The 57,030-nt window shown below is 73.5% G+C and carries 47 protein-coding genes, 1 tRNA gene, 1 pseudogene and 1 riboswitch (1 of these 50 running past the window's edge); of the genes and pseudogenes, 18 read left to right on the top strand and 31 right to left on the bottom strand.

The features are described from left to right. Positions 1-623 carry the 5' portion of an NlpC/P60 family protein gene (locus ACGF5G_RS07020; RefSeq protein WP_393259664.1) on the bottom strand. 310 nt of this gene lie to the left of the window's left edge, so the window shows 623 of its 933 coding nt (coding positions 1-623); it begins with the start codon at positions 621-623; its stop codon lies beyond the left edge, outside the window. 120 nt (positions 624-743) lie between these two features. Beyond that, positions 744-880: riboswitch (cyclic di-AMP (ydaO/yuaA leader) on the bottom strand. A gap of 238 nt (positions 881-1,118) precedes the next feature. On the opposite strand from ACGF5G_RS07020, the gene ACGF5G_RS07015 reads away from it, so the two are divergent. Further along, a complete protein-coding gene (locus ACGF5G_RS07015; RefSeq protein ID WP_393259663.1) occupies positions 1,119-3,140 on the top strand; it encodes an N-acetylmuramoyl-L-alanine amidase in 2,022 nt (673 codons plus the stop codon). A 97-nt stretch (positions 3,141-3,237) separates the two neighbouring features. Here ACGF5G_RS07015 and ACGF5G_RS07010 read toward each other — a convergent pair whose 3' ends face one another. From ACGF5G_RS07010 to ACGF5G_RS06990, 5 genes are all read right to left on the bottom strand, one after another. Beyond that, positions 3,238-4,251 carry an NlpC/P60 family protein gene (locus ACGF5G_RS07010; protein ID WP_393259661.1) on the bottom strand — a complete coding sequence of 338 codons (1,014 nt, stop codon included), beginning with the start codon at positions 4,249-4,251 and terminating at the stop codon, positions 3,238-3,240. Between the two features lie 129 nt (positions 4,252-4,380). Further along, positions 4,381-5,424 (bottom strand): hemolysin family protein, encoded by a 1,044-nt coding sequence (locus tag ACGF5G_RS07005; protein ID WP_393259659.1) that lies wholly within the window; start codon positions 5,422-5,424, stop codon positions 4,381-4,383. Then, the gene (locus ACGF5G_RS07000; RefSeq protein WP_393259658.1) at positions 5,417-6,748 is read right to left on the bottom strand and encodes a hemolysin family protein; all 1,332 of its coding nucleotides are present in this window, start codon (positions 6,746-6,748) and stop codon (positions 5,417-5,419) included. Before ACGF5G_RS07000 ends, ACGF5G_RS07005 begins: the two co-directional genes overlap by 8 nt. Before the next feature lie 138 nt (positions 6,749-6,886). Further along, the gene (locus ACGF5G_RS06995; RefSeq protein WP_393259657.1) at positions 6,887-9,085 is read right to left on the bottom strand and encodes a (Fe-S)-binding protein; all 2,199 of its coding nucleotides are present in this window, start codon (positions 9,083-9,085) and stop codon (positions 6,887-6,889) included. A gap of 322 nt (positions 9,086-9,407) precedes the next feature. Further along, positions 9,408-9,671, bottom strand: coding sequence for a cell division protein CrgA (locus tag ACGF5G_RS06990; RefSeq protein WP_350702307.1), 264 nt, complete (start codon positions 9,669-9,671; stop codon positions 9,408-9,410). A gap of 227 nt (positions 9,672-9,898) precedes the next feature. Between ACGF5G_RS06990 and ACGF5G_RS06985 the strand changes: the two genes are divergently transcribed. Genes ACGF5G_RS06985 through ACGF5G_RS06970 form a run of 4 tightly spaced genes read left to right on the top strand, consistent with a single transcriptional unit; the run spans position 9,899 to position 13,508 of the window. Next, the gene (locus ACGF5G_RS06985; RefSeq protein WP_393259655.1) at positions 9,899-10,705 is read left to right on the top strand and encodes a DUF881 domain-containing protein; all 807 of its coding nucleotides are present in this window, start codon (positions 9,899-9,901) and stop codon (positions 10,703-10,705) included. Then, entirely contained in the window at positions 10,702-12,564 is a 1,863-nt protein-coding gene (locus tag ACGF5G_RS06980; protein ID WP_393259653.1) for a class E sortase, read from the top strand. The genes ACGF5G_RS06985 and ACGF5G_RS06980 overlap by 4 nt, the downstream gene beginning before the upstream one ends. A 3-nt stretch (positions 12,565-12,567) precedes the next feature. After that, a complete protein-coding gene (locus tag ACGF5G_RS06975; RefSeq protein WP_350702311.1) occupies positions 12,568-12,849 on the top strand; it encodes a hypothetical protein in 282 nt (93 codons plus the stop codon). Positions 12,850-12,857: 8 nt separating this feature from the next. Then, positions 12,858-13,508: an aminodeoxychorismate/anthranilate synthase component II gene (locus tag ACGF5G_RS06970; protein ID WP_393259651.1), complete on the top strand. Its 651-nt coding sequence runs from the start codon at positions 12,858-12,860 to the stop codon at positions 13,506-13,508. A 57-nt stretch (positions 13,509-13,565) separates the two neighbouring features. Here ACGF5G_RS06970 and ACGF5G_RS06965 read toward each other — a convergent pair whose 3' ends face one another. From ACGF5G_RS06965 to ACGF5G_RS06930, 8 genes are all read right to left on the bottom strand, one after another. Beyond that, the gene (locus tag ACGF5G_RS06965) at positions 13,566-14,231 is read right to left on the bottom strand and encodes a vancomycin high temperature exclusion protein (RefSeq protein WP_393259649.1); all 666 of its coding nucleotides are present in this window, start codon (positions 14,229-14,231) and stop codon (positions 13,566-13,568) included. A gap of 181 nt (positions 14,232-14,412) precedes the next feature. Next, positions 14,413-16,209, bottom strand: a complete 1,797-nt coding sequence (pknB, locus tag ACGF5G_RS06960; protein ID WP_393259647.1) for a Stk1 family PASTA domain-containing Ser/Thr kinase — start codon at positions 16,207-16,209, stop codon at positions 14,413-14,415. Then, entirely contained in the window at positions 16,206-17,609 is a 1,404-nt protein-coding gene (locus ACGF5G_RS06955; protein ID WP_393259646.1) for a protein kinase, read from the bottom strand. Before ACGF5G_RS06955 ends, pknB begins: the two co-directional genes overlap by 4 nt. A 1-nt stretch (position 17,610) precedes the next feature. Then, positions 17,611-19,116, bottom strand: coding sequence for a peptidoglycan D,D-transpeptidase FtsI family protein (locus ACGF5G_RS06950; RefSeq protein ID WP_393259644.1), 1,506 nt, complete (start codon positions 19,114-19,116; stop codon positions 17,611-17,613). After that, the gene (locus ACGF5G_RS06945) at positions 19,113-20,549 is read right to left on the bottom strand and encodes an FtsW/RodA/SpoVE family cell cycle protein (protein ID WP_393260650.1); all 1,437 of its coding nucleotides are present in this window, start codon (positions 20,547-20,549) and stop codon (positions 19,113-19,115) included. The genes ACGF5G_RS06950 and ACGF5G_RS06945 overlap by 4 nt, the downstream gene beginning before the upstream one ends. 84 nt (positions 20,550-20,633) lie before the next feature. Then, a complete protein-coding gene (locus ACGF5G_RS06940; protein WP_393259642.1) occupies positions 20,634-22,058 on the bottom strand; it encodes a PP2C family protein-serine/threonine phosphatase in 1,425 nt (474 codons plus the stop codon). Further along, positions 22,055-22,540 (bottom strand): FHA domain-containing protein, encoded by a 486-nt coding sequence (locus ACGF5G_RS06935; protein ID WP_111134465.1) that lies wholly within the window; start codon positions 22,538-22,540, stop codon positions 22,055-22,057. Before ACGF5G_RS06935 ends, ACGF5G_RS06940 begins: the two co-directional genes overlap by 4 nt. Positions 22,541-22,546: 6 nt before the next feature. Then, positions 22,547-23,335 (bottom strand): DUF3662 and FHA domain-containing protein, encoded by a 789-nt coding sequence (locus ACGF5G_RS06930; protein WP_091100240.1) that lies wholly within the window; start codon positions 23,333-23,335, stop codon positions 22,547-22,549. Between the two features lie 226 nt (positions 23,336-23,561). Between ACGF5G_RS06930 and ACGF5G_RS06925 the strand changes: the two genes are divergently transcribed. The 3 genes from ACGF5G_RS06925 to ACGF5G_RS06915 all read left to right on the top strand — a co-directional run bounded on the left by ACGF5G_RS06925 (position 23,562) and on the right by ACGF5G_RS06915 (position 25,632). Continuing rightward, positions 23,562-23,647: transfer RNA gene (locus ACGF5G_RS06925), tRNA-Leu, on the top strand. A gap of 108 nt (positions 23,648-23,755) precedes the next feature. Continuing rightward, positions 23,756-24,829 (top strand): NAD-dependent epimerase/dehydratase family protein, encoded by a 1,074-nt coding sequence (locus ACGF5G_RS06920; protein WP_393259640.1) that lies wholly within the window; start codon positions 23,756-23,758, stop codon positions 24,827-24,829. Then, positions 24,826-25,632, top strand: coding sequence for a WecB/TagA/CpsF family glycosyltransferase (locus ACGF5G_RS06915; protein WP_393259638.1), 807 nt, complete (start codon positions 24,826-24,828; stop codon positions 25,630-25,632). The genes ACGF5G_RS06920 and ACGF5G_RS06915 overlap by 4 nt, the downstream gene beginning before the upstream one ends. A gap of 78 nt (positions 25,633-25,710) precedes the next feature. Here ACGF5G_RS06915 and ACGF5G_RS06910 read toward each other — a convergent pair whose 3' ends face one another. Continuing rightward, on the bottom strand, positions 25,711-27,570 hold the full coding sequence (locus tag ACGF5G_RS06910; protein ID WP_393259636.1) for a S8 family serine peptidase: 1,860 nt from the start codon (positions 27,568-27,570) through the stop codon (positions 25,711-25,713). Positions 27,571-27,784: 214 nt separating this feature from the next. Here ACGF5G_RS06910 and ACGF5G_RS06905 point away from each other — a divergent pair, with 214 nt between their 5' ends. Continuing rightward, complete coding sequence (locus ACGF5G_RS06905; RefSeq protein ID WP_393259635.1) at positions 27,785-28,384, top strand: hypothetical protein; 600 nt, start codon at positions 27,785-27,787, stop codon at positions 28,382-28,384. Here ACGF5G_RS06905 and ACGF5G_RS06900 read toward each other — a convergent pair. The 3 genes from ACGF5G_RS06900 to ACGF5G_RS06890 all read right to left on the bottom strand — a co-directional run bounded on the left by ACGF5G_RS06900 (position 28,352) and on the right by ACGF5G_RS06890 (position 30,025). Continuing rightward, entirely contained in the window at positions 28,352-28,756 is a 405-nt protein-coding gene (locus ACGF5G_RS06900; protein ID WP_393259633.1) for a hypothetical protein, read from the bottom strand. The genes ACGF5G_RS06905 and ACGF5G_RS06900 overlap by 33 nt on opposite strands. Positions 28,757-28,952: 196 nt before the next feature. Continuing rightward, a complete protein-coding gene (locus tag ACGF5G_RS06895; protein WP_350683267.1) occupies positions 28,953-29,174 on the bottom strand; it encodes a DUF397 domain-containing protein in 222 nt (73 codons plus the stop codon). Beyond that, the gene (locus ACGF5G_RS06890; protein ID WP_350702337.1) at positions 29,144-30,025 is read right to left on the bottom strand and encodes a helix-turn-helix transcriptional regulator; all 882 of its coding nucleotides are present in this window, start codon (positions 30,023-30,025) and stop codon (positions 29,144-29,146) included. Before ACGF5G_RS06890 ends, ACGF5G_RS06895 begins: the two co-directional genes overlap by 31 nt. A gap of 632 nt (positions 30,026-30,657) precedes the next feature. Here ACGF5G_RS06890 and ACGF5G_RS06885 point away from each other — a divergent pair. Together ACGF5G_RS06885 and ACGF5G_RS06880 are read left to right on the top strand one after the other, a co-directional pair. Continuing rightward, positions 30,658-30,945: a hypothetical protein gene (locus tag ACGF5G_RS06885; protein ID WP_357450074.1), complete on the top strand. Its 288-nt coding sequence runs from the start codon at positions 30,658-30,660 to the stop codon at positions 30,943-30,945. 98 nt (positions 30,946-31,043) lie between these two features. Next, the gene (locus tag ACGF5G_RS06880) at positions 31,044-31,475 is read left to right on the top strand and encodes a hypothetical protein (protein WP_393259631.1); all 432 of its coding nucleotides are present in this window, start codon (positions 31,044-31,046) and stop codon (positions 31,473-31,475) included. A gap of 72 nt (positions 31,476-31,547) precedes the next feature. Here the strand turns inward: ACGF5G_RS06880 and ACGF5G_RS06875 are convergent, their stop codons facing one another. Both ACGF5G_RS06875 and ACGF5G_RS06870 read right to left on the bottom strand, forming a co-directional pair. Then, positions 31,548-32,354, bottom strand: a complete 807-nt coding sequence (locus ACGF5G_RS06875; protein WP_393259629.1) for a PASTA domain-containing protein — start codon at positions 32,352-32,354, stop codon at positions 31,548-31,550. A 180-nt stretch (positions 32,355-32,534) separates the two neighbouring features. Continuing rightward, positions 32,535-33,209 carry a PASTA domain-containing protein gene (locus ACGF5G_RS06870; protein ID WP_393259627.1) on the bottom strand — a complete coding sequence of 225 codons (675 nt, stop codon included), beginning with the start codon at positions 33,207-33,209 and terminating at the stop codon, positions 32,535-32,537. Positions 33,210-33,332: 123 nt separating this feature from the next. On the opposite strand from ACGF5G_RS06870, the gene ACGF5G_RS06865 reads away from it, so the two are divergent. Then, positions 33,333-34,592, top strand: coding sequence for a hypothetical protein (locus ACGF5G_RS06865; protein WP_393259625.1), 1,260 nt, complete (start codon positions 33,333-33,335; stop codon positions 34,590-34,592). A gap of 69 nt (positions 34,593-34,661) precedes the next feature. Here the strand turns inward: ACGF5G_RS06865 and ACGF5G_RS06860 are convergent, their stop codons facing one another. Then, entirely contained in the window at positions 34,662-36,140 is a 1,479-nt protein-coding gene (locus ACGF5G_RS06860; RefSeq protein WP_393259623.1) for a glutamate--cysteine ligase, read from the bottom strand. A gap of 305 nt (positions 36,141-36,445) precedes the next feature. Continuing rightward, complete coding sequence (locus tag ACGF5G_RS06855) at positions 36,446-37,027, bottom strand: YceI family protein (protein ID WP_393259621.1); 582 nt, start codon at positions 37,025-37,027, stop codon at positions 36,446-36,448. A 102-nt stretch (positions 37,028-37,129) separates the two neighbouring features. Between ACGF5G_RS06855 and ACGF5G_RS06850 the strand changes: the two genes are divergently transcribed. Further along, a complete protein-coding gene (locus ACGF5G_RS06850; RefSeq protein ID WP_393259619.1) occupies positions 37,130-37,639 on the top strand; it encodes a MarR family winged helix-turn-helix transcriptional regulator in 510 nt (169 codons plus the stop codon). Between the two features lie 628 nt (positions 37,640-38,267). On the opposite strand, the pseudogene ACGF5G_RS06845 reads toward ACGF5G_RS06850, so the two are convergent. The 4 genes and pseudogenes from ACGF5G_RS06845 to ACGF5G_RS06830 all read right to left on the bottom strand — a co-directional run. Beyond that, positions 38,268-40,560: pseudogene (locus ACGF5G_RS06845) on the bottom strand (ATP-binding protein); the annotation flags it as partial. A 208-nt stretch (positions 40,561-40,768) separates the two neighbouring features. Then, positions 40,769-41,923 (bottom strand): acyl-CoA dehydrogenase family protein, encoded by a 1,155-nt coding sequence (locus ACGF5G_RS06840; RefSeq protein ID WP_393259618.1) that lies wholly within the window; start codon positions 41,921-41,923, stop codon positions 40,769-40,771. A 100-nt stretch (positions 41,924-42,023) separates the two neighbouring features. Next, positions 42,024-43,556, bottom strand: coding sequence for an acyl-CoA carboxylase subunit beta (locus ACGF5G_RS06835; RefSeq protein ID WP_393259616.1), 1,533 nt, complete (start codon positions 43,554-43,556; stop codon positions 42,024-42,026). Positions 43,557-43,767: 211 nt separating this feature from the next. Beyond that, complete coding sequence (locus ACGF5G_RS06830; protein WP_393259615.1) at positions 43,768-44,688, bottom strand: hydroxymethylglutaryl-CoA lyase; 921 nt, start codon at positions 44,686-44,688, stop codon at positions 43,768-43,770. A gap of 21 nt (positions 44,689-44,709) precedes the next feature. Between ACGF5G_RS06830 and ACGF5G_RS06825 the strand changes: the two genes are divergently transcribed. The 4 genes from ACGF5G_RS06825 (at position 44,710) to ACGF5G_RS06810 (ending at position 48,235) form a co-directional block, all read left to right on the top strand. Continuing rightward, positions 44,710-45,222 carry an ABC transporter permease gene (locus tag ACGF5G_RS06825; RefSeq protein WP_393259614.1) on the top strand — a complete coding sequence of 171 codons (513 nt, stop codon included), beginning with the start codon at positions 44,710-44,712 and terminating at the stop codon, positions 45,220-45,222. A gap of 167 nt (positions 45,223-45,389) precedes the next feature. Further along, positions 45,390-46,328, top strand: a complete 939-nt coding sequence (locus ACGF5G_RS06820) for a hypothetical protein (RefSeq protein ID WP_393259612.1) — start codon at positions 45,390-45,392, stop codon at positions 46,326-46,328. Between the two features lie 9 nt (positions 46,329-46,337). After that, a complete protein-coding gene (locus tag ACGF5G_RS06815) occupies positions 46,338-47,576 on the top strand; it encodes a sensor histidine kinase (protein ID WP_393259611.1) in 1,239 nt (412 codons plus the stop codon). Next, positions 47,573-48,235 carry a response regulator gene (locus tag ACGF5G_RS06810; RefSeq protein ID WP_393259609.1) on the top strand — a complete coding sequence of 221 codons (663 nt, stop codon included), beginning with the start codon at positions 47,573-47,575 and terminating at the stop codon, positions 48,233-48,235. The genes ACGF5G_RS06815 and ACGF5G_RS06810 overlap by 4 nt, the downstream gene beginning before the upstream one ends. 25 nt (positions 48,236-48,260) lie before the next feature. On the opposite strand, the gene ACGF5G_RS06805 is transcribed toward ACGF5G_RS06810, so the two are convergent. The 4 genes from ACGF5G_RS06805 to ACGF5G_RS06790 all read right to left on the bottom strand — a co-directional run bounded on the left by ACGF5G_RS06805 (position 48,261) and on the right by ACGF5G_RS06790 (position 55,104). Next, entirely contained in the window at positions 48,261-49,628 is a 1,368-nt protein-coding gene (locus ACGF5G_RS06805; RefSeq protein WP_393259607.1) for an acetyl/propionyl/methylcrotonyl-CoA carboxylase subunit alpha, read from the bottom strand. Positions 49,629-49,715: 87 nt separating this feature from the next. Continuing rightward, complete coding sequence (locus tag ACGF5G_RS06800; protein WP_393259606.1) at positions 49,716-50,339, bottom strand: TetR/AcrR family transcriptional regulator; 624 nt, start codon at positions 50,337-50,339, stop codon at positions 49,716-49,718. A 107-nt stretch (positions 50,340-50,446) separates the two neighbouring features. Continuing rightward, positions 50,447-53,314 carry a hypothetical protein gene (locus ACGF5G_RS06795; protein ID WP_393259604.1) on the bottom strand — a complete coding sequence of 956 codons (2,868 nt, stop codon included), beginning with the start codon at positions 53,312-53,314 and terminating at the stop codon, positions 50,447-50,449. Positions 53,315-53,316: 2 nt separating this feature from the next. Further along, positions 53,317-55,104: an HSP90 family protein gene (locus ACGF5G_RS06790; protein WP_393260647.1), complete on the bottom strand. Its 1,788-nt coding sequence runs from the start codon at positions 55,102-55,104 to the stop codon at positions 53,317-53,319. Positions 55,105-55,222: 118 nt separating this feature from the next. On the opposite strand from ACGF5G_RS06790, the gene ACGF5G_RS06785 reads away from it, so the two are divergent. Continuing rightward, positions 55,223-56,569, top strand: a complete 1,347-nt coding sequence (locus ACGF5G_RS06785; RefSeq protein WP_393259602.1) for an MFS transporter — start codon at positions 55,223-55,225, stop codon at positions 56,567-56,569. Here ACGF5G_RS06785 and ACGF5G_RS06780 read toward each other — a convergent pair. Beyond that, entirely contained in the window at positions 56,460-57,029 is a 570-nt protein-coding gene (locus tag ACGF5G_RS06780) for a VanZ family protein (RefSeq protein WP_393259601.1), read from the bottom strand. The genes ACGF5G_RS06785 and ACGF5G_RS06780 overlap by 110 nt on opposite strands. Between the last annotated feature and the right edge of the window lies 1 nt (position 57,030).

Below are 57,030 nucleotides of genomic sequence, written 5' to 3'. Positions count from 1 at the left end.
TGGGCGCAGGCGAACTTGACCGCGGTGCCGGCACCGCCACCCGGGTAGCTGGCCGGGCAGGGGGCGGGGCGCAGCGAACCGCCGCCGCCGCTGCCGTAGATCCGCAGCCGCAGCTTCTGCAGCCGGTCGATCTCGGCGTTGATCTGTTTCTTCTTCGCGGCGAGCTGGGCCTCCGTCCGGCCGAGTTGGACGACCATCTCGTCGAGCGGGGCCTTCTTCTCGGCCAGCCGGTCGCGCAGCTCGGCGACCTGCCGCACGTCCTGCTGCTGGTGCTGGGCGAACCGGTCGAGCAGTTCGAGCTGGCCGACCATCTGGTCGGGCGAGCGGCTGCCCAGCAGGGCGTTGACGGCGGAGACGTTCTCGCCCTTGTAGGCGCGGACGGCCAGCGCGCTGACCTCCTCCATCGCCTGCTCGACCTGCCGTTCCAAGGGCTCGATCTGCTTGGCGAGGGCGTCGGCCTGCCTGCGCTTGGCGGCCAGGTCCTGGCGGGTGGCGTTGTGCCGTTCGATGATCGGTTCGAGCTTGTTCCAGTCCTCGTCGATCTGGCGCTCGATCTCGGCGACCGTCGGTTCGGCGTGGGCCGCCGTGGCGCCGCCGGTCAGGACGACGGCGAACGCGGCCAAGGCGGCGAGGGCGGTGGTGCAGCGGTACCAGCGTGGGCGCGGCGCAGCCGTCGTCGGGCCGGCGGGTGCCGACCGTGCCGACGGTGGCCGCGGGGCATGGTGTGCCACCGGGCTCCGTACTCCTTCTTCCCGTACCGCCTACCGGGTTAGCTGACGGGTTCGGGCGGGAAGGGGACGCCCTACCGCAGGTGCTGCGGATTCACCCCGGGGTACCTGGGTCCCCGGCTCGCTCGGGAGCGACTCGGCGGTGTCGGACCGTTACCGCCCGGATGGACGGACTGTCGCCGGCCGACGAATGACCAGAGTAGAGATGGTCGTTATCGATCCGCAACCCATCGCGCCGTGACACACCGTACTCATGCGGGCCGGTGGAGCGTGTCACTCGGGGCGACGAAATTTTCCTTCTTCGGTAAGTGACGCATGGAAAGGTATTGACCGGAGGTGGCGCCCGGGGCGAAGGTGGCCCCACATTCGCCCGTCCGACCTGGGGGTCTGATGCACCTGTCAGCGACATCGAGGAGCAGACGCGTCCTGCTGGCCGCCGCCGTGGCGGCCGCCCTGGCGGCGACGCCGCTCACCGCCGCCGGAACCGCCGCCGCCGCGCCGACGACCGACCGGCAGCAGCAGTACGCCGCCGCGGCGGCGGAGTACGGCGTGCCGGAGAGCGTCCTGCTCGGAGTCTCCTACCTGCAGTCCCGCTGGGACACCAACGCCGGAACGCCGAGCACCAGCGGCGGCTTCGGACCGATGCACCTCACCGACGCGGAGTACGTCGCCGCCCTGCCCGGGGGTACCCACCACGACGACGGCACCGAGGACCCGCGGGGCGACGACTCCCGCCCGTCCCTGGCCGAGGCGCACGAGCCACCGGACACCCCGCCGCCCGCCGAGGCCTCGCTGCGGACGCTCGACGCCGCCGCCGAGCTGACCGGCGCCAGCGAGGAGGCGCTGCGGACGGACGTCACGGCGAACATCCGGGGCGGCGCGGCGCTGCTGGCCGCGTACCAGAAGCAGATCGGCGCCCCGGTCGGCGCCGACACCGACCCGGCGGCCTGGTACGGCGCGGTGGCCCGCTACTCCGGCGCGGACAGCGCCGACGCCGCGGCGGCCTTCGCCAACGAGGTGTACGCCACCATCGGCGCCGGCGACAGCCGGCTGACCGACGACGGACAGCGGGTCACCCTCGCCGCCCGCGCGGTGCAGCCGGAACGCTCCTGGCTCGACCAGCTGGGCCTGCGCAAGGTCGCCCGGCCCGACGGGCTGGAGTGCCCCGACACGATCTCCTGCGAGTGGATCCCGGCGCCCTACGTGCAGTACGGCCCGACCGTGGGTGACTACGGCAACCACGACCTCGCCGACCGGCCGGCCCAGCAGAAGATCGAGTACATCGTCATCCACGACACCGAGGGCTACTTCGGGCCCAGCGTCAACCTCGTCAAGGACCCGAGGCGGGTGGGCTGGCACTACACCCTGCGCTCGGTGGACGGCCACATCGCCCAGCACATCAAGACCAAGAACGTCGGCTGGCACGCCGGAAACTGGTACGTGAACGCCAAGTCCATCGGCCTGGAGCACGAGGGCTTCGCGGGGCACGGCACCTGGTACACCGAGGCGATGTACCGCACCTCCGCCAAGCTGGTCCGCCACCTGGCGCTGCGGTACAACATCCCGCTGGACCGGCAGCACATCGTCGGTCACGACAACGTCCCCGGCACCGTCGCCTCGACCGTGCGCGGCATGCACTGGGACCCGGGCCCGTACTGGGACTGGTCGCACTACTTCGACCTGCTCAAGGCGCCGTTCACGTCGACCGCCACGCCGCAGACGGGGCTCGTCACCATCGACCCCGACTTCGCCACCAACCAGCCGCAGTTCACCGGCTGCAACCGGCAGCCGCCGGGCGTGCCGAACCCGCCCCCGCCGGTGGCTCCCTGCCCGCTGCGCGGCTCGTCCGCGGTGATCCTGCACAGCGCGCCGAGCCACGACGCGCCGCTGGTCAACGACATCGCGCTGCGGCCCGACGGCACCCCGAACACCATGTACATCTCCGACCACGGCGCCCGGGCCTCCGCCGGGCAGACGTACGCCCTGGCCGAGGTGCGGGGGGACTGGACCGCGATCTGGTACCTCGGCCAGAAGGCGTGGTTCCACAACCCCGCCTCGAAGCCGACCGCGAAGTGGTCCGTGGGCTTCGTGGTGACCCCGAAGGACGGCAGGGCCACCATCCCGGTCTACGGCCGGGCCTACCCGGAGCAGGCCGCCTACCCGGCCGGCGTGCCCTACCAGCCGATCTCCCCGCTCCAGTACACCCTCTCGGCCGGCCAGCGGTACGCCGTCGGCACGGTGCTCCCCGGCGAGTACTACCGGGCCGTCACGTTCGACGGGTCGTCGCCGGGTGACTGGACGGTGATCCGCGGCGAGAACAGGTACGTGCAGATCCAGTTCGGCCACCGGGTCATGTACGTCAACCTGGACGACGTGAACGTGCTGCCCTCCGCGCTGGACGCGCCCCGCTGACCCACCGCTCGCCCGGGCTGGCGCAGGCCGTCCCCGAGCACGACGAGGGCCCCCGGTCTACTCGACCGGGGGCCCTCTCCGTTCAGGTGGCGCGGGATCAGCCGGGTCTGCGGAAACCGGCCACCGGCATCGTGTTGATGCTGGAGACGTTGACCGGCTTGCCGGCCCGGGGCGCGTGCACCATCTTGTCGTTACCGAGGTAGAGGCCGACGTGGTGCAGGTCGCTGAAGAAGAACACCAGGTCACCCGGGCGCGCCTCGGAGCGCGGGATGGCCTTGCCCTCGTTCCACTGCGCGCCGGTGAAGTGTGTCAGGTGGATGCCCGCCGCCTTGTAGGCGTACTGGGTCAGACCCGAGCAGTCGAACGAGTTGGGGCCGGTGGCGCCCCAGACGTACGGGTCGCCGACCTGGGCGCAGGCGGTCTTGATGGCGGTCCTCGCCGCCTCGCTGACCACGCCGTTGATGGTCGGGCACTTCTCCGTCTTGACCGTGGTCACCGGCAGCGACGCCTCGAGCTTCTTGATGTCGGCGTCGATCTGCTTCTTCTTCGCCGCCAGGTCGTTCTGCTGCTTCGTCTGCGTGACGATCAGGGCGTCGAGCTTCTGCTTCTCCGCGTCGAACTTGTCGCGGACCTTGGTGACGCCCTCGAGCTGCTTGCGCTCCTGGGCGGCCAGCCGGTCCAGGAGGGTCAGCTGCTCGGTGAGCGTGTCCGGCTTGGCGCTGACCAGCAGCGCGCCGATCTCCTGCGACGGGCCGGAGATGTAGTAACGGGCGGCGAGGTCACCGACCCGGTCCATCGCCAGCTCGGTCTCCAGCGCCAACGGCTGGATCTTCTTCTCCAGGTCCGCCGACTTCTTGCGGTTGACCTTCAGCTGCGCCCGCACCTTGTTGTACTGCTCGATGGTGGGTTCGAGCTGCTCCCACTTCTTGTCGATCGCGGCCTCGATCTCGTCGACCGAGGGCTCGGCGTACGCGGGCGCGGCGAGCGCACCGACGCCGACGACCGCGGCGGCGAGGAGGGTGAGCAGACGGTGGGCGGCCCGGCGCAGGCCACCCGGACGAGCAGACCGTCCCGGTGCGTGACGATGAGGGGGCATGGTTGCCACCGGCACCGACTCCTTTTGCAACCCGACCGCCGGGCGCCTCGCACGAGGAAAGAGGGGCGAGACAGACGACCCACAGCGGCCGGTGCCCAACACTAGGGAAGGCGCCGAGCGGAATCAAGGCGACCATCGTTCACATCACGCCTGCGCGACCGTTTGCGTACCAAGGGTGTCGGCCCGACGACCGACGATGGCGGTCAGTACGTCGTCCAACGTCACCACGCCGAGCGGGCGGCGGCCGTCGCTGACCAGCACCATGTGCCGCCGCTCGCGGCGCATCGACAGCAGCAAATCGGCGAGCGTACGGTCCGGCGGCACCACCGCCAGCGGCCGGTAGACCTCCGCCGGCACCGGGGCGCGCCGGCTCACCCCGGCGTACCCGAGGACATCCTTGACGTGTACGAAGCCGAGCACCCGGCGGGTGGACCGCTGCACCACGGGGAAGCGGGACCGGCCTGTCCGGGTGGCCAGCACCTCCAGCGAGGCGGGCGAGACGTCCTCGGCGACGGTGGTCACCGTCGACCAGGGTTGCAGGGCGTCGGCGGCGGTCCGGCTGTGCAGGGCCAACGCGCCGGTGATCCGGGCGTGCTCCTGGGCGTCGAGCAGCCCCTCCGTACGCGCCTGCGCCACCAGCCCGGCCAGCTCCTCCGCCGTGAAGACCGTCTTCACCGCCTCGGTGGCCTCGATCCGCCACAGCCCCAGCACCCGGCGGGCCGCCCACTTCATCGCCAGCAGCAGCGGCTTGGTGGCCAGGCAGAACGCCAGCATCGCCGGCCCCAGCCAGAGCGCCGACAGCTCCGGCCCGGCCAGCGTGATGTTCTTCGGCACCATCTCGCCGACCACCGTGTGCAGGAAGACCACCACGCCGAGGGCGAGCACGAAGGCCACCGGGTGGACCGCCCGGTCGGGCAGCCCGGCCGCGTGGAACGCCGGCTCCAACAGGTGCGCCAGGGCCGGCTCGGCGATCGCGCCCAGCCCCAGCGAGCAGACGGTGATGCCGAGCTGCGCCCCGGCGATCATGAGCGGGATCTGGTTCATCGCCGACAGCGCCCAGCGGGCCCGCTTCGAGGTGGCCGCCAACGGCTCGACCACCGTGCGCCGGGACGCGATCAGCGCGAACTCACTGCCCACGAAGAACGCGTTGCCGAGCAGCAGCGCCACCGTGACCAGCAGCTCAGGCATCGTCGCCCGGCTCCTCGGGGCGAACCACCCGGACCTGCTCGATCCGGTGCCGTTCGACCTCGACGACGGTGAACTCGTAGCCGGAGTCCTCGACCGTCTCGCCGGCCACCGGGATGTGCCCCAGCCGGGCCATCAGGAACCCGGCGAGCGTCTCGTACGGCCCCTCGGAGAGCCGGAAACCGGTCTGCTCGGCCAGCTCGTCGGAGCGCAGCACCCCGTCGACGAGGACGGTCCGCTCCCCGCCCGGCACGGTCAGCTCGACCGGGCCGGCGTCGTCCACCGCGTCCGGGTCGAACTCGTCGGCGATCTCGCCGACCAGTTCCTCCACCAGGTCCTCGGTGGTGACCACCCCATCGGTGCCGCCGTACTCGTCGACGACGATGGCGAGGTCGGCGCCGGCCACCCGGAGCGCGGCGAGCACCCCGTCGAGGTCCAGGCTCTCCGGGACGTACACCGGCTCGCGGGCCACCGACCCGACCGTGGTCGAGCCCCGCCTGGCCGGCGGCACACCCAGCGCGTCGGGCACCCCGGCGACGCCGGTCACGAGGTCGAGGGTCTCCTCGTACACCGGGAAGCGGGTGCGCCCGGTCTGCCGGGACAGCGCCAGCAGCTCGGCCACCGTGGCGGTGGCGCGTAGCGCGACGACGTCCACCCGCGGGGTCATCGCCTCGGCGGCCCGCTTGTCGCCGAAGCGGATGGTCCGGCGCAGCAGCATCGCGGTGTCCGGCGGCAGCGCGCCGGCCCGTGCCGAGATGGCTGCCAGCAGGCCCAGTTCCTCCGGCGAGCGGGCGCTGGCCAGCTCCTCCTGCGGCTCCACCCCCAGCACGCTGACCATGCGGTTCGCCGAGTCGTTGAGCGCCCTGATCAGCCAGCCGAAGGTGCGGGAGAACGTGCGCATCGGGCCGGCGGTGGCCAGCGCGGTGGGCATCGGCCGGGCCAGCGCGAGGTTCTTCGGGACCAGCTCGCCGAAGAGCATGGAGAGCAGGGTGGCCAGGGCCAGGGCGAGGAGCGGGGTGAACCGGTCGGCGGCGTCCCCGGCGACCGGCCGCAGCAGCGGGGTGAACAGCCGGGCCAGCGCCGGCTCGGCCAGGTAGCCGGTGAGCAGGGCGGTGAGGGTGATGCCGAGCTGCGCCCCGGAGAGCTGGAAGGAGAGCTCCCGCAGCGCCCGGCGTACGGTCGCGGCCCGACCCTCGCCCGAGGTCGCGCGGCGCTCGATCTCGGGCCGGTCCACGGTGACCAGGGCGAATTCGGCCGCGACGAAGAACGCGTTGCCGCCGGTCAGCAGCACGAACCCGACCAGGGGCAGCAGCGTGGTCAGCAGCATGGCATCGATGCTCGTCTCACCTCGGCGCGATTCTCGCACGTCGAGCGCCGGCTGGCCGAGATCGCCGCCGTCTCCTGAACGACGTCGGCGGCGGCACCGCGAGGTGCCACCGCCGACGGGCGTTCCAGGACGTACGCGTCAGCCGGCGACCGGCGCGGTCTCCCTGTCGCCCGGCGCCTGCTCGGGCTTCACCGAGCGGAGCAGCACGCTGGCCACGTCGACGACCTCGACCTGCTCGCCGGCGCCCTTGCCGTTCACCCCGTCGTTGAGCATCGTCGAGCAGAACGGGCAGCCGACCGCGACCGTCCGCGCCCCGGTGGACATGGCCTCCTCGACCCGGTCCACGTTGATCCGCTTGCCGATCTTCTCCTCCATCCACATCCGGGCGCCGCCGGCGCCGCAGCAGAAGGAGCGCTCGCTGTTGCGCGGCATCTCGGTGAGCTCCCCGGCGATGGCGGTGCCCAGCACCTCACGCGGCGGGGCGAACACCCGGTTGTGCCGGCCCAGGTAGCAGGGGTCGTGGTAGGTCACGCCGCCGTCGACCGGCTGCACCGGGGTGAGCTTGCCGGTGGCGACCAGGTGCGCCAGGAGCTGGGTGTGGTGGACCACCTCGAACTCGCCGCCGAGCTGGCCGTACTCGTTGCCCAGCGTGTTGAAGCAGTGCGGGCAGGTGGCGACGATCTTGCGCTTGCTCTTCTCCCGGCCCTCGAACGCCTCGTTGAGGGTCTCGACGTTCTGCTGGGCGAGCATCTGGAAGACGAACTCGTTGCCGATCCGGCGGGCCGGGTCGCCGGAGCAGGTCTCGCCCTCGCCGAGGATCGCGAACGTGACGCCCGCCTCGTTGAGCAGCGTGGCGACCGCCCGGGTGGTCTTCTTGGCCCGGTCCTCGAACGCGCCGGCGCAGCCGACCCAGAAGAGGTACTCGAAGTCGTCGACCTCGCCGACCCGCGGCACCTCGAAGTCCAGGCCCTTGGTCCAGTCCTCGCGGGTGTTCTGCGGGGCGCCCCACGGGTTGCCCTTGTTCTCCAGGTTGCGCAGCATCACGCCGGCCTCCGACGGGAAGCTCGACTCGATGAGCACCTGGTAGCGGCGCATGTCGACGATGTGGTCGACGTGCTCGATGTCGACCGGGCACTGCTCGACGCAGGCGCCGCAGGTGGTGCAGGACCAGAGCACGTCCGGGTCGATGACGCCGCCTTCCTCGGCCGTGCCGATCAGCGGTTTGTCGCCCTCGGCCAGGGCGAGCACGTCGACGTGGGCGAGCTGCGCGGCGGTGGCCTTCTCCTCGCCGGTCAGGTCCTTGCCGCCGCCGGCCAGCAGGTACGGCGCCTTGGCGTACGCGTGGTCGCGCAGGCTCAGCACCAGCAGCTTCGGCGACAGCGGCTTGCCCGTGTTCCAGGCGGGGCACTGCGACTGGCAGCGGCCGCACTCGGTGCAGGTGCTGAAGTCCAGCAGGCCCTTCCAGCTGAACTGCTCGACCTGGGCGACGCCGAACTGGTCGGACTCCGGGTCGGCCTCCTCGAAGTCGAGCGGCTTCCCCTGGCTCGTCATCGGGCGCAGCGCGCCGAGGCCGGAACCGGCCGGCTTGGCCGGCTCGCGCTTGAAGAAGATGTTGGGGAACGCCAGGAAGCGGTGCCAGGCGACGCCCATGGTGACGTTCAGCGAGATGACGATCAGCCACGTCATCGAGATGACGATCTTGATGAGCGCCGCGACGCTGGCCCCGTCCTGCCAGTCGGGCAGCACGGCGCCGACGGCGTGGCTGACCGGGGTGGCCCAGAGCGAGTACTCGAAGTGGTCGGTGGCGACCTTGAAGCCGCGGATCACGAACCCGAAGATCAGGACCAGCAGCACGATCCACTCGACGAAGTAGCCCTGCCACATCGTCGAGCCGGTGAACCGCGAGCGACCACCCGGACGGGTCGGACGGTTGCGCAGGCGGATCGCCATCAGCACCATGATGCCGACCACGCCCAGCACGCCGATGATCTCGGTGCCCAGGCCGAAGATCGTCCAGTGCCCGATGATCGGCAGACCACCGGTCGGGGTGACCACCTCGAAGTACGCCTCGAGCACCAGCAGCGACAGCACGATGAAGCCGACCATCACGAACCAGTGCGCGGCACCCACCACGCTCCACTTCAGCATGCGGGTGTGACCGAGGGTCTCCACCAGCATCTTCCGGGTGCGGGCGCCCTTGTCGCTGAACCGCTCCGGAGCGGGTTGCCCGAGCCGGATGACGGCCGTCATCTTCATGACCGCGCGTACCGCAAGCCACACCGCCACGGCGGTGATGGCGAACGCGAGGATCGTGGTGACGATCTGGACGCTGCCCATCGAGTTGGCCTCCCGGTCTGCTGCCTGTCGAGCGGCTCGGCGACCGGGGCCGGATCAGGGGGCGGTCGGCGAGCCGCCGCCACCGCACCCTCGACCGGACCGGTCGATGACCTCGCTCCGCTCGGTCATGCAGTGCAGCCTACGCGCAAGGTTACCCAGCGGTAACGTGAGTCATCTCGCACTCCGGCCGCGCCGCCCTGCGCACACCATAGGTGGCCCGACCCGAAACCGCCGGTCAGGGTCTCCGCCGAGTGACACACGTGCGGCGCCGCCCCGGGCGGCGCGGGTGGCCCGGCGCCAAGCGGTCGCCGGGCGGGGCCGCTCAGCGCCAGCGGGAGAGCAGGATCAGGGAGGCGACCATCGCGCCGAAGCCCACCGCGAGGTTCCAGTAACCCCACGACATGACCGGGTACTCCTGCTCGGAGAGGTAGTAGACCACCAGCCAGCCGATGCCGAAGACGATGAGGCTGACCGCCGAGATCGGCAGCCACACCGGGCTAGGCTTGCGCGTCGCCGCCGTCGCCGTCGGACGGACGTCCGTCGGCGGGGTGTACACCTTCTTCTTGCGGACCTGAGACTTGGGCACGACGCTCTCCAGAGGGGTGACGACCTCGTCCGGCCTGACAACCGGGCGCGGGGGCGACGGTCCATGGCCAATAATGTTCGACAGCTAGCGTAGTCCCGAAGACCCGTCCAAGCCACGAATGGGGTCAGGCCGGTGCTCGGAGTGACCGAAAAAGGCGGGACTGTTCGGGTCGCCGCACCGGCCCGCCGCCTCGCGGGCTGAACCAGACGACGGGGAAGGAACGCTCGGTGGAGTACACATCCGGCGCGGCATCCTGGCAGAAGGTGCTCCGGCGGGTGGTCGCCGGCCTCCTGCCACGGCGACCGCGGCAGCGCCGACCGGGCTGGTCGATCGGGGTGCCGCTGATCGCCGCCGCGGCCGGGCTGCTCTTCACCACCACGGCGACCACCGCCGGCGGCACCGCCCTACGCGAGGACCGGCGCCCCCAGCTCAACCAGCTCATCGAGGACCGCCGCGCGGAGGTGGCGGCCAGCGAGCAACGCGCCGCCACGCTGCGCGGGGAGGTCGAGGACCGCACCACGGCGTTGGCCAGCTCGGACGGCCCCATCAAGGAGCAGCAGGACCGGGCGGCCGCCAGCCGGGAGGCCGCCGGATTCACCGCGCTCAGCGGCCCCGGGGTAACGGTGGAACTCAACGACGCGCCCCGCCGCAACGACGGGACCCTGCCCGCCGGGGCCACCAACGACGACCTGGTCGTCCACCAGGGGGACGTGCAGGCAGTGGTGAACGCCCTCTGGGCGGGTGGTGCCGAGGCCATGTCCATCATGAACGTCCGCGTGCTGTCGACCAGCGCGGTACGCTGCGTCGGTAACACCCTGCTGCTGCACGGCCGGGTGTACTCCCCTCCATTCAAGATCGTAGCAATCGGCGATCCCGCTACCCTTCAGCGGGCCCTCGCCGAGTCCGAGGGAGTCCGGTTGTTCAGGGACCTGGTCGACGACTACAAGCTCGGCTACAAGGAGTCCGTCTCCACCGTCGCCGTGCCGGCGTTCGAGGATTCGACAACGCTCCGGTCGGCGACGGTGCCACGGTGACCCGCGACGACTGGCCGGAGGAGCCCGACGGCCGGCACCGCGACCACGGTGACGGCCCGACGGAGTTCCTGCCCAAGGTCAATCGTCCCGCCCCGGCCGGAGCCTGGCCGGAGCCGGCGCTGCCGCCCCGCTCCCCGGCGTCGCGCCCGCACGGTCCCGGCCCGTCGGTCGGCGACGGCCGCCCGACCGGCGGCCAACCCGGCGAATGGGCGCGCGCCGTGTCCGACCCCGCCCGTTCCGCCGAGCCCGCCCGCCCCGCCGATTCCGCCCGGCCCGGCGACCAGGCGCGCCCGGGCGGCCCCGCGTGGGAGCCCGGTCGTCCCGCGAACCCCGGCCGGTTCGCCCCCGGCGCCGACCAGGCCCGCACCACCGTCAACCCGGCCCGGCCCGCCGACCCGGACCGCCTCGGGCCCGATCGCCCCGGCCACGCCGGCTTCGGCCGCCCCGGCCCCACCGACCACGGCCGCCCCGGCCCTGCCGGCTTCGACCGCCCCGGCCCCACCGGCTTCGGCCGCCCCGACAACGGCCGCCCCGGCCCTGCCGACCCCGACCACGGCCGCCCCGGTCTCGGCGACTTCGGCCCACCCGCCGGCCGCTCAGACGTCGGCTCGCCGGCCCGTCCCGTGGACTTCGGCCCGCCCACCGGCACCGCCGGCCGGGGTGCCCCCGTCCCACCACCGTGGTCGGGCGCCGGCCAGCTCCGGCCGGCCGCCCCGCCGCACCCGGCGCCGCCGGCCGGCCCCGTCGGGCAGCCGGACGCCACCCGGGCGGCCGGGCAGGGCGGCGAACGGTCGCTCCGTCCGCCCGTGGACCGCGCCGCCGCCCAGGGCGACCGGCCGGCCACCGACGGGCCGACCGCCTTCATCCCGAAGAGCGGCGCGGCCGTCGGGGGGCCGTCCACCCCGGCTTCGCCGACCGTCCCCGACCGCTCGGCCGACCCCGGGGCCACCGCCGTGATCCCGGCCGTCTCCGGGCGTACGCCGGCCGGCTCGGCGGCCTTGTTCGAGTCGACCGCCCTGATGGGGGCCGTGCCGCGCCCCCCGAAGACGGACGAACCCGACATCCCCGACGCCGGCACCGAGCAGCCCCGGCCACGCCGGGGCGAACGGATCGTCCAGCTCCGGCCGGAGCAGACCGGCGAGGGCTACAAGAGCGTCTACTCGGAGCTGACCCGGCCGTCGCTGGGCTCCCGGCTACGCGCCGGCATCCGGATCACCGGCGAGGTGCTGATCACCTTCGGCATGGTGGTGCTGCTCTTCGCCGGCTACGAGGTGTGGGGCAAGTCGGCGATCGTCGACGCCCACCAGAACGATCTCAGCCAGCAGTTGGCGCAGGCGTGGGGGCCGGAGGGCGACCCGACCGTGGCGCCGTCGGCCAGCGCGCCCACCAAGCCGAAGCCGCCGGTGCAGGGCAAGCCGATGGCGGGGCTCTACATCCCCAAGCTGGACAAGAACTGGGTCGTGGTCGAGGGCGTCACCCAGAAGGACATCCGGTACGCGCCCGGCCACTACCCGTCCAGCGCCCTGCCGGGCCAGGTGGGCAACTTCTCCGTCGCCGGGCACCGCAACCGCGCCACCTTCTGGCGACTTGACGAGCTGAACGACGGCGACGCCATCGTGGTGGAGAGCAAGACCGACTGGTACGTCTACAAGGTGAGCCAGAGCCGGATCGTCCGGCCCACCCAGGTGGAGGTGGTGGCGCCCGTGCCGGGCAAGCCCGGGGCGAAGCCGACCAAGTCGATGCTCACCCTGACCACGTGCAACCCGAAGTTCGACAACTACCAGCGCCTGATCATCCACGCCGAGTTGGCGCGCACCCAGCCGAAGTCGGCGGGTCGCCCGGCGGAACTGGGAGGCTAGGCGGTGTACGGCTGGATCTGGCGCAAGCTCCCCTTCGGTCTGCCCGGCAAGCTCGTCGGCAGCCTGCTGATCGCCAGCGCGATGGTGGCCCTGCTCTGGTACGTGGTCTTCCCCTGGGCCGAGCCCCTGCTGCCCTTCGACGACGTGCAGGTCACGCAGGAGTCCGGCGAACCCGGCGACGTCGGCGTGGTGCCCGGCGACGGGGAGGCGACGCCCGGCGACGGGCACGACCTGCCGTACGACACCGAACGGAACAACACCCCGCCCCCCTCCCCGGACGAGTGAGCCCCCTGATGCGTGTCCTGGTGATCGACAACTACGACTCGTTCGTGTTCAACATCGTGCAGTATCTTGGCCAGCTCGGCGTGGACTGCGAGGTCCGGCGCAACGACGAGATCGAGGTCGCCGAGGTGGGCAGGGCCGGCGCGGCCGGCGTCCTGTTGTCGCCCGGTCCGGGCAGCCCCGACCGGGCCGGCATCTGCCTCGACGTCATCCGCCGGTACGCGGGCGAGCTGCCGATCTTCGGCGTCTGCCTGGGGCACCAGGCGATCGGCGAGGCATTCGGCGCCACGGTGACCCGCGCCCCCGAGCTGCTGCACGGCAAGACCTCCGAGGTCCGCCACCAGGGCGTCGGAGTGCTCGCCGGCCTGCCGGACCCGTTCACCGCCACCCGCTACCACTCGCTCGCGGTGCTGCCCGAGACGCTGCCCGAGGAGCTGGAGGTCACCGGCTGGACCGGCTCCGGGGTGGTGATGGCGATGCGCCACCGGACGCTGCCGATCGAGGGCGTCCAGTTCCACCCCGAGTCCGTACTCACCGAGGGCGGCCACCTCATGTTGGCGAACTGGCTCGCCGCCTGCGGTCACCCCGAGGCGCTGGATCGGGCCCCGGAGCTGGCCGCCGAGGTGGACGCGCGCCGCCGCGCCGCCTTCGCCGCCGGCTGAGCGGCAGGACTGTCCACGCCGAGCCCCGACCCTCGACGGAACCCGCGAAGGGCGTGGTCAGCCCTTCAGCGCGTCCTGCACCGCCGGGTCGGTCGGCGAGCGGACCGCGGGCGGCCTGCGTCGCACCGCGTCCCATGCCGCCTTGCCGCTGGCGAAGTAGTCCCGGACCGCTTTCCCCACGAGCAGGGCGGGCCCGCAGCCGGGACAGCGAGCGGTCACTCCGTCGGCGTCGAGGCCGAGGTGTCGGCACAGCGTGACCGCCCGGGACAGGTGGTAGGACTGGGTCACGACCAGGGCCCGCTCGATCCCGTACACGTCGCGCGCCCGGGCACAGCTGTCGTACGTGTCCAGCCCGAACGGGTCGGCCACGACGCGACGCGGATCGACACCCAGCCGCTCGGTCAGGTAGGAGGTCATCACCGCCGGCTCGTCACCGGAGGTGCCACCCCCGTCGCCCGACACGAGGACCACCCGCGCCCGCCCGCTGTGCACCAGCTCGGCGGCGGTTTCGAGGCGGCCGGTGAGCCGGTCGCCCGGTTGGCGTCGGTCCGCCGCCACCGCGGTGCCCAGGACGATCACGACGTCGGCGGCCGGCGCACCGGCCTCGTCGTACACGTGGCCGTGGGCGGCGACCGTGGTCCACAGCCAGGGAAGACTGGCGAGCAGCAGCGCGGCCAGAGCGGGAACCGCCGCGCGGGTCAGGCGTCGCCGCCACAGGTTCACCGGACCCGCCGGGCCCGTCGCCCCTCTCACGAGTGACGTCCGGCGGGAACCCTCGCATCCACCCGTTTGTCCTCTCTGTGCGCAGCACGGCCCGAACCGGGCGAGCATCCGCCACCGTCGACGGACCTCGCCGGCAAACGCCCGGCCGACGGATCCCGGCGGGGCGTCACCCGCCGGGGGGTCACTGCTCGGAGAGCCGGGCCGGTGGGGTGGTCGGGAACAGCGGGAAGCCGCCGCCACCGCCGGAGGGTGGTGTGTTGCTGGGCGTGGGGCTCGGCGAGTCGGACGGCGTCGGCTCGGCCTGCGGCACGCTGACCACGATCGTCACCGTCTTGCCCTTCGCGAGGTTGCGCCCGGGTTGTGGGTCCTGCGAGAGGACGCGCCCGGCCTCGGCCGCCGGCACCTCCCGGCCCTGCTCGACGTCGACGTCGTAGCCGGCGGCCTTCAGCTCGTCCTTGGCATCCTTCTCGGTGGAGCCGACCACGTTCGGCACCCGGCCGACGTTGCCCTTGGAGACGGTGACGGTGACCGTGGTTCCCTCCGCCACCCGCGTGCCCGAGGTCGGCGACACCTCCAGGACGATGCCCTCCGGCTGCGCGCTGTCCTTCTCTTCCTTCTTGACCTTGAAGCCCTCGTTCTTCAGCCGCTCCTCCACGTTCTCGAAGGTGGAGCCGACGAGGGCGGGCGGGATGGCCTTCGTGGCGGGGCCGCCGCAGACCTGGACGACGACTTCCTGGTTGGGTTCCAGGGCCGAGTTGGCGGCCGGCGTCTGGTTGACCACCTGGCCCTTCTTGCAGTTGGCGTCGAAGTGCTGCTCGCCCTCCCTGGGCACCAGGTTGGCCTGCTGGATCCGGGTGAACGCCTCCTGCTGCGTCAGGCCGGTCACGGTGGGAACGGTGACCTTGTCGTCGCCCTGGTTCAGCAGGGCGGCGACGAGGGCGATCACCGCGAGCACGCCGACCGCGGCGAAGGTCGCGATGAGCCAGGACGACGCCCTACGCCGGCGGGGGTCGCCGACCCGGGCCGGGATCTGCCGGGTCTGCGGTGCGCCGGGCGCGGCCGGGTGGCCGGCACCGGCCGGGACGACCCGCGTCGTCTCGTCCTGCGGCAGCACGGGGGTGGCCAGCACCGGGCGGCCGGCGGCGGCGCGGAGCAGGTCGGCCCGCATCTCGCCGGCGCTCTGGTAGCGGTTGAGCGGGTTCTTCGACAGCGCCTTGAGCACGATCGCGTCGACGGCCGGGTTGACGTCCGGGTTGATGTCGCTCGGCGTCGGCGGGGCCTCCCGCACGTGCTGGTAGGCCACGCTGACCGGGCTGTCGCCGACGAACGGCGGGTGCCCGCAGACCAGTTCGAAGAGCACGCAGCCGGCGGCGTAGACGTCGGACCGGGCGTCGACCGCCTCGCCCCGCGCCTGCTCGGGCGACAGGTACTGCGCCGTGCCGATCACCGCGCTGGTCTGGGTCATCGTGGTGGCGCCGCTGGCCAGCGCCCGCGCGATGCCGAAGTCCATCACCTTGACCTGGCCGGTCTGGGTGAGCATCACGTTGCCGGGCTTGATGTCCCGGTGGATGATGCCGTGCCGGTGGCTGAACTCCAGCGCCGCGCACATGTCGGCGCAGATCTCCAGCGCCCGGCGCGGCTGGAGCCGCCCCTCGACGCCGAGAACCTCCTTGAGGGTCCGCCCGTTGACGAACTCCATCACGATGAACGGCAGCGTCTCGCCGGTCGGCGCGGTCTCCTCGCCGGTGTCGTAGACGGCCACGATCGCCGGGTGGTTGAGGGACGCCGCGTTCTGCGCCTCGCGGCGGAACCGCATCTGGAAGGTGGCGTCCCGGGCGAGGTCGGTCCGGAGCATCTTGATCGCGACGTCCCGACCGAGCCGGAGATCGCGACCGCGGTGCACCTCGGCCATGCCGCCGTAGCCGAGCAGCTCGCCGACCTGGTACCTGCCACCGAGCAGGCGGGCCTGCGCTGTCATCGCGTCTGTCGTCCTTCGCTCGTCGTCTCGTCGCCGCCCGGCCGGGGCAGTTCCTGTCGACGGTACGACGTCCGGGCCGGATCGTCGCGTCCGTCGGGCCGCAGCACGCCGAACGTCACCGTCTGCGGGGTGACCGCGCCGGACTGCTGCGACCGCTCCCGCAGGTTGTAGGAAATCACGCCGGAGCAGACGAGGACCAGTACGGCCAGGAGGATGGCGAGTAACACCATCCCGGGCCGGGACCGTCGCCCGCCGGGCTGGGGCGCCAGCGGGGCGGCCTGCCCCGCGTACGCCATCGGACGGGCCGGCGGCACGGTCGCCGCGCCGCGCGGGTAGCCGGGCGGGGCCACGGGTGGGCGGGGCACCGACGCGGCGGGCGCGACGGTCGTGGGGCGGTGCGGCGCGACGGCCGGGCGGGGTGCCGCCACGGGCGGGCGCTGCGGCTGCGGGGCGGCGGTCGGCGGCCGGTGCGGGGCGACCCGCGGGTGCGCCGCCGGTGCCGGCACCTGGGCGCGGCCGGGCGGGGCGGCGGGCGACGCCGGGGCCGCGGAGATCGGCCGGCCACCGGCGCGGGCCTGCTGGGAGAGCTGGGCCTTCAACTGCCGGGCCACCCCGGCCAGCGCGGCGGCGCTGGGCCAGCGGGCCGCCGGGTCCTTCGCCAGGGCCCGCTCCACCACGGCCCGGACCTGCGGCGGGATGTCGGCGGGCAGCGGGCGGGGGGCCTCCCGGACGTGCCGCATGGCGATCTCGAGGGGATTGTCGCCCTCGAACGGCCGCCGGCCGGCCAGGCACTGGTACGCGACCACGCCGAGCGCGTAGACGTCGGACGCGGACGTGGCGACGCCGCCGGTGGCCTGCTCGGGGGAGATGTACGAGGCGGTGCCGAGCACCGAGCCGGCCGCGGTGAGCTGGGCGACCAGGTCCGACCGGGCGATGCCGAAGTCGGTGAGCACCAGGGTGCCGTTGGGCCGGACCAGCAGGTTGCCCGGCTTCACGTCCCGGTGCACGATGCCCTTCACGTGCGCCGCGTGCAGCGCGTCGGCCGCCTGGGCGACCAGCGCCATCGTGCGGGCCGGGGTGAGCCGGCCCACCCGGGCCAGGGTGGCCGACAGCGCGTCGCCCTCGACGTACTCCATGACCAGGAAGGCGATCTGCTGGTCGTTGCCGAAGTCGTAGACGTCGACCACGCCGGGGTGGTTGATCGTCGCCATGGTGCGGGCCTCGCCGCGGAACCGCTCGGCGAAGTCGGGGTCGTCGAGCAGCGCGGGGAGCAGGCTCTTGACGGCGACCGTCCGGCCGAGCACCTGGTCGGTGCCGCGCCAGACGTCGCCCATGCCACCGCTGGCGATCCGCTCGTCGAGGCGGTAGCGGTTGCCGAGCTGCACCCCGGGGCTGAGCATGTCAGCGGCCTCCGGGATCGGCGATGGCGGCGCGCATGATCTGCCCGGCGATCCGGGCCGCCTCGGCGCTGCCGCCCGGGCCGGCCTGCTCCAGCATGACGCAGACCGCCGAGACCGGGTTCCCGTTCTTGTCGAGCGCGAAGCCGATGAACCAGCCGTGGTCCGGCCGGTCGGGCGCGGACTGCGCGGTGCCGGTCTTGCCGCCGACGGTGTAGCCGCTGATCCGCGCGCTCTCGCCGGTGCCGTTCTCGACGACGCTGACCATCATCTCCCGCAGGTCGCCGGCGACCTGGCCGCTAACCGGCTGGCGCAGCTCCCGGGGATTGGCGGTGTAGTAGCTGGTGGTGCGATCCGGGCCGAGGAGCTGGCGGACGAGGTACGGGCGCATCTGGCTGCCGCCGTTCGCGACCGAGGCGGCGATCAGGGCGCCCTGCAGCGGGGTCATCCGGACGTCGCGCTGGCCGATGGAGGACTGGGCGAGCGCAGCGGGGTCGTCGCCGCCGTCGGCGTTCTCCATGCTGCCGGTGCGGCTGGCCGCCACCGGGTGGCCGCCCTCCCCGAGCTGGCCGACGGTGAGGTCCTCCTGCTCGAAGCCGAACTGCCGGGCCTTCTCCTTGATCTTGTCCGCGCCGAGCCGGACGCCGAGCTGCGCGAAGCCCGTGTTGCACGACTCGGTGACCGCGTTCATCAGGGTGACCTCGTCCTCCGGGCAGATCGACGCCGCCGCGTTGCGGATCGGCGTGCCCGAGGTCGGCGGGGTGTAGCTGGACCCGGCCGGGATCCTGGTGTCCTGCCCGATGCCGTTCTCCAGCGCCGCGGCGGCCACCACGATCTTGAAGGTGGAGCCCGGTGGCAGCACCTCGCCGATGGCCCGGTTCTTCAACGGGCCGTTCGGGTTCTGCTCCAGCGCGTTGTACGCGGCCGTCGCCTCGTTGGTGTTGTGACCGGTCAGCGGGTTCGGGTCGAAGCTGGGCATGGAGACCAGCGCCTGCACCGCCCCGGTACGCGGGTCGATGGCGATCGCCGCGCCCCTCGGGACGTCGTTGCGGTTGTTGCGCAACTGCTCGTACGCGACGTCCTGGGCGCGCTTGGAGAGGGTGAGCAGCACGTTGCCGCCGCCGGTCTTGTCGCCGGTGAACATGTCCTTGAACCGGTCGATGAAGAGCTGGTCGCTGGTGCCGGCCAGGAAGTCGTTCTCGAACTTCTCGATGCCGGTGTCGGCGAGGTTGACCGGCTTGTAGCCGAGCACGTGCGCGTACTTGGCGCCGCCCGGGTAGGTGCGCTGGTACTTCAGCTCGCCGCTGGTCTCCTTGCTGGTGGCGAGGGCCGTGCCGCCGGCCTCGATGTTGCCGCGCTTGCGCTCGTACTCGGCGACCTGGACCCGGCCGTTGTAGTCGCTGGTGCGGTATTCGTCGGCCTTGTAGGCCTGGATCCAGTTCAGGTTGGCGAAGAGCAACCCGAAGAGGACCATCACGACGACGCCCACGCGGCGCAGGGGTGCGTTCACGGCCTGATCACCTCCGTGGGGGCACCGTGCAGCTGCTCCGGCGGGCCGCCGGACGGTCGGGCCGCCTTGCCGCCCCCGCCGCCGACCGGCCGGCGGGCCCCGTCGGAGATCCGGAGCAACACCGCGATGAGCAGCCAGTTGGCCATCAGCGACGAGCCGCCGGCGGAGAGGAACGGGGTGGTCTGGCCGGTCAGCGGGATGAGCTTGCTGATCCCGCCGACGATCACGAAGACCTGGAGCCCGAGGGTGAACGCCAGGCCGCCGGCCAGCAGCTTGCCGAACGAGTCGCGGACCGCCAGCGCCGCCCGCAGCCCCCGCTCGACGATCAGCAGATAGACGACGAGCAGCGCGGAGAGGCCGAACAGCCCGATCTCCTCGCCGATGCCGGCGAAGATGAAGTCGTTCTGCACCTCGGGCAGTTTGCCCGGCTGACCGCCGCCCGGCCCGGCGCCGAACATGCCGCCGGTGCCGAGCGCGAGCAGGCCCTGCACCAGTTGGTAGCCGTCCTCGTAGGGATCGGCGAACGGGTCCAGCCAGATCTGCGCCCGCAGGTAGAAGTTCGCGAACGGCCCGCCGACGAGGTCGCCGAGGACGTACGCCAGATAGGCGCCGCCGAAGAAGAGCACCAGGCCGATGAGCAGCCAGCTGACCCGCTCGGTGGCGATGTAGAGCGTCACCACGAACATGCCGAAGTAGAGCAGCGAGGTGCCCAGGTCCTTCTCGAAGACGAGGACCAGGACGCTGACCAGCCAGACCGCGACCACCGGGCCGAGGTCGCGCCCGCGCGGGAAGTCGATGCCGAGGAAGCGGCGGCTCGCCAGCGACAGCACCTCGCGCTTGCGCACGAGGTAGTAGGCGAAGAAGACCAGCAGCGCCAGCTTGGCGAACTCACCGGGCTGGATCGAGAAGCTGTCGCCGAACTTGATCCACAGCTTCGCGCCGTTGATCTCGGAGAACCGGCTCGGCAGCACCGCCGGGATCATCACCAGCACGATGCCGGCCAGCCCCAGGGTGTACGCGTAGCGGGAGATCGAGCGGTGGTCGCGCATCACGACGAGCAGCCCCGCCGCGAGGATCACCGAGAGGAGCGTCCAGGCCAGTTGCCGGCCACCGTTGCCGGCGAAGACGGCCAGGTCCGCCCGCTCGGCGGGGGCGGCGCTGCCCAGGTCGAGCCGGCGCAGGAAGCCCACCCCGATGCCGTTGAGCAGGGCGACGGCCGGCAGCAGGGCCGGGTCGGCGAAGGGCGCCAGGAACCGGATCACCAGGTGCAGGCCGAGGAAGACCGCGGTGAGCGCGGCGGCCGGCAGCCAGAAGTCGGCGGTGACCGTGTCAAGCACGTTCGCCTCGACCATCGCCCCGTACGCGGCCACCAGCACCATGGCCAGCAGCAGGAGCGAGAGCTCCGCGTTACGCCGGGACCGGGCCAGGCGCACGCCGGGCTGCTCGCCCGTGGTGGCGGGCGAGGGTGCCGGGATGGCCGCTGCGGTCACGGATCGTCCTCCGATTCGAGCCGACGCTCACTCCGGCGACCGGCAGGCGGCCGGGTCGAGCGTCGGCGAGACGGCGTCGGAGGGCGTGGCTTCGGGCGTGGTGGTCGGCGCGGCCGGCGTCGCCGAACGGCTACCGGCCGCCGGGCTCGTGCTGGCCGTCGGCGTCGGCGTCGCCGCACCGGCGGTCGGCGTCGGAGTGGTGATGGCCACCGCGCTCGGGCTGGGCGGGCAGATCGGCTTCAGGTTCGGGTTGGTCGGGCTGTCGCTGGTCAGCTCGGCCAGCCGACGCTCGGCGTCCGGCTCGCTCTTGGCCGGAATGCCCTGCTTCACCTGCTCCTGGGCGGCCAGGGTCAGGTCGTCCAGGTCGGCGGGGCTGGTGGAGTGCACGGTGGAGAGGTCCATCCCGGCGATCTCGCCCTGGATGCCCCGGAACACCGCGACCTGGCCCTCCTCCGTCGCCCCGACGTAGTACTGCCGCTGGGTGTAGCTCCAGCCGCCGAAGACGGCCCCGCCGAGGAGCACCAGCAGCGCCAGCGTCGCCGCGGCGGCGCGCACCGGGCGGCGCTTCGGGCGGTCCGGCTCGTCGTCGTCGCCGGCGGGCTCCTCGGGAGCGGGGGGCCGCGGGGCGTTGAGCGCCGACGCGCGGGCGGCGGGGGTGGAGACGTCGGCGGAGGTCGCCATGCCCCGGTCGCGGGCGGCGGCGCCGCCGACGATCGGGCTCGCCTCGACGATGTCCTGGTCGGTGGCGTCCGCGATGATCACCGTGATGTTGTCCGGCCCGCCGCCGCGCAGGGCGAGCTGCACCAACCGCTCCACACACTGCTGGGGGTCGGCGTACTCGCGCATCGTGTCGGCGATCGTGTCGGCGCTGACCACGCCCGAGAGGCCGTCGCTGCAGATCAGGTAGCGGTCGCCCGGCAGCACCTGGCGGACGCTGTATTCCGGGTCGATGTCGCGGCCGTCCAGCGCCCTGGTGAGCAGCGACCGCTGCGGGTGGCTGCTCGCCTCCTCGGCGCTGATCCGGCCCTCGTCGACGAGCATCTGGACGTACGTGTCGTCCTTGGTGATCTGCGCGAACTCGCCGTTGCGCAGGAGGTAGGCCCGCGAGTCGCCGATGTGGACCATGCCCAGCTTGCTGCCGGAGAAGAGGGTGGCGGTGAGCGTGGTGCCCATCCCCTCCAGCTGGGGGTTGGCGTCCACGGTGTCGCGGAGCTGCTGGTTGGCGGTGCCCACGGCCGAACGCAGCGCGTCGACGAGGGCGTCACCCGGGACGTCCTCGTCGAGCGGCGCCATGGCACCGATGACGATGTTGCTGGCGACGTCACCGGCGGCCATGCCGCCCATGCCGTCGGCGACGGCGAGTAGCCGCGGTCCGGCGTAGACGGAATCCTGGTTACCGTCTCGGATCAGACCGCGGTCGCTGTGGGCCGCATAGCGCAGGGTCAGAGTCATGGCCGTAATTCGAGAGAAGTGCGGCCGATCCGGATCGGCACGCCGAGGGGGACGGGGGTTGGTCCGGTGACCTTAGCGCGATCCAGGTAGGTGCCGTTAGTCGAGCCGAGGTCCTCGACGAACCACTGCCCGTCGCGCGGCACCAGCCGGGCGTGCCGTGCCGAGGCGTAGTCGTCGGTGATGACGAGGGTGGAGTCCTCGGCCCGACCGATGGTGATCTGCGCTTCGCCGAGGGTGATCCGCGTCCCCGCCAGTTGACCGGCGGTGACCACGAGCTGGTGCGCCGCCCTGCCCCGCTTCGCCTTCGCCGGTTTCGCCGCCTGCCCGAGCGAGGCCCCGACCGCCCGCGGGGCGGCCACCAGCCGGCCCGACCGGGCCCCCGCGAACAGGTCCCGGCGGATCACGCCGACCACGGTGAACACGAAGATCCACAGCAGGATGAGGAACCCGAACCGGGCGACGGTGATGACGAGTTCCGGCAAGGCGGATCAGCCGTCCACGCGGAAGGTCAGCGTCGTGGTGCCGAGCTGGATCATGTCGCCGGGGTTGAGCGCGACGGCGGAGACCCGCTGGCCGTTGACCATCGTGCCGTTGGTCGACCCCAGGTCGGTCAGCACGACCTGGCCGCCGTCGAAGTCCAGCCGGGCGTGTCGCCGCGAGATGCCGACGTCGGGCAGGCGCAGGTTGGCCTGGTCGCCGCGGCCGATCACGGTCGAGCCCATCTGGAGGGGATAGGTGCGCCCGTCGCCGGAGACCAGCCGCACGTTGCGGCTGCCGCCGTGGCCGGGCGGGGGGCCGTAGCCGCCGCCCTGGTCGTACGCCGGGTAGGCGGGCGGGCCGGCGTCGTAGCCGGGCGCGGAGACCGGGGCGACCTCACCGCCGGTGTAGACCTCGGCGGTGACCCGGAACATGCCCGTGTCCAGCCCCTCGCCGCGTTCGATCTCGACGATCACGTCGCCGTAGACCGTCCAGGCCTGCTCGCCGATGAACTCCGCCTGCGACTGGGCCAGCTCCTGGGCCAGCGCGGCAGCGTACGGCGCCAGCCGACTGTGGTCGTAGGGCGAGAGATCGATCACGTAGCGGTTGGGCACCAACGTGCGCCCACCGGCCAGGATCGCCTTGTGCGCCTCGGCCTCCCGCTGCATGGCGTTGAGGATCTCCACGGGGTGGACCACCCCTTTGAAGACCTTGGCGAAGGCTCCCTCGACCAGGCCTTCCAGACGCTTCTCGAAGCGTTGCAGCACGCTCACCGGCTCCTCCTCGGGTCCCGAGGACATGATGGTATCCGGCCGGAGCGCCCGCAGCTCACACGCCGCTCGGCCGGCTGGCGGCGGCCCGTTCGATGGGGCCGTTGTCGTCGTGCTAGTCTTTCGTCCGCCGAGAACGGTACCGCCTCGACGGACGGTAACCGATCGACGCAATGATCACGGACAGCGTAGGATGTCCGGGGCCCGCTGGAGACAGCAGGACCGGCACAGACTACAGTGTTCGAGGTCAGGCCACGGGGAAGTGGCGGAATGGCAGACGCGCACGGTTCAGGTCCGTGTGCCCGAAAGGGCGTGGGGGTTCAACTCCCCCCTTCCCCACCAACACGCGAGGGCTCCGCAGCGATGCGGGGCCCTCGCGGCGTATCGGGGCCGTGCCGTACGTCACGCTATGCTCCGATGGATTCTGCCTCCGAGGACCAGGAGTGGCGTGTGAGTGTCGCATTCGTGACCGGGTCGGGCGGGCTGATCGGCTCCGAGGCGGTCCGGCACTTCGCCGGCCTCGGTCTCGACGTCGTCGGCATCGACAACGACATGCGGCAGGAGTTCTTCGGCGCGGAGGCTTCGACCGCCTGGAACGTGCGGCGCCTGACCGACGAACTGGGGAGCGCGTACTCGCACCACAGCATCGACATCCGGGACCGGGCCGCGCTGGGCAAGCTCTTCAAGCGGTACGCCGGCGCCGTCGCCGTGGTGATCCACACCGCCGCCCAGCCGTCGCACGACTGGGCCGTGCGCGACCCGTTCACCGACTTCGACGTCAACGCCGCCGGCACACTCAACGTCCTGCAGAACGTGCGCGAGCACTGCATCGGGGCGCCGGTGATCCACTGCTCCACCAACAAGGTCTACGGCGACCGACCGAACAGCCTGCCCCTGGTCGAGCTGGAGACCCGGTGGGAGATCGAGCCGGGCCACCCGTACGAGCAGGGCATCCGCGAGGACATGTCCATCGACGGCTGCCTGCACTCGATCTTCGGCGCCTCGAAGGTCGCGGCCGACGTCATGGTGCAGGAGTACGGCCGCTACTTCGACATGCGGACGGCCTGCTTCCGGGGCGGCACGCTGACCGGGCCGGCGCACTCGGCCACCGAGCTGCACGGCTTCCTCGGGTACGTGATGCGCGCCAACATGGAGCGCCGGACGTACAAGATCTTCGGCTACCAGGGCAAGCAGGTGCGGGACGCGATCCACAGCTCGGACGTGGTCTCCGCGTTCGAGGCGTTCTTCCGCAACCCGCGTTCCGCGGCGGTCTACAACCTCGGCGGCGGCCGGCACTCCAACACCTCCAACCGGGAGGCGTTCGCGCTCGCCGAGCAGATCACCGGCCAGGAGATGGTCACCGAGTACGTCGAGGCCAACCGGATCGGCGACCACAAGTGGTGGATCGGCTCGAACGAGGCATTCCAGGCCGACTACCCGGAATGGAAGCAGGTCTACGACGTTCCCATGATCATGCGCGAGATCTACGAGGCCAACGTGGACAAGTGGGTGCCAGCAGCATGACCGCCAGGGGCAAGCGGAACGTCCTCGGCGTCCTGGTCGACGCCACCGACTACGCCGCGGCGACCGAGCAGGTGGTGGCGGCCGCGCAGGAGCGCCGCCCGCTGGCGCTGACGGCGCTGGCCGTGCACGGGGTGATGACCGGGGTGCTGGACCCGGCGCACAACGCCCGGCTGAACTCCTTCGACGTGGTCACCCCCGACGGCCAGCCGGTGCGCTGGGCGCTCAACCTGCTGCACGGCGCCGGGCTCACCGACCGGGTCTACGGGCCCACGCTCACCCTGCACGTGCTCTCCCGGTTCGCCGACGAGGGCCTCCCGGTCTACCTCTACGGCTCGACGGAGGAGACCCTGGCGAAGCTGATCCCGGCGCTCGAGCGGATGTTCCCGGCCCTCAAGATCGCCGGCGTGGAGCCGTCCAAGTTCCGGGCGGTGCAGCCGGGCGAGGACGTCGAGATCGCCGACCGGATCAAGGCCAGCGGCGCCCGGCTCGTCCTGGTCGGGCTGGGCTGCCCGCGCCAGGAGGTCTTCGCGTACGCCATGCGGCCGCTGCTGGACATGCCGCTGATGGCGGTCGGGGCGGCCTTCGACTACCACGCCGGGCTGCTGCGCCAGCCACCGCCGTGGATGCAGCGGGCCGGCCTGGAGTGGTTCTGGCGCCTCGGCCTGGAGCCGAAGCGGCTGTGGCGCCGGTACGTGATCCTCAACCCGGCCTACCTGGCCCGGCTCGCCGGGCAGAAGACCGGCCTGTGGAAGGCGGTCCCGCCGCCCCCGGCCGCCGACCGGCCGTCCACCTTCGCCGTCTGACCGGAGAACCGGCAGACGTTAGGAAGGGCCCCTTCCTATGCACCAGGCGATAGGAAGGGGCCCTTCCTTGCACTGCGCCTAGAGGGTCAGGGTCCAGGTGTTGATGTAGCCGCTGTCGCCGGCGTAGACGTCCCGCACCCGCAGCTGCCAGGTGCCGTTCGCCGCCTCGCTCGACAGGTTCGCCGTGTAGGTGGTGTTGATGTTGGCCGCGCCGTCCCAGATGTTGCTGTTCTTCAGCCGGTAGGACGAGCCGTCCGGAGCGACCAGGTCGACGACGAGGTCACCGCGGTAGGTGTGCACGATGTTCACCGCGACGGTCGAGGCCGACGAGGCGTTGCGGGCGCACCCGGAGATCGGGATCGAGCTGCTCACCGTGACACCGGTGTCCGGGATCGCGACGTCGGTGCCGTTGGTGCCGGAGCAGCCGCCGCCGGTGCCGGTCACGGTCAGCGAGTAGGTGACGCTCTTGCTGCCGGAGGCCGCCGTGCCCGTCACCGTAACGGTGTAGGTGCCGGGCGCCGTGCTCGCCGAGGTGCTGATGGTGAGCGTCGAGGAACCGCCCGAGGTGACAGTGGCCGGGCTGAACGAGGCGGTCGCCCCGGACGGCAGCCCGCTCGCGGAGAGGCTCACCGACTGGGCCGAGCCGTTGGTGGTGGCGGTGGCCACCGTGGCGGTCACCGAGCCGCCCGGCGCGGTCGAGCCGGAGGTCGGCGAGACCGAGACGGAGAAGTCGTTGGTCGGCGGGGTGTCGTCGTTGACGACGTAGAGCAGCTTGTTCGGCGAGCCGGTGCCCGGGTTGCCCACCACGTTGTTGGTGGCGTTGTTCACCAGGTAGTCGCGGACCTGCTGCGGCGTCCAGGACGGGTTGGCGCTGGCCACCAGGGCCGCCGCGCCGACCACGTGCGGCGTCGCCATCGAGGTGCCGCTGATCGTGTTGGTGGCGGAGTCGCTGGTGTACCACGCCGAGGTGATCGACGAGCCGGGCGCGAAGATGTCCAGGCAGGTGCCGATGTTGGAGAACGAGGACCGGGCGTCCGTGTTGGTCGTCGAGCCGACGGTGATGCCCTCGGCGGTCCGGGCGGGCGAGGTGTTGCAGGCGTTCCCGCCCGAGTCGTTGCCGGCCGCCAGGCCGTAGCTCACGCCCGAGTTGATGGAGTTCCGCACGGCGGTGTCGAGCGTGCTGTTCGCGCCGCCGCCGAGGCTCATGTTGGCCACGGCCGGCTTGGCCGCGTTCTGGGTCACCCAGTCGACACCGGCGATGACGCCGGCGTTCGTGCCGCTGCCCTGGCAGTTGAGCACCCGGACGCCGACCAGCTGGACGCCCTTCGCCACCCCGTACGCCGAGCCGCCGACGGTGCCGGCGACGTGCGTGCCGTGCCCGTTGCAGTCGTCGGCCGAGCCCCCGTCGACGGCGTCGAAGCCGGAGGTGGCCCGGCCGCCGAAGTCGCTGTGGCTGAACCGGATGCCGGTGTCGATGATGTAGGCGTGCACGTTGCTCGCCGTGTTCGGGTACGTGTAGGAGTTGTCCAGCGGCAGCGCCCGCTGGTCGATCCGGTCCAGGCCCCAGGACGGCGGGTTGGTCTGGGTGCCGGCGATCGACACGGTGTGGTTCTGCTCGACGTACGCCACGGCGGGGTCCGCGGCGATCCGGGCGGCGGCCCCAGCGCCGACCCGGACCTCGAAGCCGCGCAGCGCGGCGCCGTAGGTGCGGGCCACCGTGCCGCCGTGCCGGCCGACCAGCCGTTGCGCGGTGTCACCGACGGTGGCGCGGGCGACCGCGGTGTCCTTGAAGACGACGATGTAGCTGTCGGCCACGGCGGTGGCGCCGCCCGCGGCCCGGATCGTGCCGACGGGCTCGGCGGCCATGGCGGGCGTGGCGGCGGCCACCATGGCCATGGTGGCCACCCCGACGAGTAGGGACCTGCGTGGAAGACCCATCTTCTACCTCCCTCCGACCGGCACCCGATCATCGACGTCCGTGGCGATAATCGATGAGTGCCGATCGAGCTGAGGGTAGAGCGGTGTCATCGGGATACAAACATGTCGACTTCCCTATAACACCGGGAGGATGCCCCCTACGGGACGCCGTTACGGGAGGAACGGGGGCCGGCCCCGGATTCGCGCGCGTCGGGAACGGGCAATGCTCTCCGTCATGGAGAGTCACCTCACCGTACTGGCGCCGCTGGCCGCCGTCTGGCTCGCCGCCGGCTGGCTGGCGGACGGGATGCCCCGGCTGGACAGCGCCCGCGCCCTGCGCCGGCGTACCGGATGGGTGCTCGCCCTGACCCTGACCGGCCTGGGCCTGACGGCCGCCGTGCTGGTTGCCGGGCTCTCCGGCGCCGGCGCGACCCCGGCGGACCGGGCCGCCGCCGGCCTCACCCTCGCCGCCGCGCCCGCGCTCGTCGTCGCGGCCTGCACCGTGCGCCGGGTGCGCCGGCTGCGGGCGGGCGCGGGGGCGTTCGCCGCGGCACCCGGGACCCCGGCCCCGCACGGCCTCCGGGCCGCTGCGGCGCACCCGCTGGTCGGGCTTCCGTTGCAGGTCACGGGCCTGGCGATCCTGCCCGCGGTGGCGGCGGCGAGCGCCCCGGAACCGCTGTTCGGGCCCGGGGCGACCGGGCCGGCGATCACCGTCGGGGTGCTGGCGGTCGCCGCCATCGGCGTACGCCACGCGCTGCGGCACAGCCGCCTCGCCGAGCGGGCCGCGCCGCCCCGGCCGGCGTCACCGCGAGCGGCCGGGGCCCTGCACGTATAGCAGCTCCAGGATCGCCCGGGTCGCCTCGAACCAGCGGTCGAGCCACCCGGGCGGCGGGACGCTGCCCTTCGGCGGCAACTCCATCAGCAACCCGCGGAGCAGCGGGTGGTCGGCCAGCGACTCGGCCGGCTCCATCGACCAGCCGCCCGGCGGGAACGACGGCTCGGTCAACGGGTTCGGATCCAGCGACGGCAGGGAAAGCGGCCCCGCCTGCTCCGATGCGGCCGTCGTGGCCTCCCGGCCACCGACCTCCGTGTCGGTCGACACCACCTCGGTCAGGACGGTGTCCCGGCGCGCCCCGCGGTACTTGCCCCCGAAGCGCTCCGGCTTGCCCGGCCCGTTGGTGAGGTTGTCTGACCCGATCGTCGTCATCCGTCTCGCCTGCCTCGTTCGGTTGCGATTCGTGCGGCGGGTTGTCGACCAGCGCCGTATCGAGGGGTACAACGACACGGGCCCGATGTGGCGACGGGACGGCCGGGCTTCTTCGCGGCCGGACCGGACGCGGGCACGGCGATGCCCCCGCCCGGCTGCCCGCCGGACGGGGACACCGCCTCACCTCCCGGTCGCGTCAGTCCCGGCCGAAGCCGCCGCCCTTGGCGCCGGCGACGAAGGCGTGCCAGTCGCCCGGGGCGAAGACCAGGGCCGGACCCGTCTTGTCCTTCGAGTCCCGCACGCCGACCGCCCCCGTCACGTAAGCCACCTCCACGCAGTTGTCACAGTTCGGCCCGCTCTTCGAGCTCTTGAACCACGCTGCCTGCGTCAGGTCCACGGGGAACCCCTTGGTCGCCATTTCCACAACGGCTCCTCTGCCAGTTTCGCGATGTGTGCGATGGACTCCTCCGGACGAATGGCCGCCGCTCGGACGTGATCGAAGATGAAGCTGTACTTCTGCAGTTCGTCGCTCTTCTCCAGGAAGAGCCCACCCGTGGCGTTCTCCGCGTACACGACATCCGGATCACCGGGCTCGGGGAAGCTGAGGATCGTGAAGGTCCCGTCCATGCCGGCGTGCGCCCCCACCTCGAACGGCAGGATCTGCAGCGTCACGTTCGGCAGTTCCGCCACCTCGACCAGCCGGTTGAGCTGGTCACGCATGACCGCGTCCCCACCCACCGGACGGCTCACCACCGCCTCATCGAGCACCACCCACAGATCGACCGGATCATCCTGTGTCAGCAACGACTGACGGCCGAGCCGGACACGGACACGTTGTGCGACCTGGTCAGGGGTGAAGTCCGGCCGCGCGGCGCGGATCATCGCGCTCGCGTACGCCTCGGTCTCCAGCAGGCCGGGCACCACCTGCTGCTCGTACGCGCGGATCGAGCTGGCCGCGGCCTCCAGGCCGACGTACGCGCCGACCAGCACCGTGCTGTACGGGTGCCACCAGCCCTTCTGCCGCGCCTCCCGGGCGATCTGCACCAACTCGTCGCTCTCGGCGCCCACCACCCCGTAGATCCGGAGCATGTCCCGCACGTCGCGCGGCGTCGCCGTGGTGTGACCGGTCTCGATCCGCGAGATCTTCGACGCCGAGCATTCCAGCTGCTCGGCGACGACCTCGATGGTGATCCCGGCCGCCTCCCGCTGCCGCCGCAGTTCCGCGCCGAGGCGGCGGCGCCGGATGGTCGGGCTGCGCCGCTCGCTCACGCCCTCACCACCCCGTCCGCTGGTCGGGACCACCGGCTGTCGGCCCTCACCGGCCCACCTCCGCGTCGCGCGCGCCGCTGCCGTCGCCCGCCGGGGGCGCGACCGTCGAACGGCGGGCGTCGTTCGCGGCGAGGGGGTGGTGCCGGTCATCGGCCGGCCGCGACGGGCGAAACCGGACCCCAGTGTGCCGCCGATACGTGAACGGCTACAAGCGCCGCTTGCGCGCGCCGCTCGCGTATCGGCAAAAGTCGACGTGCAACTTGCATGAAGCACGTCGCTGATGCACTCTGTGCGTATGGCACGGGTTACTCACCGTCTCCGTCCGCTCCCCCGCCGTGGTGAACCCACGGGCTCCGGGACGCGCGCCGGTGGGGCCGCCCGGCCTTCGACAACCAGACCTGCCCCGGGTTGATGACCCCGCCGCTGCACGCCAGTTGGCTGTGGCGGCGGGAGCGGTACCCGGTGCAGCCGGGTGATGGTCGGGTGGCGGTTCGCCACCAGCGGGTACGGCCCGACCACCACCGCCCGCACCACCGGTCCACGAGGGCACGACCCCCGTGGCCGGCCACCGAGACGTCCCCCGACCCGCTCCCGCCGGCCCGTCCGCCGGCCGACCCTTCCCAGGAGCCCATGTGCTTCCCCGCTCCGGTGACGTACTGCACGTGACTCGCGCGGCGAGTGTCCAGTTCCTCAGGCCCATCACGTTCCGGGTCATCCGGGTGCTCGACTGGCCGACCTACGACGGCTGGATCTGGCTCGACGGCTACGAGTTGAACGCCTCGGGGGACGCGGTCAACCGGCGGTCGATCTTCGTCCAGCGGGAGGGTCTGCGCCAACTGCAGGCGGCTCCTGAGCCCCGTACGCACGCCGTGCGGGCACCGCGCCGGCCCGTCGCCCGCACCCCGCTCCGGGTGGGCTGACCTCCGCGATCGGCAGCCGGGGGGCGTGCCCCGCCATAGAATGAGGTACGCCCACCCCGGCAGGTTCCACCCCGCGCGTCCAGGACCCCGAACCTGGGATGGCCATGGTCAATCAGTCCGCCGCGCGGCGGCACCACCGCTCCCGCATCGCCTACGCCTTCGGAATCCTGGCGCTGATCGGCGCCGCCACGACACTCGTGGTCGTGGTCCGCGACCCCGCCCTGTCGTCCACCACCCGGCTGACCGCCCCGGTCCCCGCACCGGAGATCACCGTGGCCGACGACCCGCCGGCCGGCGACGACGGGCAGGACGCCTTCGACGCCCCGTACTCCCCGGACGGAGCGGGCGCACTAGGCGCCGCCGACGAGCCCGGGACCGACGTGCCGGCCGGATCGTCGGACGGCACCGCCGAGGCCGCCCGGCAGTCGCCGGACGACGTCCGCCGTTCCCTCTTCTGGTCCGGGGTCTTCGGTCTGGCCATCTCGCTGGCCGGGCTCGGCCTGGTCGGAACCAGACGCCGGATGTGGTGACCCGGCCGGCCGCCGCTCGTTCGTGCACCACCCGGAGCGGTGACGGTCCCGGGCCGCCCGGTCAGCGGCGGCTCACCTGGTGGCGGTCGGCCCGGCCGTCGTCGGCGTGGGTTCGCCGCCGGTCGGCGTCGCCGCGCCACGGGACACCACCAGGGTGACCTCCTCCCCGTCGGGGACGAGTTCGCCGGCCTCCGGTTCGGTGCGGATCACGGTGCCCTCGGGGCGGTCGGACTCCTGGTACTCCACCCGATGACCCAGCCCGAGGTCGTCCAGGATCGCCTGCGCCGTCGCCAGCGGCAGGTTCACCACGGGCGGCATCGGCACCTGCGCCGGCGCCGAGGTGGTCGGCGGCGCGGAGGGCGAGGGGGTGGTCGGGACAGCCGAGGTCGGCGCGGGGGTCGTCGGCGACGCGCGGGTGACCGACGGGGAGGGCGACAGGCCCGGAACGGCCGGATCGTCGTCGTCCGCGGACTGGAGGGCCAGCCACAGCCCGACCCCGAGCAGGCCGAGCAGCAGCAGCACGACCACCCCCCACAGGATCGGCAGCCACCAGCGCCGCCCGCCGGGCTCCTCGGCGTACCACTCGGCGGCCTCCCGGGGATCCGCCGGCCGGGGCGGCGGCACCTCCGCGCGCCCGGACCAGGCCGCCGGGCCGGACCGCTCGGGCGGCATGGCGGCCGTACGGTCCAGCGGGGCGGCGCGGTCGACGGGCATCGACCGGGTGGCGTCGCCCCCGGCGGGCGGAGGGCCCTTCGGGCCGGGCAGCCGCTGGGTGCGGTCGGCCGGCTCCGGCCCGGCGGACGGGTCGCCGGACGGGGGCAGCGGGCGGGTTTGGTCGTCGTGTTCCCCGGCGGGCGGTTCCTGGCGTTCGTCGCTCATGCCGGCACTCCGCTTCGCTCCGTGCCGACACGAGGCACCACCGCACCGCGCCGATGACTCGCTCGCTGACGCTCGCTCATCGCACGTCCCTCTCCCGACCCGGGCGGGCTTCGTGGCCCCTGACCGCCAACCTAGCGGTCCAGACGGCCATCGGCCGGGATCAGCGTGCCGGACGCTCCGTCACGGCGTCGGGGTGGCGGAGCCCGAGCCCGCCGGTGCCGCACCGCACCAGACCGACACCTGGTCGTTCCACCTGCCCGTGCTGTCGCCGGGCGGGTCCTGACGGGTGACGGTACCGGTCCGACCCGAACCGTACTGCGGGTAGAAGCCCTCGTCGACGAGGTCGTCCCCCGCCTCGTCGCAGTCGTCGCCCACCACGTCCGGCACCGTCGCGGCCGGGGCCGGACCGCTCACGTAGAGCGTCACGGTGCGCCCCGGCCGCACCTGCGTCCCGACCGCCGGGGAGGCGCGCTCCACCGTCCGCCCCGCGCCGCCCAGGAAGACCAGTCGCCAGCCCAACCGCCGCTCACGCAACTCGTCGCGGGCCTCGGCGAAGTCCTCCCCGACCACCTCGGGGACCGTCAGGCCGGCGGGGCGGGCCGGCGCGCTCGTCCGCGCCGGCGTCGACCGCCCCGGCGTCGGGTGGGCGGCGTTCCGGGTGCCGGTGGGCGGAGCGGCCGCCGCCGCGTCCGACGGGATGGGTGGCTCATCCTCGCCGGCCAGGAGCCACCCACCCGTCGCGCCGACGGCGGCGAGCAGCACGACGGCCAGCCCGCCGCCGAGCAGCGTGGTCGTCCGGCCCGCCCCGGCGTCGTCCCGCGCGCCGGCGCCCCCGCCCGTGTACCCGTCCGTCATGCCGTCCACCGCCTCGATCACCGGCGACCGTACCCGCCCCCGCCAAGCCCGACGCGGTCGCGGTCACCCCGGCGGAACCGTGACGACTCGCCGCGCCGAGCACGGGACGTTACGCTCCCCGGCATGGCCAGACGGGGCTGGGGAGGATCGATCGCGATCGCGGTCGGCGTCGCTGCCGGCGCGAGCGCGGCCCAACTGGGCTTCGGCTACGGGCTGGGCATCATCAACTGGGCACCGGCGGACGCCAACGCCGGCGCGACCGCCTGGGTGGCCGGCCTGGTCTGGGCCACCTGGATCGCGGCCACCTCGACGGTCTTCGGCGCGGTGTGCGCCCAGCGGCTGCGCGACCGCGCCCCGGTGCCCGGCGGAGTGCCCGACGACGCGACGGCGGTCGAGCCCGACGCCGGGCCGGGCGACGGCCTCCTCCGGCACGTCGCGCTCGCCGTGGCCGCCGGGGTGGGGGCGCTGGTCACCGTGCTGCTGGTGGCCGTGCCGGCGCGGGCGGCCGTGGCGGCGGACACCGCCTCCCCCCGGAACGTCGCCGCCGCGTACGCGGCGGTCGGCGTCCTGGTCGGGGTGTCGGCCGCCGTCTGGGCGCTGCGCTCGCGGGCCGCCGCCAACAACGTGATCGCCACCGTGGGCTGGCTCTGGCTGCTCGCCGTGGTCGCCGTGGTTGACGGGGTGCTGGCGGGGCGCGGGCTGACCAGCGCCCAACTCGGCATCTGGCAGCTCAGCGCCGACGACGGACGGTTCTGGATCCGGGACTACTTCTACTGGCCCGGGGCGCTGCTGTCGCTCGGCTCAGCGCTGGTGATCGGGGCCCTGGCCGCTCGGGGCAGCGCCCGGCACCCCGACCGGCGGGTCGGGGCGGCCGCCTCGGGCGCGGCCGGTCCCCTGTTGGTCGCGATCGCGTACTTCCTGGCGGTGCCGAGGGTGACCGCGATCAGCCCGGAGCAGGTGTCGGCACACCTGACCGCCCCGTACGCGGTGATCGTCGGGGTCGGCGGTTCCGTCCTGGTCGCCGCCCTCGCCCAGCGGGCCGCCCGGCGGGCCGCTGGGCGCGACCCGGTGACGGTGCCCCGGCAGCGCACCGGCGAGCCGTCCATCGTGCCCGGTCACCCGGTGTCGGAGGAGCACGGCACCCCGGCCCGTGCCGACACCGGCGCCCTTCGCCCGACGTCCGACGTCCCGGAGCGGGCCGGGGAACCGGCCACGCCGACCGGGGAAGCAGCCGCGCCGACCGGGGAAGCAGCCGCGCCGGCTTCCGGGGCGGACCCGGCGGCGCCGACGTCCGACGGGCAGCCCGCCGCGTCCCTGGACCCCGACCCGGAGGATCGCGGGCCCGACGGCCGCCGTCCCCGGTCCGGCCGCCGCACCCGCTGAGGGGACGCAGGCGGACCTCACGGGTGTCGGGCAGCGGCGCCACCACCGGGCCCCGCCCCGGCGGGTCGGTCAGTCGACCGGCCAGGTGTGCACGGGCTCGTTGCCGCGTTGCAGCTCGGCGTAGCGCTGCACCATGTGGTGCAGGGCGGCGTCCCGGTCCATGCCCCGGTGCCGCTCGGCCGCCCAGACCGCCTCGGTCTGCCAGACGGCGCCGTTGCGGCCCGTCCGGCAGCGCTGCTCGATGATGCCGAGCAGCCGGTCGCGTTCGGCCGACGCCACCCCGAACCGGTCCAGCCCGGCGGCGGCCTTGGGCAGCAGGACGTCCAGGACCAGCTTGGTCACCGGCACCTCGCCGAGGCGGGGCCAGTGCAGGACGGCGTCCATGCCGCGCCGGGCGGCGGCGTGGAAGTTCTCCTCCGCCGAGCTGAAGGTGAGCTGGCTCCAGATCGGCCGGTCCGCCTCGGCCAGCCCCCGGGCCAGGCCGAAGTAGAAGGCGGCGTTGGCCAGCATGTCGACCACGGTCGGGCCGGCCGGCAGCACCCGGTTCTCCACCCGCAGGTGCGGGCGGCCGTTCATGATGTCGTAGACCGGCCGGTTCCACCGGTAGACGGTGCCGTTGTGCAGGCGCAGCTCGCCCAGCTCCGGTACGCCGCCGCCGTGCAGCACCTCGACCGGGTCCTCGTCCTCGCAGATCGGCAGCAGCGGCGGGAAGTAGCGGACGTTCTCCTCGAACAGGTCGAAGATCGAGGTGATCCAGCGTTCCCCGAACCAGACCCGAGGGCGTACGCCCTGGGCCTTCAGCTCGTCCGGCCGGGTGTCGGTGGCCTGCTGGAACAGGGCGATCCGGGTCTCCGCCCAGAGCTGCCGGCCGTAGAGGAACGGCGAGTTCGCCCCGACGGCCACCTGCACCCCGGCGATGGCCTGCGAGGCGTTCCAGTAGTCGGCGAAGCTGTCCGGAGCGACCTGGAGGTGGAACTGGAGGCTGGTGCAGGCGGCCTCGGGGGCGATCGAGTCGGTGTGGGTCTGCAACCGCTCGACACCCCGGATGTCGAGTTCGATGTCCTCGCCGCGCGCGCCGACGATCTGGTCGTTGAGCACCCGGTAGCGCTCGTTGGTGGAGAGGTTGTCCACCACCAGGTGCCGCTCGGTGAGGGTGGGCAGGATGCCGACCAGGACGATCTTCGCGTCCGACCGGGTCGCCCGCTCGTCGGCCCGGGTGAGGCTGCCGCGCAGGTCCCGCTCGTAGTCGGCAAAGCCCGACCCCTCGATCAGCCGGGGTGGCGCGTTCAGCTCCAGGTTGAACTGCCCCAGCTCGGTCTGGAAGAGCGGGTCGGCGATGTCGGCGAGGATCTGGTCGTTGCGCATCGCCGGCTCGGCGGACGAGTCGACCAGGTTCAGCTCGATCTCCAGCCCGGTCATGGGGCGGTCGGCGTCGAAGCCGAAGTCGTCCAGCATCAGGGCGAAGACGTCCAGGCACCGCCGGACCTTCTGCCGGTAACGGACCCGGTCCTCCCGGGAGAAGGCGCCCTGCTCGACGTCCCTGCCCATGTTTCCTCCCGGCGCGAGGCGCAGTCGGGACCGCGCCGGGCCCGGAATGCGCGTGGTGAACCATCCACGGTAAGAGCGCCGACCTCGCCGGGACCAGAGGCGGAACCCGGCTGTCCAGCGGCCGGGACGGCCGCAGCCGGCCGGCCAGCACGCTCCCGGCGGCATCTCTACCCAGCCCGTACGGCCCGCTACGCGGACCGGGCCGCGAATGAGTCGTGACAAATCGCACCGGCCGTGCTCTTGCCCGTGGACACGCATCGGGCCCGCGCCGTGGTGCGGCGCGGGCCCGGATGCGGTACGGCGGATCAGGCCTGGCGGACGGCCTCGCCCTCGATCTCGATCTTGATCTTCTTGCCGACCAGCACGCCGCCGGTCTCCAGGGCGACGTTCCAGGTCAGGCCGAACTCCTCGCGGTCGATCTCGGCCGAGGCGGAGAAGCCGAAGATGTCCTGACCGAACGGGCTGCGGCCGACGCCCTCGAACTCGACCTCCAGGTCGACCGGGCGGGTGACGCCCTTGACCGTCAGCTCGCCCGAGAGGACGAACTCGTTGCCGTCGCGGGACTTGACGCCGGTGCTGCGGTACTCCAGGGTCGGGAATGCCTCGGCGTCCAGGAACTCCGGGCTGCGCAGGTGCGCGTCCCGGTCGGCCTGGTTGGTGTTGATGCTGGCGGCCTGGATGGTCGCGGACACCGAGGACTGCAGCGGGTCGTCGGCGACGGTGATGGTGGCGGAGGCGTCCGCGAATTCACCGCGTACCTTGCTGACCATCATGTGCCGGGCGACGAAGCCGACGCGCTTGTGCGCCGCGTCGAGCGCGTAGGTGCCGGCGCTGGGGATGGTGAGGCCGTCCCAGTCGCGGGTAACCGGTGCGGTGCTGCTGGTCATGAAGCTGCCCTCCGTGGAAGCTTGATTGAGTTGCTCAACGACTGTTGCAGCAACTATAGAGCCAACAACATTCCCTGTGTCAAGTACTGCTAGGATGAACAGGTGAACCAGAACGCGTTCGACGATCCCCGGATCACCGCCGTCGGCCTGCTCTACGAGGCGCACGCCGGCCTGTCGGCCCGGTTCGCCGCCCAGTTCGAGGAGCACGACCTCTCGCCCGTCGAGTTCGAGGTGCTGACCCGGCTCGCCCGCTCGCCGGGCAACCAACTGCGGATGACCGACCTGGCCGCGCAGACCTCCCTCTCCACGAGCGGGGTCACCCGGGTGGTCGACCGGATGGAGCGTGACGGCCTGCTCACCCGGCGCGCCTGCCCCTCCGACCGGCGCAGCTCGTACGCGGTGGTCACGGCCGCCGGCATGCAGCGGCTCGACGAGACCATGCCCGGGCACCTGCGGATCATCGAGCAGTGGTTCACCGGCCAGCTCGAGCCGGCGGCGCTGGACGCCCTGCTCGACGGCCTGCGCCGGGTGCGGGACGCCGTCCACCCGGGCGCCACCGCCGGGAGCAGCGAGTCGGCCCCGACCGCGGACGGCGCGACCGCCCCGGCCTGACCGGTCGATCAGGGCGCGACCGGGCACCGGCAGAAAGAGCGGCAGAAGTGCCGCGCCCGCGGGAGATAGTCGATCAAACCGGACGGAGTCGCGAGCGCGCGGTGGCTAGTCTTCGGGCAGTGGGGACGCACCGGGGGGTGACGGCGCGGGCGACGAGCGAGGGGTAGCAAGAGGGGCTTCGTCGCCCGCGCCACCCCGGCCCGCTCCGCGGGGCGCACCCGCTCCCGGCCACGGCGCGGCCAGCCGCGGCCGGTCTACGTGGTCGCGGGGCCGCCGCCGCGCCGGCCCGCCGTCAGCGCGTAGAGCAGTTCCTCCTCCTGCGGCAGCAGTCGGATGCCGCTGCGTCGGCAGGCCCGGTCCAGGCGGTCCAGCACGGTGGGGTCCGCCGTGCTCGCGGCCAGTCCCACCAACGCCTCCACCACGTCGCGCCGGTTCTGGCCCTCGGCGCCGGCCTCCGCGGCGGCGGCGAACCACTCCGCCGCCAGATCGCGGTCGCCCCGGCGCAGGGCCAGGTTCCCCTCGATCAACGCGCAGATCCCGTCCTCGGGGCGGGTCCCGCGCACCGGTGCCCAGCGGGCACCCCCGGGCCACCCGTCCTCCCCGAGACGCGGCGACGGCGGCACCGGGGTCGCGGTCGGGCGTAGCTCGGCCAGCACCTCGGCCGCCTCGGTGGGGCGCCCGTCCCGGGCCAGCGCCAGGCCCACGGTGCCGAGCACCCGGCGACGGTGGCCGGGGTCGCCGGGGTCGCCGAGGTCGGCCAGCGCCTCCAGCACCCGCCGGCCCTGGTCGACGGCGTCGGCGTACCGGCCCTCCAGGCGGGACACCTCGGCGAGGTTGGCCCGCGCGAGCACCCGCAGCCGCTGCTCCCCGCACTCCGCGGCCAGCCGGTCGACCGCAGCCAGCCGGCGGCGGGCTGCCGCGAGGTCGCCGACCCGGATGTCGTGCCAGGCGAGGTTGTTCTGCGCCACCGCCATGTCCCGGACCCGGCCGCCCCGGCCGGCCAGCGCGAGCACCGCCTCGGCCTGCTCCCGCGCCTCGTCGTGCCGGCCGAGGGCGACCAGCAGCGCGCAGAGCACGGCCCCCGCCTCCACCTCCCCGGTGACGTCGCCGGCGTCCCGGAACGCGGCCAGCGCCGCCAGCGCCGCCGGCACCTCCTCGGCCCCGGCGCCGTGCTCGGCGGCGAGCCGGGCCACCCCCAGCGACGCCCAGGCCCGCAGCACCGGGTCGGCGTCGGCGGTGCGCGGGTCCGCCAGCAGCCGGCGCAGCCACTGCCGGCCGGGGACGTCCCGCCCCCGGAAGCGCCACCACCGGGACAGCGCCGCCGCCAACCGCAGTGCCGTCAACGGGTCGTCGACGGCGGCGTGGGCCAGGGCGGAGCTGATGTCGCCGCTCACCTCGTCCAGCGGGTGCACCGCGGCCGGCAGGTCGGCACCCGCCAGCTCCGGCGCGGTCCGGGCCACCAGGCGGGCGACGACCCGGGCGTGCCGGCGCCGGATCGCGGTCAGCTCGCCGGCGCCGGTGGCCTGCTCGGCGGCGAAGTCCCGTACGGCGTCGAGCAGGCGGAACCGGAACGGCCCGGTGCCCCGGACGCTCAGCAGGCCGAGTTCCAGGAACCGGTCCAGCAGCGGGACCGGGTCCACCGCGACCGTGCCGTCCCGGTCGACGTCGTCGGCGAGCATCTCCTCGGCCAGCTCGACCGACCAGCGGTTGCCGAAGGCGGCGAGCCGGCGCAACGCGGCCCGCTCGGCGGGGGCGAGGAGGCGGTAGCTGGTGGCCACCGCGTCCCGCAGCGTCTCGGCCACCGCCGCCCGGGGCCCCTCCGGGTGGCTCGGCTCCGCCGTGTCCCAGCCCGGACGCTCGGCCGCCCCCGACGAGGTGGCCAGGTCGAGGACGCGGTCCCCGTACCGGTCGAGCAGTTCGTTGAGGTCGAGGATCCGGCCCCGGGCCGCCATCAGCTCGATGGCCAGCGGCAGGCCACCGAGGCGGCGTACCAGCGCGGCCAGGGCGGGCAGCTCGGTCGGGCCGGGCGGCTCCCGGCGCACCTGGGCGAGCCGGGCGGTGAACAGCGCCACCGCCGGGTAGTCGGCCAGCGCCGACGGGCCGGCCCGCTCGCTCCCCGGCGGGGGTACGTCGAGCGGGGAGACCGGCCACACCCGCTCCCCGGGCAGGCCCACCGGGTGTCGGCCGGTGACCAGCACCCGCAGCGACGGCACCGCGCCGGCGAGCCGGTGCACCGTCTCGGCGACGGCATCGGGCGCCCGCTCGGCCGCGTCCACGAGCAGCAGCGCCGGCCGGCCGTCGAGTCGGGCGGCCAGCTCGGGCATCCGGCCGACCCCGAAGACGGCCACGGAGGCGGCGAGCACGTCGGCGGCGTCGGAGCCCTCGCCGATGAGCACGCCGGCCGCCCCGCCGGGGTATTGGTCGACGACCGCGTGGGCCACCGACAGGGCGAGCGCGGTCTTGCCGACGCCGGCCAGCCCGACCAGGCTCACCAGCCGGGGACCGCGCCCGTCGGTGAGCAGCCCGACCAGCTCGGCGAGGTCGGTGTCCCGGCCGATCAGCGCGACCGGGAGCGGGAGCGCGACCGGCGTACCGACGTGGTGGTCGGCGTCGAGGCGAGCTGGCGGCGCGCCGACCAGGGCGACCGGCGGCGCGGCCGGCGCCTGCCCCCGGGCGGCGGCGAGGAACGCCGACCGGGCGGCACCGGTCAGCTCCAGCGCGCCGGCGAGCAGCTCGACGGTGGTGCGCTGCGGCCGGGACGACCGGCCCCGCTCCAGGTCACGGACGGTGCGGACACCGACGCCGGCTCGGGCCGCCAGCTCGGCCTGGGTGAGGCCGGCGGCGAGCCGGTGCCCGCGCAACAGCTCCGGGAAGCCGGTACGACCGCCCGGATGCCGCGAACGATCATGAACCGGAGTCATGGGCAGGAAGAGTACGGACGGGGTGCGACCGGCGGCAGCCGAGCGTCGCCCTGCCGACGCCGCGGTGCGGATATCCGACAGCGGGCCCGGCCGTGGGCCGGTCGACGGGGGCGCGGGGCCGGGGCCCGCCGTGGGCCGGTCGCCGGAAGCGCGGGGGCCGGGTCCGGCGGCGGGGGTCGACTGCCCGACGCCGCCGGACCCGGCGACGTCACATGCCCAGGTCGCGCGCAATGATCATGCGCTGCACCTCGGACGTACCCTCGCCGATCTCCAGGATCTTGGAGTCACGCCAGAAGCGCGCCACCGGGTACTCGTTCATGAAGCCGTAGCCGCCGTGGATCTGGGTCGCCTCCCGGGCGTTGTCGACGGCGACGGTGCTGGCGTGCAACTTGGCGATGGCGGCCTGCCGCTTGAACGGCTCGCCGGCGAGCATCCGGGCGGCGGCGTCGTAGTAGGCCAGCCGGGCCGTGTGCGCCTTCATCTCCATGTCGGCGATCTTGAACTGGATCGCCTGGTAGTTGCCGATCGGCTGGCCGAACGCCTCGCGCTCCTTCGCGTACCTGATCGACTCGTCGACGCAGCCCTGGGCGAGGCCCACGGCCAGGGCGGCGATGGCGATCCGGCCCTCGTCGAGGATGCGCAGGAACTGGGCGAAGCCCCGGCCACGCTCGCCGAGCAGGTTGGCCGCCGGCACCCGGCAGTCGTCGAAGGTCAGCTCGTGGGTGTCCGAGGCGGTCCAGCCGACCTTGGAGTAGCCCGGCGCGACGCTGAAGCCCGGGGTGCTGGCCGGCACGATGATGGTGGACAGTTCCTTGGCGCCGTCCGGGCGGATGCCGGTGACCGCGGTGACGGTGACCAGGGCGGTGATGTCGGTGCCCGAGTTGGTGATGAACGCCTTCGAGCCGTTGATCACCCACTCGCCCGTGGACTCGTCGAGCACCGCGCGGGTCTGCGTGCCGCCCGCGTCCGAGCCGAAGCCGGGCTCCGTGAGGCCGAAGCCGGCCAGTGCCTCGCCGCTGAGCAGCTTCGGCAGCCACTGCGCCTTCTGCTCCTCCGTGCCGAAGCGGTAGATCGGCATCGCGCCCAGCGACACCGCCGCCTCCAGGGTGATCGCCACGCTGGAGTCGACCCGGGCCAGCTCCTCCAGGGCGAGGCAGAGCGCGAAGTAGTCGCCGCCCATGCCGCCGTGCTCCTCGCCGAAGGGCAGCCCGAACAGGCCCATCTTGCCCATCTGCCGGATCACCTCGTACGGGAAGGTGTGCTTCTCGTAGTGCTCCGCGATGACCGGGGCCACCACCTCGCGCGCGAATTCCCGCACGCTCTCCCGCAGCGCCTCTTGCTCCTCGGTGAGCCGGAAGTCCATGGATTCCTCCTGTGTGACGGGCCGCCGGGCGCTCGTGACGCCGGGACGGGTCGCTGGTGCGGGTCGGGCCCGCGCCGGCCGGGTGGGGCCGGCGGCGGGATCAGACCGGGGTGACGCCGTGCCGGCGCCGGGAGAAGTGCCGCTCCTTGGTGCGGGCGGCGGCGAACCGCCGGACCAGCTCGGCGCGCAGCTCGTGCGGCTCGACGATCGCGTCCACCACCAGTTCGCTGGCGAGCCGGACGACGTCGATGTCGCGCTCGTACTCCTCGCGCTTCGCGGCGACGAAGGCGGCCCGCTCGGCCTCGTCGGCGATCGCGGCGATCTTGTTGGCGTAGACCGCGTTGACCGCCGCCTCGGCGCCCATCACCGCGATCTTGGCGGTGGGCAGCGCGATCGTGGCGTCCGGCTCGAAGCCCGGCCCGGCCATCGCGTAGAGGCCGGCGCCGTACGCCTTGCGGACCACCACGCAGATCTTCGGCACGGTCGCCTCCGAGATCGCGGTGATCATCTTGGCGCCGTGCCGGATGATGCCCTGCTTCTCCACCGCGCTGCCGACCATGAACCCGGGCACGTCGGAGAGAAAGAGCAGCGGCACGTTGAACGCGTCGCAGAGCTGCACGAACCGGGTCGCCTTGTCGGCCGAGTCGACGAAGAGCACCCCGCCCTTGAACATGGAGTTGTTGCCCACCACGCCGACGACCTCGCCGTTCAGCCGGCCGAAGCCGATGGTCAGCTCCTTGGCCCAGAGCGCCTGGATCTCGAAGAAGGAACCGTCGTCGAGCAGGCCCTTGACGTACCGCCGCATGTCGAACGCCTGCCGCTCGCTCGCCGGCACCAGCGCGGCGAGGTCGGCCTTCTCCGGCGCGGGCACGGCCTCGGCGACCGGCGGCGCCTGCGTCCAGTTGGCCGGGAGGTAGGACAGGTAGCGCTTCACCACGTCGAGCGCGTCGGCCTCGGTCTTGCAGAGGAAGTGCCCGACGCCCGACTCGGCGCAGTGCACCTTGGCCCCGCCCATCGCCTCCAGGGTGGTCTTCTCCCCGGTGACCATCTCGACCATCCGGTCGGAGCCGAGGTACATGCTGGCGTTGCCGTCGACCATCGCGACCACGTCGCAGAACGCCGGAATGTACGCACCGCCGGCCGCGCTCGGCCCGAACAGCGCGCAGACCTGCGGGATCGAGCCGGAGGCGCGGACCTGGTTCCAGAAGATCTTCCCGGCGCCGCGCCGGCCGGGGAACAGCTCGACCTGGTCGGTGATCCGGGCACCGGCCGAGTCGACCAGGTAGACCATCGGCACGCCGGTGGAGTAGGCCCGCTCGATGATCCGGATGATCTTCTCGACGGTCCGGGCGCCCCAGCTGCCGGCCTTGACCGTGGAGTCGTTCGCCATGAGGCAGACCTGGCGGCCGTCGATGGTGGCGGTGCCGGTGACCACGCCGTCGGCCGGCAGGCCCTCGGCCATCGCGTTGGCGTAGAGGCCGTCCTCGACGAACGAGCCCTCGTCCACCAGGAGGGCGACCCGCTCCCGGGCGAAGAGCTTGCCCTTGGCGGCGTTCGCCGCGTGGTACTTGTCCGCACCGCCGGCCCGGGCCCGCTTGCGCAGCTGCTCCAGAGCCTCACCGTCGAGCGTCACGCCGACCCCCTACCGCCGCCACCGTGGCCCGCCGCCTCGTGGGCAACCGAACCGACCTGAACGATCGTTAGGCTAGCGCATCTGCCCGCCCCCGACACCCCTCAACCCCCACCCCGGCCCCTCGCGCCGCGATCTTGCACTTCCGGCCCCGTTTCTGCGGCATTTGTGACTTTCGCCAGGCGGGGTGAGGGTGGGGGAGGAGGGGTGGGGGTCAGGCGGGGTGGGGGGACAGGCGGGTGCGGGGGCCGGCGCGGAGGACGCCGGAGGGGAGCTGACGGCCGACCAGGCGCTCGGCCAACTCCGCCACCTCGATCAGGGCGGCCAGGTCGATGCCGGTGTCGATGCCCATGTCGTGCAGCATGTGCACCGCCTCCTCGGTGGCCAGGTTGCCGCTGGCGCCCGGCGCGTACGGGCAGCCGCCGAGGCCGCCGACGCTCGCGTCGAACTCGGTCACGCCCAGCTCCAGCGCGGTGAGCACGTTCGCCAGCGCGGTGCCCCGGGTGTTGTGGAAGTGCAGCAGCACGGGAATATGGGCGTTGCGGTCGCGTACGGCGGTCAGCAACTCCCGGACGCGGCGGGGCGTACCCATGCCGGTGGTGTCGCCGAACGCCACGCGGTCGGCGCCGTCGCGAACCACCCGGTCCACGATGGCGGCCACCCTGGCCGGGTCGGTGTCCCCCTCGTACGGGCAGCCGAAGCTGGTCGCGATGATCACCTCCGCCTGGGCGCCGGCGCCGTGCAGCAGGTCGATCAGCTCGGCGATGTCGTCCAGCGACTCCTCCGTGGAGCGGTTGACGTTGCGCCGGTTGTGCGTGTCGCTGGCCGAGACCACCACCTCGATCTCGGTGAACCCGGCGGCGAGGGCGCGCTGCGCGCCCCGGGTGTTCGGCACCAGCGCGGAGTAGCGCACCCCGTCGGCCTTCGCGGCCCGCTGCCACACCTCGTCGGCGTCGGCCATCTGCGGGATCGCCTTCGGGTGCACGAACGAGACCGCCTCGATCCGCCGCATGCCCGTGCCCGAGAGGGCGTCGAGCAGCCGCACCTTGGCGTCGGTCGGGATCGGGTCCTCGTTCTGGAGCCCGTCGCGCGGCCCGACCTCCCGGATCGACACGAAGCCTGGCAGTTCCGTCATAAGGGGTCACCTCACTGTGACGTGGTGCGTGGGTCCTTCCAGCGTCCCACCCGCATACCGCCCCCCGCGAGGTGGCTCACCGCACGCGCCCGGGAACCGCCCCGATCGTCGGTCTACCGTCGTCGCCGACGGCCGTCGGAAATACTTCGGCCACCCGTGCAACCGGTCGGCCTCCCGCTGAGCACCTATCGGGTGACGGGAGCGGGATGCGCGACGAGGACGATGATCTCCGTCCGGCAACGCCGGGCGGAGGTGGAGCCACGGCGGGCACTGGGCGCCACCCGGGGCCAGATCCGCGTCCAGTTCCTCGCCGAGGCGCTGCTGCTCTCCGTCCTCGGTGGGATCGGAGGCACCCTGCTCGGGGCGGGAATCACCGCGCTGTACGCGTACAGCCGGCAGTGGCCCACGGTGGTGCCGGCCTGGGCGATGGCCGGCGGCCTGGGCGCGACGGTGCTGGTCGGTACCCTCGCGGGCCGCTACCCGGCGATCCGCGCCAGCCGGCTCCCACCCACCACGGCCCTGGCCGGTCCCTGACCGGGCCGGGCCGGCAGGAAACGCACACGAGGGCCTGTCAATATGCCCCGCGGCATATCCGTTCTGGCCTGCCGGCAGATGCCGCACCCCCGGCCCGCGGGCGATCGTCGAAGGCGACTGTTGTCGATGATCGAGGGGGATTCATGTCCACTGGTACGACAGGTTCGGTGTCCGTGAGGGCCCGCGCGGCGGAGCGCGGTTGGCTGGTCCCGGCCACCGTTGTCGCCTGCATCGCGGCCCTGGCGACCGCGGTCACGCAGTCGGCCCTTCCGGCAGGCGACGACTACACCAAGGGGTTCGCGCCCTGGTGGGTCTCGGCGATCAGCGCCGTGCTGGGTGCGTCGGTCGCGTCGGCCATGCAGCGGCCCGGCGCGGTCCGGCTGCCCCGGAGGGCGGTACTGGTCGTCGCCTGGTCCGCCACGATCCTGCTGATCTGGTCCGCCGGCGGAATCGTCTTCGACATGCTGCGCACACTCGCCGTGCTCGGTGTGCCGGGCCTGCCACCGGTCGTTGACTGGGCCGGCTTCGCGGCCCGGGCCGCCGCGCTCGCGGCCACGGCCCTCCTGGCCGCCGCCACCCTTTCCCACGCACGGGCCACCGCTGCCGCTTGCGCCGGCTGTGGCCGCGGCACGACGCGCCCACCGGGCTCCTGGTCGGGCTACGCCGCCTGCCTTCTGGTCCTGCCGTATCCCGCGCTGAAGGTGTACTGGGCGCTCGGCGGCCGGGTGGCCCGTGCGGCGATCGGTACGGAATCGGTCGAGGGATTCCCGATCGCCGAACTGGTCCTCTTCGGAGCGGCCGCGGTGCTCGGCCTCGCGCTGGTGCAGTCGTGGGGCCGGGTGTTTCCGCGGTGGATGCTGCTCGCAGGGGGCTGGACGGCGACGGGCGTACTGCTCAGCATGGGGGCACTGGCCGGGCTCGGCACCATCACGCAGGCACTCGGCCTGGTCGACGGTCCCGTACGCTTCGACGGCGCCGCGCGGATCGTGGCCCTCGTGTACGGGTCCTGGCTGCTGCTCGGCCTCGCGTTCGGTGCCGCAACGCTCGGATACCAGCGACGCACCCAGCCAAGCTGCGAGCGGTGCGTTCGCCTGTCGGCTGCCTAGGCTGGACACATGCCGCGCTGGAGGCAAGCCACCCGAACCGATCTCCTGCTGGCGATCACCGCAGGCGCCCCGGTCGCCGCGCTGTCGCTGTACATGGCCTTCGTGTCGATGCCGGTCGGTCGGGCCGCACCGCTGGGGTTGGGGGTGTTGATCGCGCATGCCGCGCTGGCGGCCCGGCGGACGGCGCCCCTGGCCTCGTACGGTGTGGTGTGCGTCGCGTTCGCGTTGCAGGCCGCCGCGAGCGGGCTCTTCCTGATCCTGCCCTCCGCACTGGTCTTTCCGGTCGCCGTCTACTCACTGGGTGTCCACGCAGCCCGGCGTGCCGCCGCGCCGGGGCTCGCCGTGGCGGCCGTCGCGGCCGTCCTGGCCGGCCTCCGGTTCGTCGCGGACCCCAGCGTGACGGCGGCCGGGCTCCGGCCGAATCCGATCCCGGTCTGCGGGCTGTTGCTCGCCACCGTCGTCGCGGCGTGGAGCTTCGGGCTGTACCGCCGCACCCAGCTCGCCTACCTCGCGCTACTTGAGGAACGCACCCGGCAGGCCGCGACCGAACAGGAAGAGCGCGCCCGCCGAGCGGTCCTCGACGAACGGACCCGGATCGCTCGGGACATGCACGACGTCATCGCGCACTCTCTCTCCGTCATCCTCAGTCAGGCCAAGGGTGGACAGTTTCTCGTTCGCACCGAGCCGGAGCGGGCAGCGGAGGTTCTAACAACCATCGAGAACGTCGGTCGCCTCGCCCTGACGGACACGCGTGGCCTGCTCGGCATCCTCCGGTCCCCGGAGCCTGGCCGCGTTCCCGCCCAGGGTGACAGCGGAGAGAACGGGGCCCGCGAAACCCGCGAACCCCAGCCGGGCCTGCGGGACCTGCCCCAGCTGCTCGACCGGGTGCGGGCCGCCGGGCTGACGATCAGCCACCACGAAGAGGGCTCTGCCCGACGCGTCAGCCCCGGCGCCGAACTGGCGGTCTTCCGCACGGTGCAGGAGTCGCTGACCAATACCGCCAAGCACGCCGGGCCGGTCGCCCGGGCAGAGGTCCGGTTCAACTGGACCCGGGACAGCCTGGTCGTGACGGTCCGCGACCGGGGCGGCCGGGGCGGCCGAAGCGTCGACTCCCAGGGAACCGGCCTTGGTCTCGTCGGAATGCGGGAACGGATCACCGCGGTCGGGGGGTCGTTGTCGGCCGGACTCGACGGTGACGGCTTCCTGGTCACCGCCCGACTTCCCTACGACGTGGAGAAAGCCGCATGACGATCCGGGTGTTCCTCGTCGACGACCAGGATCTCGTCCGCGCGGGCGGCGCGATGGTCATTGACGCGCAGGACGACATGACCGTGGTCGGGCAGGCGGCCGACGGGGCGCAGGCCCTCCAACTGCTCGCGGTCACCACGGCAGACGTCGTGCTGATGGACGTCCGGATGCCCCGCGTCGACGGCGTGACAGCGACCCGCCGACTGCTCGCCGCCCCTGGACCGCAGCCCAAGGTCATCGTCCTGACCACGTTCGATCTCGATGAGTACGCCTTCGCGACGCTACGGGCCGGTGCGAGCGGATTCCTGATCAAGGACGCCCCGGCGGACGAGATGCTGACCGCCATCCGTGCGGTGCATCGCGGCGAGGCGGTCATCGCGCCGTCGACCACCCGCCGGCTGCTCGACCACGTCACCGCGCACCTGCCCGCTCCTGCGGGTGGACCGGATCCGACGGCCGTGCTCACCCCACGGGAACGCGAGGTGCTGCTCGAGGTGGCCCGAGGATCCTCGAACGCCGAGATCGCCGCCCGGCTGTTTCTCTCCGAGGGAACGGTGAAGATCCACGTGAGCCGGGTCCTGGCCAAACTCGGCCTGCGCGACCGGATACACCTGGTCATCTGGTCCTACGAGCAGCGCCTCGTCCGCCCCGCCGGCTGACTCCGCCCACGAGCGCCGGCTCCGGTCAGCGCATCCGGCCGACGATGCCGGTGTCGTAGTCGCCCGAGAGGAACTCCTCGTTCTCCAACAGCTCGGCGAAGAACGGAAGGTTGCACTTCGGGCCGGTCAGCTCGAAGCCGGCCACCGCGGCGCGGGCGCGGGCGATCGCCTCCGCGCGGTCCGTCCCGCTGACGATCAGCTTGGCCATCAGGCTGTCGTAGAACGGGGTGACCGTGTTGCCGGCCACGTAGCCCGAGTCGATGCGGACCCCGTCGCCGGTCGGCTCCGTCCACGCGGTGATCGTGCCCGGGCCGGGCAGGAAGCGCTTCGGGTCCTCGGCGTTGATCCGCAGTTCGATGGCGTGCCCGCGCGGGGCGAGCGCGTCCGGGTCGAAGGTCGGGGCCAGGCCGGCGGCCACCCGCAACTGCTCCTCGACCAGGTCGACGCCGTAGACCAGCTCGGTGACCGGGTGCTCGACCTGGAGCCGCGTGTTCATCTCCAGGAAGAAAAATTCTTCGGAGCCGGAGCCGTCACCCTTCGTGTCCCGCTCACGCGGGACCAGCAGGCACTCCACCGTGCCCGCGTTGCGGTAGCCGACCGCCTCGCCGGCCCGCACGGCGGCGGCCAGGAAGCGCTCACGCAGCTCGGGCGAGACCGCCGGGGACGGCGACTCCTCGACCAGCTTCTGGTTGCGCCGCTGCACCGAACACTCCCGCTCGCCGAGCGCCACCACCCGGCCGTCGGCCAGGCCGAGGATCTGCACCTCGACGTGGCGCACCCGGGGGAAGTACCGCTCGATCAGCACCGAGCCGTCGCCGAACATCCGCTCGGCGAACGCGCGCACCTTGTCGTACTCGGTGCGCAGCGCCGCCTCGTCGTTCGCCACGCCCATGCCCATGCCGCCGCCGCCGGCCGCGGCCTTGACCATCACCGGGTAGCCGATCTCCGCCGCCGCGGCCACGGCCGCGTCCAGGTCGGCCGCCGGGTCGGTGGTGCCGGGCGCGACCGGCACCCCGGCCGCCGCCATCAGGTTCCGGGCGTTGATCTTGTCGCCCATCGCGGTGATCGCGTCCGCGCCGGGCCCGACCCAGATCAGCCCGCTCGATTCGACCGTACGGGCGAAGTCGGCGTTCTCCGACAGAAAGCCGTAGCCGGGGTGGATGGCCTGCGCGCCGGTCGACTTGGCGGCGGCGAGGATGGCCTCGACGTTGCGGTAGCTCTGGGCCGGGTTCGCCGGACCCACGCACACCGCCTCGTCGGCCTCGGTGACGAACGGCAGGCCGGCGTCGGCCTCCGAGTGCACCGCGATCGCGCGGATGCCGAGCCGCCTGGCGGTACGGATGATCCGGCGGGCGATCTCGCCACGGTTGGCGACCAGCAGCGACTCGATCATGTTTCCTCCCAGCGTCCGGGGTCGGGACGGGTGCCAGGTAACCACGGCCGCCCGGTTACTGACGAGTCGCCCCCGGGACGCCCGGGATCACCGTTCGAGGTGGGCCAGCAGGGCGGCCAGGGTGGCGGCGCGCAGCAGCTCGGCCCGGCGGCGCCGGTCCACCTCGCCGCCGAGGAACGGCGTCGAGTTCATCAGGCCGAACGCGGCGTGGGCCAGTACCCGCGCCTCGCCGTCGGGCATGCCCGGGTGCAGGGCGGTCAGCACGGTCACCCACTGTTCGACGTAGAGCCGCTGGAGCCGGCGGATCCGGCGGCGGGGCTCGTCGGGGAGACGGTCCAGCTCGTGCAGGTGCAGGGCGATCACCGCCGGGTTGGCCAGCGCGAACTCGACGTGGAAGTCGATCAGCGACTCCAGCGCGCCGCGCGGGTCGTCGGGGTGGCCGGCGGACCGTTGCTGACCGCCGGCGAGCAGTTCCTCGCTGACCGGGATCAGCGCGGCGACCAGCATCGCCTCCTTGCCGGCGAAGTGGTGGTAGAGCGCCGGACCGGTGACCCCGGCGGCCGCGCCGATGTCGTCCATCGAGACGCCGTGGTAACCACGGGAGGCGAAGAGGCCGACCGCGATCTCCAGGATCTCGTCCTTGCGGGACCGACGCCGGCCCGACCCCGCGGTGCCGCTCGCCCTGCCCCGTGCCTGCTGCTCGACCGTCACCGGGCAAGCGTAGACCGAGTCGCGGGCGTCGTGGAGGCTCGGTTACCCACCGGTTGCTTCCGTCCGGGCCGGGCACCTGGGGAAACCCGGCCCGGACGGCGCGACCGTCAGTGCTCGTGGTCGAGGTCGTACTCGGCCCGCAGGGCGGCGGCCTCGGCCGGGCGATCCAGCAGGTCCAGCGCCCGGGCCAGGAGCCAGGCAGCCTGCTGCACCGGGCGGGATCCGGCCGGCAGGCCGCCGAGCACCTCGCGCAGCAGCCGCTCCGCCTCGGCCGGCCGGTCCAGCCGCAGCAGCAGCTCGCCGGTGAAGACCTCCACCTGCGCGGCCTCGCCGAACGCCTCGATCGACCGGAGCCGGGCGGGCACCCCGGCCAGCCGGTCGTACGCCTCGGCCTCCCGGCCGTCGCCGGTCAGCACCCGCGCCCCGACCTCGGCCGCCAGCGCCAGTTCGTACGTCACCGGCGGCGGCTCGTCCGGCTGCCCGGCCAGCGCCGCCGCCAACCCGTCCAGCACCCCGACGGTGCGCAGGGCCGCCGCCTCGTCACCCGACCAGAACTCCGCGTACGCCTGCCGGCGGCGGGCCCGGAGTTCGTCGAGCGGCAGGTCGGCCTGCCGGTACGCGGTCGCCGCCGCCGCGAACCGCCCCGCCGCCAGCGCGTCCCGGTCGGCGTCGTAGAGGATCCCGCCGGCCTCCTCCAGCACCTGCGCCCGGTGCGGGAGGTTGTCCGGTCCGTCCAGGTTCTCGGCGAGCTGCTCCAGCAGGGCGAGCGCCGGGTCGATCTCGCCCAGCCCCTCGTAGACGCCGGCCAGCAGGTGCCGGCACCGGTCCGCCTCGGCCTGGGCGCCGAGCCGGTCGAGCCCGAGCACCGCCTCCTCCGCGACCTCGGCCGCCTCGCCCAACCGGCCCGCGACCCGGTACGCGTTCGCCAGCTCCCAGCGCAGGAAGGCGTCCCCCTCCGCGCCCCGCTCGACGCAAAGGGTCACCGCCTCGGCGAAGTCGTCCACCGCGTCGGCGGCCCGGCCGGCGGCCATCAGCGCCCGGGCCCGGGTGACCCGCACCGGCAACCACGCCTCGGCCGGCGCCACCCGCAGCGCCTCGTCGCAGGCGGCGACCGCCTCGGCCGGATCGTCGGCCGTCCGGGCGTACGCCAGGCAGGCGGCGGTGACGACGTCGCCGAGACCGAGGTCCCGGCCGAGGTCACGGGCCCGGTGGGTGGCGGCCCGGGCGTCCGCCTCCCGGTCGAGCTGTTCGAGCACGTGGGCCCGGTGCAGTGCGATCCGGGCGGCCAGCCACGGGTCGCCGCCCGCCTCGGCCGGCACCCGGTCGAGGGCGTCGAGCGCCTCCGCCCAGCGCTCCCGGTGCATGAGCGCCAGCGCGACCCGGTCCAGCCCGGCGGCCCGCTGCCGGTCGTCGCCCCGCCGGTCCAGCACGTCGGCGGACGCCCGGACCAGCTCCAGCCCCTCGTCCGCGCTCTCGTCGGCCATGGCCAGCAGCACGCCGAGCCGGCCGGCGACGACCTGCGCCCGAACCTCGTCACCCAGCTCCCGGTAGGCCGCGATCGCCGCCCGGTGGGCCTCGACCGTGGCCGGCGCGTCCTCGTCGCCCAGCTCGGCGGCGCGCAACTCCAACCGGTGGGCCGCCGTCCCTGCCGGGAGTTCCCCGGCGTCGAACCGGTCGTCCCAGGCGGCCAGCGCGGCCCGGAACGCCTCGCGGTCGTGGCGGCGCAGCCGCTCCTCGGCGAAGTCGAGCAGCTCGTCGGCGCCGGCGTCGGCCGGCACCGGGACGCTGGCGGCGCCTGCGGCCCCCGGTGCCGGGGCGCGGTCGGCCGCGCCGGCCGGACCGGCCGGCGCCGTCCGGACGGGCCGACGGCGCAGGCTGGCCGAGAGCGGCAGGTGCGCACCCGTCGGCTCGGCGGCGAGCCGACGGGCCACCCACTCGGACTGGTACGAGGTGCCGTTGCGGGCGTCGAACCGGGCGGCCAGCGCGGTCGCGGTGGCGGTCAGCTCGGCGGCGAGCGCGGACGCCGTGATCTCCCCGGCCGGCCGGTCGCCGGCCGCCCGCCGGTAGACGGTCAGCTCGCCGGCCCGGCGCAGCGCGGCGGCACCGGCCGCGGCGAAGTGCATGGCGGCGGCCGGCGAGGGAGCCCGGTCCAGCCAGTCCAGGTGCCGCTCGACGATCTCCACCGCGCGGGCGTCGTTCCCGGTCAGCGTGCAGAACTCGACGTGGTTGCCGATGTCCCACAGGTCCGAGAGGTTGCCCCGCAGCCGGCGGTACGCCTCCCGGTGGGCGTCGCGCGCCTCCTCCCCGCGCTCCGTGCGCAGGTACGGCACCAGCAGCGCGGTGAGGATGGCCTGCGGCTGCTCGGTGCAGCTCAGCCGGCCGGCGAGGACCGGCTCCGCCAGCGCGACCGCCTCGGCGTGCCGGCCGGTGTCGGCGAGGTACTGCACCTGGGTCGTCGGGTCGCAGCCGGCGCAGTCGGACAGCTCGTCGCGGGGGGTGGTCTGCCAGAGCCGGTACCAGTGCGCGGCCGCGTCGGCGTCGCCCAGGTGGTCCGCCACCAGGAACCGGTGCTTGTGGACGGCCTGGAGGCTGTGGCCGCCTTCCCGGTAGCGGCGCTCCATGTCGTCGAGCACCGCGTAGGTGCGGTCCAGTGGCACCTCGGGGAACCGGAGCAGGCCGGTGACCATGTACTTGACGTGCCAGAGGAGCTGGTGCGCGTAGCGCGGGTGGTAGGGCTGCGGGTCGCGGTCGAACTCGGCCAGGCACCACGAGAAGGTGACGAAGGACTTGGCCGGCTCACCGCCGTAGACGTACGCGGTGGTGGCCTGCATCCGGGTCACGAAGGCCAGCTCCCGGTCGTCGCCGGCGTCCACCCGGCGCAGCAGCTGCTCGATGGCGGCGATCTGCCCCGCGCCGTACGGCATGTTGCCGACCTCGCGGAGCACCCGCCACAGGTCCTCGTCCTCGGTGCTCACAATCACTCCTGTCCCGGCACGGCCCGGCCGAGCAGGCCGAGGAAGGAACTGTTCAGCAGCGCGGCGTCGGCCGCGCGGATCGGATGGTGCCCGAGCAGCAGCGCCTGCCCGTAGAGCGCCTCCACGGCCAGCCCGGCCAGCTCCGGGTCGGTCAACGTGGTGACCCGGCGGACCAGCGGGTTGCGGTGGTTGAGCACCAGCTGTGGCCGGTCCGGCGGCGCGGAGGCGGCGAGCGCGTCGAGCACCCCGCCCCACAGCTCGTCGGCCCGGTCCCGGGTCGCCGCGAGCTGGTCGTTGAACGCCGCCGACCGGCTCACCAGGTAGAGCGCCGGCAGCGAGACCGGGTCGTACGCCCGGACCACCACCTCGCAGCCGAGCCGTTCCAGGGCCCGCTGGGCGCCGGTGAGGAACGGCCGCAGGGCCAGCTCGACCTGCGGGTCGAGGCTGTCGAAGCGGGTGGTCAGGTCGCTGGGCTCCAGCCGCTCGATCAGCACGGAACGGTCCACCGTGGGCAGCCGCTCGACCAGCTCCGTGTCGTAGGTGTATCCGGCGTTCACCACCGCCAGGTCCTGCGCGGCGGCGACGGCGGCGAGCTGGCGGAACTCGTCCAGGCTGGCCGCGTAGCGGACCACCCCGTGCCGCTGCCGGAACTCGGCCAGGGTGAGCGTGCCGACGTTGGTGTCCATCGGCCACCACTGGTCGACCAGGCGGAGCATCTCGTCGTCGTGCAGAGCGAGCGCCTTCACCCCGAGGTGGTGCACCTGGAGGAACTCGGCGAGCCGCCGCGGGTCGTGCTTGGCGAGCCGGACCAGCCACCCGCGCACCTGGTCGCCGAGGGCCTCCCGGGTGGCCGCGAGCAGGCCGTCCTCGTAGAGCGCCTCCCGGCTGGCCGTCGGCCGCAGCTCGCTGGCGTCCACCACGCAGTGCGCGAAGAAGGCCCAGTCCGGCAGCAGCCCGTCGGCGTGCTCGGTGAGGAGCATCCGCTTGAGGTAGACCTTGTGGCCGGCCCGGGACGCCGGGTTCACCGGGTTCGGCAGGATGAAGGCCGCCCCGGTCAGGCCGGCCTCCGGCACCGACAGCGGCAGCACGTCGAAGGGGTCGAAGCCGAGCGTCTCCCGGGCGTGGCGGACCAGCGCGGCCCGGTCGACCGGCGCGCCCGGGGTGGCCGGCCAGGGCGGCGGGCCGGCGGTGGTCACCACGTCGCCGACCCGGACGGTGACCGGCAGCAGCGAGCCGAAGAGCCGGGCCAGGTCGACCACCGTCGGGGTGCCGAACCACTGGTCGGCGTCGCGGCGCGGCACCAGCGTCACCGTGGTGCCCGGCTCGGCCCGCCCGGCGCCGGGCGCGGCCAGCTCGACGGCGTACCGGCCGTCGGAGTGACCCGTCCAGTGCACCGTCGGGTGGTCGCCGTGCCGGGTGACCACCCGGATCTCGTCGGCCACCAGGAAGCAGGAGAGCAGGCCGATGCCGAACTGACCGAGGAACTCGTGCCGGGAGAAGCCCAGCTCGTCGCGCTTGGAGCTGCGGCCGATGGTGGCGAGCAGCTCGTGCACCTGCGCCTCGGTGAGGCCGATGCCGGTGTCGTGCACCCGCAGCGTGCCGTCGCCGGTCAGCTCCGGAGGCTCGACGCGCACCAGCGCGGGCGCGTCGGGGTCGGTCGCGCGGCGCGCGGTGATCGCGTCGACGGCGTTCTGCAGGAGCTCGCGGACGTACACCCGCGGGCTGCCGTAGAGGTGGTGACTGAGCAGGTCGACCACGCCACGGAGGTCGACCTGGAAGGTGTGGTCCACGCTGGAGTGCTCCCCGGATCCGATGCCGGCGCCCACCGTACCGATGATCACCGACACGCGCGTCCCCCTTTCCCGGCGACTTGACCCTCGACCCGGTCGACCCCCGAGGCTCGCCGTCATGACCGCATCCCCGCTCGGCCGCGACTACCGGCTGCTCTGGTCCGCCGCCGTGTCCTCGCGCCTCGGCGACGCCCTGCGTACGCCGGCACTGGCGCTGCTGGCCGCGACGCTGACCCGCGACCCCCGGGTGATCGCGGCGGTGACCGTGGCCGGGCAGCTTCCGCCGCTGCTGTTCGGCCTGCTCGGCGGCGTGTACGCGGACCGCTGGGACCGCCGCCGCACGATGGCGGCGGTGGACGGGCTGCGCGCCGCCGTGGTGGGCGGGCTGGCGGTCGCGGTCGCCCTCGACCGGGCCGGCGTCGCGGCGCTGGTGGCGGCGGCGTTCCTGCTCGCCGCGCTCGGCACCCTGTTCGACGCGGCCGCGTTCGCGATGCTGCCGTCGGTGGTGCCGCCGGCAGCCCTGTCCCACGCCAACGGCCGGCTCCAGGCCGGCACGGCGGTGGCCGGGGGCTTCCTCGGCGCCCCCGCCGCCGGCGTGCTCTTCGCCCTCGCCGCGCCCCTGCCGTTCGCCCTCGACGCCCTCACCTTCGCCGCCGCCGCCCTCCTCATCCTCGCCCTGCGCCCGACCCGCCCCCACGCTCCGCGATCCTCGGACAGACCCGCCAACACACCGCAGAGCGGGGACCACAACCGCAAGGTCGTGGAGAGCGGGCGGGGGCCGGGGCTTGGCGGGAGGAAGGGGGCGGTGTGGCGGGAGGTCTTCGAGGGTGTGCGGTGGGTGCGCGGGGATGTGATGCTGTGGCGGATCACCGTGCTGACCGCCGGGAGCAACCTGGCGATCAGCGGGTTGCTGGCGGTGCTGGTGCTCTACGCGCTCGACGTGCTGCGGGTGCCGCCCGCCGGGTACGGGCTGTTCGCCGCGGCGGCCGTCCTCGGCGGGCTCGCCGGGGGGCTGGGGGCGGGCAGGCTGGCCGCCCGACTCGGCACAGTGCCCGCGCTCCGCGCCGTGCTCGCCGCCCAGGCCGTCGCGCTGACCGGGCTCGCGCTGGCCCGGCACCCGCTGCCCGGCGGGCTGGCGCTGGCCGTCTTCGCGGCCGGCACCACGGTGTGGAACAGCCTCTGGGCCGCGTACGGGCAGGGCCGCGTGCCGGCCCACCTGCTCGGCCGGGTGGGTTCCGCCCAGCGGATGGTCGGCCTGCTCACCGCACCGGTGGGGGCGGCGCTCGCCGGGCTGGGCGGTGCGGCGTACGGGGTCGGGCCCGTGGCGGCGGCGGTGGCCGGCGTCTTCATGCTGGTCACCCTCGCGGCGTGGCGGGTGCTGCGACCGTCCGCCCCGGTGCCACCCGCCGCCCCGCCCACCACCGTCGGGACAGCAGGCCGGCCAGGGTGGCCCCCGTCGCGTTGAGCAGCACGTCGTCGACCGAGGAGACCCGGCCGAGGTCGAGCGCGTACTGCAACGACTCGACCAGCACGGAGCCGGCCGCGCCGAGCAGGAACAGCCGCCCGACGCCGGCCAGCGCGGCCAGCCGTACCGGGGCGAAGAAGCCCAGGGCGGCGAAGACCAGCAGGTTGCCGACCACCTGGACCACGGCGGTCACCGGCGGCCCGGCCAGCAGGTCGACCAGGTCCCGCAGCGGCACCACGTCGACCTGGCGGGGCGCGGCGCGCGGGGTGAGGATCATCCACACCCAGGGCAGGGTGCCGGCCACCGCGCCCACCTCGGCGACGCTGCGCCGCCACGCCTCCCGCGCGGTCGCGGCGTCCCGCCGGCTGCGGGCGAGCACGGCGGTGACCAGGACCAGCAGGGGCAGCCCGGCGAGCACGGCGAGCAGGACGCCGCCCCAGTCCCGCCACACCTGCGCCACC

The organism is Micromonospora sp. NPDC047730, from assembly GCF_043204765.1.
GTDB lineage: Bacteria > Actinomycetota > Actinomycetes > Mycobacteriales > Micromonosporaceae > Micromonospora.
Note: the sequence above shows the minus strand (reverse complement) of the source record. Positions and strands in the feature narration are given on the sequence as shown.

Bases quoted from the DNA above. Each gene is read 5' to 3' on its own strand.
- ACGF5G_RS06840 (WP_393259618.1), bottom strand. From the start codon at position 41,923: ATGGACTTCCGGCTCACCGAGGAGCAAGAGGCGCTGCGGGAGAGCGTG.
- ACGF5G_RS06830 (WP_393259615.1), bottom strand. From the start codon at position 44,688: ATGACGGAACTGCCAGGCTTCGTGTCGATCCGGGAGGTCGGGCCGCGC.
- ACGF5G_RS06865 (WP_393259625.1), top strand. From the start codon at position 33,333: ATGGCCAGACGGGGCTGGGGAGGATCGATCGCGATCGCGGTCGGCGTC.
- ACGF5G_RS06810 (WP_393259609.1), top strand. From the start codon at position 47,573: ATGACGATCCGGGTGTTCCTCGTCGACGACCAGGATCTCGTCCGCGCG.
- ACGF5G_RS06905 (WP_393259635.1), top strand. From the start codon at position 27,785: ATGGAGAGTCACCTCACCGTACTGGCGCCGCTGGCCGCCGTCTGGCTC.
- ACGF5G_RS06955 (WP_393259646.1), bottom strand. From the start codon at position 17,609: ATGCTCAGCCCCGGGGTGCAGCTCGGCAACCGCTACCGCCTCGACGAG.
- ACGF5G_RS06855 (WP_393259621.1), bottom strand. From the start codon at position 37,027: ATGACCAGCAGCACCGCACCGGTTACCCGCGACTGGGACGGCCTCACC.
- ACGF5G_RS07000 (WP_393259658.1), bottom strand. From the start codon at position 6,748: ATGCTGCTGACCACGCTGCTGCCCCTGGTCGGGTTCGTGCTGCTGACC.
- ACGF5G_RS06915 (WP_393259638.1), top strand. From the start codon at position 24,826: ATGACCGCCAGGGGCAAGCGGAACGTCCTCGGCGTCCTGGTCGACGCC.
- ACGF5G_RS07005 (WP_393259659.1), bottom strand. From the start codon at position 5,424: ATGCCTGAGCTGCTGGTCACGGTGGCGCTGCTGCTCGGCAACGCGTTC.
- ACGF5G_RS06930 (WP_091100240.1), bottom strand. From the start codon at position 23,335: ATGTCCTCGGGACCCGAGGAGGAGCCGGTGAGCGTGCTGCAACGCTTC.
- ACGF5G_RS07015 (WP_393259663.1), top strand. From the start codon at position 1,119: ATGCACCTGTCAGCGACATCGAGGAGCAGACGCGTCCTGCTGGCCGCC.
- ACGF5G_RS06900 (WP_393259633.1), bottom strand. From the start codon at position 28,756: ATGACGACGATCGGGTCAGACAACCTCACCAACGGGCCGGGCAAGCCG.
- ACGF5G_RS06970 (WP_393259651.1), top strand. From the start codon at position 12,858: ATGCGTGTCCTGGTGATCGACAACTACGACTCGTTCGTGTTCAACATC.
- ACGF5G_RS06785 (WP_393259602.1), top strand. From the start codon at position 55,223: ATGACCGCATCCCCGCTCGGCCGCGACTACCGGCTGCTCTGGTCCGCC.
- ACGF5G_RS06895 (WP_350683267.1), bottom strand. From the start codon at position 29,174: ATGGCGACCAAGGGGTTCCCCGTGGACCTGACGCAGGCAGCGTGGTTC.
- ACGF5G_RS06875 (WP_393259629.1), bottom strand. From the start codon at position 32,354: ATGAGCGACGAACGCCAGGAACCGCCCGCCGGGGAACACGACGACCAA.
- ACGF5G_RS06815 (WP_393259611.1), top strand. From the start codon at position 46,338: ATGCCGCGCTGGAGGCAAGCCACCCGAACCGATCTCCTGCTGGCGATC.
- ACGF5G_RS06805 (WP_393259607.1), bottom strand. From the start codon at position 49,628: ATGATCGAGTCGCTGCTGGTCGCCAACCGTGGCGAGATCGCCCGCCGG.
- ACGF5G_RS06995 (WP_393259657.1), bottom strand. From the start codon at position 9,085: ATGGGCAGCGTCCAGATCGTCACCACGATCCTCGCGTTCGCCATCACC.
- ACGF5G_RS06880 (WP_393259631.1), top strand. From the start codon at position 31,044: ATGGCCATGGTCAATCAGTCCGCCGCGCGGCGGCACCACCGCTCCCGC.
- ACGF5G_RS06870 (WP_393259627.1), bottom strand. From the start codon at position 33,209: ATGACGGACGGGTACACGGGCGGGGGCGCCGGCGCGCGGGACGACGCC.
- ACGF5G_RS06910 (WP_393259636.1), bottom strand. From the start codon at position 27,570: ATGGGTCTTCCACGCAGGTCCCTACTCGTCGGGGTGGCCACCATGGCC.
- pknB (WP_393259647.1), bottom strand. From the start codon at position 16,209: ATGACAGCGCAGGCCCGCCTGCTCGGTGGCAGGTACCAGGTCGGCGAG.
- ACGF5G_RS06860 (WP_393259623.1), bottom strand. From the start codon at position 36,140: ATGGGCAGGGACGTCGAGCAGGGCGCCTTCTCCCGGGAGGACCGGGTC.
- ACGF5G_RS06940 (WP_393259642.1), bottom strand. From the start codon at position 22,058: ATGACTCTGACCCTGCGCTATGCGGCCCACAGCGACCGCGGTCTGATC.